Here is a 57,671-nt window from a genome sequence, read left to right on the forward strand (position 1 = left end):
TGCACCTTTCCAGTGACAAACATGGCAACTGCAGCGGGTACAAAAGTAATCGATAAAATAATTGCGCCAATTAATGCAAAAACTACAGTCAATGCCATTGGATGAAATAGCTTTGCTTCCACACCAGATAATGCAAAAATTGGAAAATACACCACTAAAATAATGAGTTGTCCAAAAATGAGTGGTCGTCTCGCTTGTTGAGCCGCTAAAAATACTTCTTTAAATCGCTCAGCTCTAGACAATAATCGCCCTTTTGCATGTTGTGCTTCGGCTAACCGTCGTATGCAGTTTTCAACAATAACGACTGCACCATCAACAATAATTCCAAAGTCGAGTGCGCCTAAACTCATTAAATTGGCACTAATATTTTTTTCTGCCATGCCTGTTAAGGTAAATAGCATTGAAAGTGGAATCACACAGGCTACAATTAATGCCGCACGGAAATTACCAAGAAATAAAAATAAAATGACAATAACTAAAACAGCACCTTCGATTAGATTCTTTTGTACCGTATGAATCGCCCGATCGACTAATGCTGTTCGATCATATACTGTTTCTATTTGGATCCCTTTTGGCAATGATTGCTGAATAAGCTTGATTTTTTCATCAACCGCTTTTGCAACAGTTCGACTATTTTCACCCATTGCCATCATGGCAATACCTAACACAGTTTCAGCGCCATTATAGGTTGCAGCACCCGTCCTTAAATCGTGCCCAATAGATACCTTTGCAATGTCTCTTACACGAATTGGGTAGCCTTGTTTTGTACTGATACTGATATTCTCAATATCACTTATCGTATTTAAAGTTCCTGGAACTCGAACCGTAAATTGCTGTCCATTTTCTTCAATATATCCAGCACCTCTATTGTCATTATTGTCTTGTAAAATGCGCTGCAATTCAGCCAATGGGATTTGTAATTGCTGTAATCGATTTAAATCAGGTTCAACAATATACGTTTTATTAAAACCGCCAATACTATTAACTTCGGCAATACCTTTAACTTGTTGTAGTTGTGGTCGAATAATCCAATCTTGTATTTCACGTAAATCCATTGGCTCATAGGAGCTTCCATCTGCTTTTTTAGCATTAGGATCAGCCTTGACGACCCATTGATAAATTTCACCCAACCCTGTCGAAACAGGTGACATAGATGGAGAAATATTAACAGGCAATTCAGCACGAGCTTCTTGCAAACGTTGGTTAATTTGCTGTCTAGCCCAATAAATATCTGTACCATCTTTAAAAACTATCGTGACTTGAGATAATCCATAACGAGATACTGAGCGTGTTTGCTCTAGGTTCGGAATACCTGCCATTGCCGTTTCAATGGGATAAGTTATTCGTTGCTCTACCTCTAATGCAGTGAAACCATTGGCCTGACTATTAACCTGAACTTGCACATTGGTAATGTCTGGCACTGCATCGATCGGTAATTTTTGATAACTATAAATCCCTACTGCAATCCATGCGATAACAAATAACATGACCCAAATTGCATTACGAATAGAGAATTGAATAATCCGATCAAATAATCCGGTCGCTGGAGGTAGATCATCTCCTGAAGATACAGCGGTCTTCTTTTGATCATCAATGCTCATGATCGGCCTCCCCTTTCTCTAACTCAGATTTTAAAAGGAAGCTTCCTTGGCTAACATAAGTTTGACCTAAATTCAGACCACTCAATATTTCAATCCACTTCCCATCAGATGAAACCGAACCCAGCTGAACGGGTTGCGTACTAAATTCAATCTTGTCTCCATGTTGACTTGGAACAAAAACAATATCCTTCTCATCCACACGCTGAACAGCATTTTTTTCAATACGACGAACTTGTGTTTGCTTATTCTGCTCTAACTGTAAACTCACCATTAAATTTGGGCGCAATTCTGGATTTCGATCTAAAACCTTTGCTCGCACTTGCAAACGTCCCGTTTGGATGTCTGCTGTTGAGTTCAAATTCATAATCTGTGCTTGATACATTTGTCCTGTTTGTAAGGATTTAAACTGAACTTTCTGATTGGGTTGTAAAAAAGCAATATCAATATTCGGCACAATAAACTCAAGCCATAATTGATCTATCTGATCAATGACAAACAATTGAGTTGCCAACTGTACATACTCACCAATAACAATATCTTTCTCACTAATTACTCCCGAAATAGGCGCTTTTAAAGTATATTGACCATTAATGTCTGTACTTCCCCCGAGTGCAGATAAACGCGAACGCGCCGCTTGTACTTGCACCTGAGCCTGTTGATAAGCATTAGATGCTCGTTGATAATCTTGTTTAGCCGATATTCCTTGCGTCCATAAATCACGTTCTCGCTCGAAATCTTGACGCGCTAAATTTAAATTGGTTTGTGCAATTTTTAATTGTGCTTGTTGATCGACCAGATCAGGTACCAATAAAGTTGCTAATGCTTGACCTTTTTTGACCTGTTGCCCTAACTCAACATAAACATGTTTCACCTGTCCACTATACCCAGCTGAAACATGTGCTTGCTGATCTGTATTGGCCATCAACTTTGCGGGGTAGCTAATAAGCTGCTCAATTAAGCCAATTTCAACTTTGCTGACTTTAATTCCTTGTTCAGTGATTTGTTTAGGCGTCAGTTGAACGGATTCTTCCTCTCCATGTACTTCAGAACTTTCACCTGAAGCAGGTGTTTTCTCATTTTCTTCATGCTTATGCTCATCCGAATGACCTGATTGCATCAACCAAAATGTAATTGCGACCAAAGCGGTAATGATTAATGCACCGATAATTAAGACGGGTTGTGAAATTTTTCCAAATTGATTTTTCATATTGTTCTCTTAATTATCCACACCAATAATTGCCAAAGCATTTGTATCTTGAACCAAATCTTGATTTAGCTGATTTAATGCATCTGCTGCCATGAGTTTACTTGGCTCTATACCTAGACTTAAACTTTCAACTTCAATCGATTTTTGCCATGCCATTTTTAACATTTGCACCACTTGCAATCGTGCTCCATGCAATTGCAAAGTCGCTTGTTGAATATCCATGACATTCAGTTTTCCAGCCTTAAATCCTTGTAACGTGCGCTGTTGAATATTCAATGCAAGCGGGACTTGCTGTGTTGTAATTAAATTAAATTGCTTTTTTAAGCCTTTGAGCTCAGTCAGTTTGGTCTGGACTTCTAACTGATTTTGCTTTCTATAAAATTGCTGCTGCTTATCCAATACATTGACTTTAGCTTTGGCAATTTCCATACGATGTTGCTGACGATTAAAAATAGATACTGGAATACTAACCCCTAAAGTTAATTGTTGATCCTGATCATTATTAGGCTTTTTAGTCTGTTTTATACTGACATTAACCGTCGGGTTTGGACGTCGCTGAGCATCTAATAATGTCAAATTAGCTTGTGCTTCAAGAATTTGAACTTGCAATAATTTCTCTTGAAGATTTGCTTGCAAATTTTGATTTACAATCTCGAATGTTTGTTCTGGCCAAAGTGACTGCACATCTTGATTTAAAATCACATTACTTGCAGTTTGCCCAGAAAGGTTCGCTAATTGTTGCTCTTCAATCTCTAAGCGTAAATTTACATCTTCAAGTAATTTTACATTTTCAAGATGAGTCAACCTCACACGATCAACATCAACTTGCGCAATACTTCCTGCTTGAAATCTTTTTTCAGCAGCCTGTAAGCTGTCTTGACTCACTGCCAATTGCTCTTTTAATAAAGTACTTTCAACTTTAGAGAGAATAATTTGTGACCATAAATGTTTCACAATAATTTGTAACTGCACATCATAATTTTTCTGCTTCAGCTGCACCTGCTCCTTCGCAATATTTGCAACATTTTTCGTCACTTTTCTCTGCCCAAAAATATCTAATGGCTGAGAAATACCAACAACCCACTCTTCATCTTGATCACTTTTAAACCCAGCTCGATCTATATTCAAACTCGGATTTTGCCAAAGCTGGCTATTTTTGATATTTGCATCTGCAATGTTCTGCTGAGCAACCCAAAGACCTTGCGTTGCTTGATATTGACGAATTTTCTCGATGAGCGTTTCTAACGATAAAGACTCAGCTTTACGATGCGTAACTTCTTTCGTATAGCCATGCATAGATAGAACAATACTCACACAAAAGGCAATACTTACTTTAGAGATCTGCTTTGTTTGAGATATGGCTTTTTTTTGCCAAGCCTGAGGACTTAACATCATTTTTAACATAGGAACATTCCACTTAATTTAAAATAAAGTGGTAGGTTTTATTTTGGCTACCCCACCTATAGCGAGGTAAAAGAAGGAGGTGGTTTTGGTAAGTTTAAATCAGGAGATTGATAAAGATTTTTTAAATCAACAAAAGATGTTTGTACATCCTGTGCAACTCTTTCAGGTTCAAGCTGTTCTGAGCTCGATTGAAATATATAGGCTACTGTGGGTAAATGATCATCATGTTCAGCTTCCGAAATTTGACTTAAATATTTCGTCAATTTCGAAGAAGAATCTACTGATTTGACTTCATTGTTATAATCTAAATGATGACCAAAATGACTGATAGATAGCTCATCTGTCGCTTCATGAATACAATATGCTGCTGCCAAATTCCAAGTACTTTGGAAAACAAATAAACTTAACAAGACTGTAATCAATAATCTTGAACGTTTCATAACAGCAGAAAATAAAAATGTTGCTTCAATATAACAGTACTTCATAGTGTAATAAAATTACATTCCTACGCTTTATCACAATTTCATTCTTATATCTTATTATTATAATTTCACGATATACATCACATTAATAAGCTATTAATTTATTTTCTATGGATATGTCTGAAATAAAAAACCAACCCGAAGGTTGGTTTTTTTGACTTTAATTTTTTAAGCGCCAATTTTACGATATTTTTGGCGTTTGGCTGCTAAATCATCACCATCACGTTTACGGCGATATTCTTCAAATTCTGCGTAGTTACCCGTAAAGAATTCTGGTGTTTCGGTTTCAAATGACAAGATGTGTGTTGCAATACGGTCAAGGAACCAACGGTCATGCGATACCACCATAACCGTACCTGGGAATACAAGAATTGCATCCTCAAGCGCACGTAAAGTTTCAATATCCAAATCGTTCGATGGCTCATCCAGTAAGATGACGTTTGCACCCATTTGTAGAATTTTCGCAAGTTGTAAACGGTTACGCTCACCACCAGACAACTCACCTACACGTTTTTGCTGATCTTGGCCTTTAAAGTTAAAGCGACCAATATAAGCACGCGATGGGATTTCATACTCACCAATTCTTAAGATATCCAAACCGCCTGAAACTTCTTCCCAGACTGTTTTATTGTTATCTAATGTATCGCGAATCTGTCCAACATAAGCCACTTTAACAGACTCACCCAGCACCATTGTACCTGTATCAGGCTGTTGCTCACCTGTCATCATACGAAATAGTGTTGTTTTACCCGCACCGTTTGGCCCAACGATACCAACAATTGCCGTAGGTGGAACAGTAAAAGTTAAATCTTTATACAATAAGCGACCATCAAATGATTTACTAATGCCTTCAACTTCTACCACCTTATTCCCTAAACGTGGGCCAGGTGGAATATAGATTTCGGAAGTTTCATTACGCTGTTGGAATTCACGTGAGTTAAGCTCTTCAAAACGCTCCATACGCGCTTTATTTTTCTTTTGCTGACCTTTCGCATTTGAACGAACCCATTCAAGTTCTTTTTTCAATGCTTTAGCAAAAGATTCTTCTTGCTTATTTTCTTGCTCTAAACGCGCATTCTTTTGCTCAAGCCAAGAAGAATAGTTTCCTTGATAAGGAATACCCATGCCACGGTCAAGCTCTAGAATCCACTCTGCAACGTTATCTAAGAAATAACGGTCATGCGTAATCGCAACAATTGTACCAGCGAAGTCTTTTAAGAAACGTTCTAACCAAGATACAGATTCAGCATCTAAATGGTTCGTCGGTTCATCTAAAAGCAGCATGTCTGGTTTAGATAATAACAAACGGCAAAGTGCAACACGACGACGCTCACCACCAGAAAGTAATGTTACATCTGCATCCCAAGCTGGAAGATTTAATGCAGCAGCAGCTTGATCCATTTGGTTGGTAATATTATGTGCATCCCAAGCATGGATAATTGCTTCTAACTTTTCTTGCTCTTTTGCAAGCGCATCAAAGTCAGCATCTTCTGCGGCATATTCTGCAAATACTTCATCTAAACGTGCTAAAGCATCCAGTGGTTCACGTAAACCATCCTCAACGTTACCACGAACATCTTTTGCAGGATCAAGTGGTGGTTCTTGCTCTAAATAACCAATTTTAATACCCGGTTGAGCACGTGCTTCACCTGAGAAATCTTTATCCACACCCGCCATAATACGAAGCAAAGTAGATTTACCTGCACCGTTTAAACCAAGCACACCAATTTTTGCACCTGGGAAAAATGACAAAGAGATGTCTTTTAAGATTTCGCGCTTTGGCGGAACCATCTTAGACACACGGTTCATCGTGTAAATATATTGGGCCACGTAGGACTCCTCAATAGAAAACTAAATTTTGGGTACCGATATACCCAAACTCAAGAGGGTAAAAAAATAATCAAACATTATACGCTGAATACAATAAAAAAATAAGAGATAGCCGATAACTTCAATGCATTGTTACAAGTTTTATGCAGTATAAAAAACAAATATTTCTTAGCTTGGAAATCAATTGTTTTACTCTTTCATGAAATAATTTCAGTTCCATGAAATCCATATGAATAATTTAACTATATTTTCCTCAAATTATGCACGTATTTTCATATAAACAAATGATAAGCTATTGAAATTGCAATCTACTCAGGAAGACAAGAGCACCATGACTTATAAAGATGAAACTCTAGCTATCCATGCTGGCTATCAACCAGAAGCAACCACAAAAGCAGTTGCTGTGCCCATCTATCAAACAACGTCATATGCTTTTGACAATACACAACATGGTGCAGATTTATTCGATTTAAAAGTTCAAGGTAATATTTATACGCGAATTATGAACCCAACAACAGCTGTACTCGAACAGCGCGTTGCAGCCTTAGAAGGCGGTATTGGAGCGCTTGCTGTTGCATCTGGAATGTCTGCAATTACCTACGCCATTCAGACCATTACAGAAGCTGGCGATAATATTGCATCAGTTTCAACACTCTATGGAGGCACCTATAACTTATTTGCACATACCTTACCGAAACAAGGTATTGAAGTCAGATTTTTTGATTATAAAAAACCTGAATCATTACGTAATTTAATTGATGATAAAACTAAATTAGTTTTTGTTGAATCCATTGGTAATCCACTGGGTAATATTATTGATTTAGAAGAAATTTCAAAAATTGCCCATGAATATGGTATTCCTGTTGTTGTTGATAATACGGTTGCTACGCCTGCCTTACAAAAATCCTTCGAATTCGGTGCCGATATTATTGTTCACTCACTGACGAAGTATATTGGTGGACATGGTAATTCCATTGGTGGAATTATTGTGGATAGTGGGAAATTCCCTTGGGGTAAATATCCAGAGCGTTTTAAAGTGCTTAATACGCCAGACCCAAGTTATCATGGTGTGAACTACGTTGAAGCATTAGGTGCAGCTGCATATATTGCACGTGCACGTGTTGTCCCATTACGTAACACAGGTGCAGCAATTAGTCCGTTAAGCGTGTTTTTAATTTTACAAGGTTTAGAAACGTTAAACTTGCGAATCGAACGCCATACTGAAAATGCTCAAAAAGTTGCTGAATACTTGAAAGCACATCCAAAAGTGAAATGGGTTAATTATGCAGGTTTAGCAGATCATCCTGAACACGCCCTAGCTCAAAAATATGTAAAAGGAAAACCCTCAGGAATTCTATCTTTTGGCGTACAAGATGGTCTTGAAGGCGGAACTCGCTTCATTGATGCTCTTCAGTTGTTCACTCGTTTAGTCAACATTGGTGACGCAAAAAGTTTAGCTTGCCACCCAGCCACAACAACACATCGCCAATTAAATGCCGAAGAACTCCACGCTGCAGGTGTCAGTAAAGATATGGTACGCCTCTCTGTAGGCATCGAACATATCGACGACTTAATTTCTGATTTAGAGCAAGCACTTTCTCAAGTTTAATACAAACTGAGCAGTCAACACCCAAAACCCTTTCATTTACAGCAATGAAAGGGTTTTTCACACTTCTCATCTTTGAATTCAGTAGCTTTCATGATAATAATATTAGAGTCCATCTGAATATGAAAAAAGAAAACCTTTATTTTTCACATTAATTTCAGAACTTTATTTTGAAAAAATTACTGAATACAGCGTTTAAAGTATTTGTATTTTTTACAAATGAAGATGTAAAGACTTAGGACTGTAGTTAATTTTTATTAGGGATCATAAAACGTGAAAGCGAAACTCGAAAAAGAATTTCAAAAAAAAGTAAATGGAAAAACAATTTTAATCACAGGTGCATCTAGTGGTATTGGCTTAACAACCGCACATAAACTCGCAGACGCAGGTGCACGAGTTTTACTCGTTGCTCGAACTCAAGAAACATTAGAAGAAGTTAAACAAGAAATTGAAGCAAAAGGTGGACAAGCATTTATTTTCCCATGCGATTTAAATGATATGGGTTCTATCGATGAGGTATCAAAACAAATTCTAGAATCTGTCGATCACATTGATATTTTAATTAACAATGCAGGACGCTCCATTCGTCGTGCAGTACATGAATCATCTGAACGTTTTCATGATTTTGAACGAACGATGCAACTCAATTATTTCGGCGCAATTCGTCTCATTATGAATATTTTACCCCAAATGATGATTCGTCGAGATGGGCATATTATTAATATTAGTTCAATTGGTGTATTAGCCAATGCAACTCGGTTTTCTGCATATGTTGCTTCCAAAGCAGCATTAGATGCGTTTAGTCGCTGTCTTTCTGCAGAAGTACACTCTCACAAAATTGCAATCACTTCTGTCTATATGCCCTTAGTCCGTACACCAATGATTGCACCAACAAAAATTTATAAATATGTTCCAACATTATCCCCAGAACAAGCAGCAGATCTAGTTGCTTATGCAATCATAAGACGCCCGAAAAAAGTCGCAACACACTTAGGTCGTCTCGCGTCTATTACCTATTCAATTGCGCCAGATATTAATAATAAATTAATGTCTATTGGATATAATTTATTCCCAAGCTCAACGGCTTCGGTTGGTCAACCACAAAAATTAAACTGGGTACAAAAAGCATATGCTCGCTTATTCCCAGGTGAACACTGGTAATTGACTTTAAGTGATCAACGACATTTTAGTACACATCAATGAAACTCGCTAAAATGTCATGATCATCTCGATACTTTTGGTTTTATGATTAACTTCACTTTTGGTTTTATCGATTAAATGATCATTAATTATTGATAATATTCGCAGACATTTTCAATTTTATGATATAACACAGTGGTTGTTTTATCTTCGTATTATCTTTTTATGCAAATTTTAGCTCTTGTACTACGTTTTTGTTGTTTTGCTTTTGCATTATTTCTTTTATATCAAGTCTCTACTGCTGTTCAGCAACCTGACTTTGTATTAATGGATATTGTTGCCGATGTTGGCACCATTTTAATCTGTATTGATCTTGGTTTTTTCTTAAACTATCAAAAATTGAAAAAACTCTCCAATGCAAATGAAGCTCAGGCGAAAGCAGCATTAGAACCGACCAAACTGGAAAAAATTACCCGTAAATTAGGTCACTTAGGAATCATGCTGATTATTTGTAGCTGGATTGTCCCACTCCTTTAAATCCATTTTAGATTTTAAAAGTTGCTCTAACCAATCAATAAAATCATTTAAATAGTCGGGTCGATATTGTCGATCCGTCATTAAAATATGCACAGGAAGTAGACAAGGTTCGATATGATTTAAAATAGGAATCATGTGATGAAACTTAATTAAATCGTTTGCATCAAACTCTGGAATTTGAATCATTCCTAAACCAGCAATTCCTGCTTTAACATAAGATGTCGTGTCTTCAACCAATATTTTATAGTTGATCGAAATTTTTTTATTGTTAAAATAAATATAACCTAAATGACTCATTTTCTTTTCTGGTTGATATTCAACAATAAAATGCTCACTTAATTGAGCTTCGTTATAGGGCATGCCATGATCTTGAATATATTGATTAGACACCAAAGTGATCAATTTCGTTTGAGCTATACGCCTTGCCAATAATAAATCTGATTGAATTGAGCCGACCCTCACCACACAATCTAAGCCCTGCTCGATTAAGTGAGAATAATGATCTTGACTATTTAGAAAGACTTTAACATCAGGATATTTTTGAAAATATTGTTGTAGGTTTGGTAGTAAAATTGCTGTTGCAATTCTTTTTGCAACTCCTATCCTAATTTTTCCATATTTCATTCCAACTTGGCTTTTAAAGCGATTTAATTCATTGAGTTGAGTAATTAACTGCATCACCTCTAAATAAAACAAATGCCCTTCATTGGTTAAAGTTACTTTTCGTGTTGTCCGATAAAACAATAAAACTTCATATTCTTTTTCCAGGCGTTTAATGGCATGTGAAACATTTGAACGGGGCAAGCCTAAATGTAAAGCGACTTCTGAAAAAGATTGTTTTTCAGCTACGAGACAAAATAATTTTAATTGATGAATCTTGTCCATTTATTATTCAACTTTTTGGAACAATCTATACCATTTTAACGACTATTTCAGTTTATTAAACTGTTTTATGATGCATTTTCCACTACATAATGATAAATAAGGATAAAAAATGCCTCAACATAATTTAAATGGAAAAACTGTTGTGATTGCTGGCGGTGCTAAAAATCTAGGTGGTCTCATCTCTCGAAAATTTGCAGAGCAAGGTGCTAACTTACTAATCCACTTCCATAGTAATGAAAGCCAAAAAGAAGCTGAGGACACTCTACATGCCGTAAAAGCCATGGGTGCAAAAGCAATACTCGTACAATCTAATTTATCAGATGTTGCTAAAATTGAAGAACTTTTCATTCTGGCTAAAAAAGAATTTGGCGGTGTTGATATCGCGATTAATACTGTGGGGCGTGTATTAAAAAAGCCTTATTTAGAAACGACAGAACAAGAATATGATGAGATGAGCAATATCAACGCTAAGGTTGCCTATTTCTTTATTCAAGCTGCTGGAAAATATTTAAATTCTCATGGGAAAATTTGTACCATAGTGAGTAGTCTTCTCGCTGCATATACAGGTTTATATTCAACCTATGCAGGTCTTAAAGCACCTGTTGAGCATTTTACACGTGCTGCATCTAAAGAGTTTGGTGAGCGTAATATATCGGTGACTGCCGTTGCCCCTGGCCCTATGGATACCTCATTTTTCTATGGTCAAGAATTACCCGATGCTGTGGCTTACCATAAATCTGCTGCAGCACTTGGTGGTCTAACACAAATTGAAGACATTGAACCTTTAGTTCGCTTTTTAGTGACCGATGGTTGGTGGATTACGGGACAAACGATTTTTGCCAATGGTGGGTATACCACACGCTAAAACAACCTCAAATAAAAACCTCCCATTAGGGAGGCTTTTTTACTCAGTGACAAAGATTATTTAGAACCTTTAACCCCTGCTTGTAATAACAATGCTCCAAAACCACCAATTTTATTTTCTTGAGGTTTTTGAGATTGCGGTTTCTTCGCTTGAGGGCGTTCACCATTTGGACGTGCGTGTTGAGGACGTTTCGCTTGCGGCTTACGTTCACCTCGTTGCTCATTCGTTTGCTCACGGCGTGGTGGACGTTGAGTCTTTACTGGCGCAGCAGAACCTTCAGGACGCATAGATAGATTGACACGATTACGTTCAATATCTACATTTAATACACGTACTTGAACAATCTGACCAGGCTTCACCACTTTATGTGGATCAGATACAAATTCATTCGCAAGTTCAGAAATATGGACTAAACCATCTTGATGTACACCTACATCCACAAAGGCACCAAAATTAGTCACATTGGTAATCACGCCTTCAAGCTGTAAGCCTTCAGTTAACTGAGCAACTTCCGTAATGTCTTCACGGAATTTAGCTGTACGAAACTCAGGACGTGGATCACGACCTGGTTTATCTAGCTCTGACAACACATCTTGAATGGTTGGTAAACCGAATGTCTCATCTGCAAACTCTTCAGCATTGACCTGACGAATAATTTCTGTGTTTCCAATAATATCTTTAACAGTTGTTGCTTTTGCTTCAACAATTTTAGCGACTAATGGATAAGACTCTGGATGAACAGCTGATGCATCTAATGGCTCTGAACCATCTTGAATACGTAAAAAGCCTGCAGCTTGTTCAAAAGTACGCTCACCTAAACGTGGCACTTTTTTCAGTGCTTGACGGTTGTCAAAACGACCATTTTCTTTGCGATATTCAACAATTTGCTGAGCAATTGCTTTGTTCAAGCCTGCAATATAACCCAAAATTGCAGCAGATGCTGTATTCACATCTACCCCAACAGAGTTCACACAATCCTCAACTACAGCATCTAAAGTTTTTGCTAAGTTTGCTTGGTTTACATCATGTTGATATTGACCCACACCTATCGATTTAGGATCAATTTTCACTAACTCCGCTAATGGATCCTGTAAACGACGTGCAATTGAAACAGCACCACGAATTGCAACATCTAATTCAGGTAGCTCATTGGATGCCAATTCAGATGCTGAATAAACCGATGCTCCTGCTTCAGAAACTGAAACACGTGTTAAATTTAAATCAGCATTTGCGGTCATCATTTCAGCAATCAATGCTTCTGTTTCACGACTTGCAGTGCCATTTCCAATTGCAATTAAATCAACATTAAATTCACGGCACAGACGTGTTAACTCTGTAATTGAACCTTCTTTGTCATCTTTTGGCGCAAATGGATAAATGGTGCTATGCGCAACAACATCACCAGACTCATTCACAACTGCAAGTTTCACACCTGTACGAATACCAGGATCTACCCCTAATGTACAACGTGAGCCTGCAGGTGCAGAAAGTAAAAGATGTCGCAAGTTTTCGGCAAATACTTGCATCGCTTCCGTTTCTGCATTTAAACGTTTTTCAGTTAACAATGAATGTTCAATTGCTGGACGAACTTTACCCAGCCAAAATAATTTTGCAGTTTTCTTCAAAAATTCTTGGCGACTTTCTGGTTCAATCGTTGCCAAATTGTATTCTGTTTCAATACGCGCTAACGGACTATCATCTTCACCATCTACTTTCAAACCAAGTACGTTTTCTTGACGACCACGTAACATTGCCAATAAACGATGTGAAGCAACTTTATTTAAGTTTTCTGAAAAATCGAAATAATCGCGGAATTTTTTCCCAACTTCTTTTTTCTCATCACTCGCAACCAAACTCTTTAACACGGCTGTTTTAGCGAATGTTGCCTTCAGCTCAGTAGTTAAAGAAATGTTTTGTGCCCATTCATCAATTAAAATATGTTGAATCGCATCAAGCTGACTTTCTGCATCAGGATAGTCCACATGACTAAATCCTACCAGCGCCTCAGTCGGGTCAATTGCATGGTTTAAAATTGTTTCTGCAATTGGACCTAAACCTGCTTCTTTTGCTTTGAATGATTTACTGGTCCGTTTTGGACGATATGGTGCGTAAATTTCTTCTAATGCATTTTTTGTTTCAGCAGCATTCACACGTACGAATAAATCATCAGATAATTTATTTTGTTCTTTCAATGACTCTATGACTTTCTCACGACGCTCAAATAAATCGCGTAAATAAGATAAACGCGTATCCAGTTGACGTAATTGAGAGTCATCCAAGCCTTGGGTTACTTCTTTACGGTAACGTGCAATAAATGGAACGCTAGCACCATCATCAATGAGCTTGATTGCTGCTTCTACCTGGTTTGGACGTGCGGCAAGTTCACTTGCCAACTGCTGAACTAAGTCAGTCATCGTGTTCGATTCCACAAGAATAAATTCTAAAAGCTATGATTATAAAGACCAAGTGTATAAAATCCACAATTGTTTTATGAAAATTATTGATCGACAATCCTGCCAATCCACTATTTTATGAAAAATAGTATCAAATTATAGCCATTCTGATACCAAAATCATCTATTTCTACTAGTTTATTTTTATTATCCCTGTATATATTTAGTATCTATCCCTTGATTCTTTCTGCAATATTTGTTGCTTTAGAACATAGTCAAATAGAGTAATCAATCGTATACTTTGAGTTGATCGCAATTGTATTTCCGATTAACGACAATAAAGATAAAGGAGCACATCATGAGTTTAGTTGTACCTGCTGAAAATACAGATGCTGTACAAGCCGAAACTGACCGCATCGAACGTATCCTCGTTGTTGATGATGATGTCCGCTTACGTACACTTTTACAACGCTTTTTAGAAGACAAAGGCTTTGTTGTTAAAACCGCTCACGATGCCACTCAAATGGATCGTTTACTTCAACGTGAGTTATTTTCACTCATCGTCTTAGACTTTATGCTCCCAGTTGAAGATGGTTTAAGTATTTGCCGCCGTTTACGCCAATCTAATATTGATATTCCTGTGATCATGTTGACTGCACGTGGCAGTGATTCTGATCGTATTGCAGGCTTAGAAGCGGGTGCAGATGATTATTTACCAAAACCATTTAATCCAAATGAATTGTTAGCACGTATTCGAGCAGTACTTCGTCGCCAAGTCCGCGAAGTTCCTGGTGCACCAAGTCAACACATGGAAGTCGTGAGTTTTGGTCCTTGGTCGCTTGATCTATCAACACGAACGCTTACGCGAGAAGGTCAAGTGGTCACATTAACCACCGGTGAGTTTGCTGTACTTAAGGCACTGGTTCAGCATCCGAGAGAGCCGCTTACGCGTGATAAACTGATGAACCTTGCACGTGGCCGTGAATGGGGTGCAATGGAACGTTCAATTGATGTTCAAGTTTCTCGCCTACGTCGTCTCATTGAAGAAAACCCAGCACGAGCTCGTTACATTCAAACTGTTTGGGGCATAGGCTACGTTTTTGTTCCAGATGGCGCTGAATAATATCTTGGTTATGCGTATGTTCACATGCGCATAAACTTATCTCATCTGTGATTTTGCGAAAAGCTGAATAAAATACAATCAAAGCTAAGCAAATTCTCGAATGATATTAACACAACTGTTTTCATGAAAAATTATGAAAATCTCAAGCCCAAACATCTTCATAAAAATATAAAAACTGATGCCATTTTCTTTAGGATAAATTAGTGAAACTCGACCCCATTGATCCCCAAGAATTTACTGATTATGTAAAATATTCAGAAAGTAAACGCACACGCTGGGAACGCTTTTTAGATAAAATTAAGCCTCGTTCAACAGCCATGCGCACCACGGTTCTTGTACTCTTTGTGGTATTTTTTAGCTTATTTATGTCGTTATGGTTTTTTTGGCGAACACTCTATTTGCCAGAGATTCAACAGCATGCCCGTTATCTAGCTGCAGAAATTGAAATTATTAACAACTCAAATTTAAAAGTGATTGAAAATAATAAAGAAATCAATATAGATCGTTGGCTAAAAAAACATATGGGCATTGAATATGTCACAAATCCACATGAGTTTCCTCAAGTTAAAGATAAAGTCATTGCAGAGTTCTTTACCAACCAAATTGAAAAAAAACTGGCTAAAGAGCTTAATATCGACAATGTGATTGTTTACTTCCAGTTTAAGCCTAGCCCTCGTATTTGGGTACAAACACCAGAAATGAAAGGGAATTGGATTCGTGAACCACTAAAAACTTATGATAACTACAGTCCTGAACTCATTTTAGCTTGGTTATTGGGTGTCCCCTTTATCTCTGCTATTATTATTTTAACGCTTGTTCGTCAATTAAACCGCCCTTTACTACGCTTACAAAATGCGGCAAATAGCTATAGTAAAACAGGCACCGCACCCTACCTAGAAACCAATCATGGTCCACTAGAAATTCGCCAAGTTAACCAAGCATTTAATCTCATGATTTATACATTAGATAAAATTGAACGAGATCGAAAAATCATGCTTGCAGGAATTTCTCATGATTTACGCACACCGCTCACACGTATTCGGCTTAGTGCAGAAATGATGCCAGATGATGACTTTCTAAAAGAAGGTCTGATTTATGATGTCGATGATATGGATGCGATTTTAAATCAATTTATCTCTTATATGCGAGATGGTTCTGATGAAGAGCTGCAAAGTACAAATATCAACACCCTACTACAAGAACTTGAGATTCAATTTAAGCCCCTAAATATTCGTTTTACACCGCAAGATCTCCCTATGATTCAAGCCCGCAGCCTTTCTTTAAAGCGCCTCATTGGAAATTTAATCAATAATTCCAAACGATATGGTGCTGAACCGATTGACTTAAAAGCATGGGAAGAAAACCAACATATTATTATTTCAGTTGCGGATCATGGCGCAGGAATTCCCGATCACCAAATTGAAGAATTGATGCAGCCTTTTGTACGCGGTAATGAAGCGAGAACCATTCAAGGCAGTGGCTTAGGATTAGCGATTGTGAAACGCATTGTAGATATCCATCAAGGACAACTCAGCATACACAATAAGCCTGATGGTGGTTTAGAAGCAACAATCTCTTTACCCATTCATCCGACTGAAAAAAATGAAACGATAACCCTGAGTCGCTTTGAAAAATTTAAACAAACTATTACAGAACGCTTTTAATATCTGATAAAAGATGGTCATATAATTTGACCATCTTGCCAGTTAATTTTATTTATAATTAAAAAACAATAGGTTAAGAATTATCATTTTTAATTATAGCAGCATTTTTTCAAAAAATTAGACCTTAGCCTAACAAGGATGCAAAATGCCTTTTTTGATCGGTACAATCCATATCAGTTCCAAGAATTTCACGAGAGTAAACAATGTCTTTAGATCGTATTCGTTTAGCATCCTTGCATGACAAAGTAATTAGCGCAGAAGAAGCATCTGCCTTTATCGAAGATGGTATGACTGTAGGTATGAGTGGCTTTACACGTGCTGGCGAAGCAAAAGCTGTTCCATTGGCATTAATTAAACGTGCTCACAAAAATCCACTTAAAATTACACTCATCACAGGCGCGTCTTTAGGCAATGATTTAGACAAGCAATTGACTGAAGCAGGTGTATTAGCACGTCGTTTACCATTCCAAGTTGATAATACTTTACGTAAAGCAATCAACAACGGTGAAGTGATGTTCATCGATCAGCATTTATCTGAAACTGTTGAACAAATGCGTAATCACCAGTTGCAAAAACCTCATGTTGCAATTATTGAAGCAGTCGCAATTACTGAAGATGGCGGCATTATTCCAACAACGTCCGTAGGTAACTCAGCTAGCTTTGCAATTTTTGCAGACAAAGTCATTGTAGAAATTAATACCAATTTAAGCCCAGCATTCGAAGGCTTACACGATATTTATATTCCAACCTACCGCCCAACACGCCAACCTATTCCATTAACACAAGTTGATCAGCGTATTGGTACACCAGCAATTCAAATTGATCCAGCTAAAATTGCAGGCATTGTAATTAATAGTGAATTACATGACTCACCATCTACTGTGACTGAGCCAGATGATGAAACTCAAGCAATCGCAAATCATTTAATCAAATTCTTTGAAAAAGAAGTTGCTGAAGATCGCTTACCTAAAAACTTAGGTCCATTACAAGCAGGTATTGGCTCTATTGCAAATGCAGTATTAACGGGTCTAAAAGATTCAAGCTTCGAAGATTTAGTCATGTATTCTGAAGTATTACAAGATTGTACATTTGAGCTTATTGATGCAGGGAAAATGACGTTTGCATCGGGTTCATCTATTACACTTTCTGAAAAATTCGGAGAGAAAGTATTTAATAACCTTGAGCAATACAAAGATAAACTTGTACTGCGCCCACAAGAAATTTCAAACCATCCTGAACTTGTTCGTCGTTTAGGTATTATTGGTATTAATACAGCACTTGAGTTTGATATTTACGGTAACGTCAACTCAACTCACGTATGTGGTACCAAAATGATGAACGGTATTGGTGGTTCAGGTGACTTCGCACGTAATGCGCACTTGGCGATTTTCGTCACGAAGTCTATTGCAAAAGGTGGTGATATTTCTTCAATCGTTCCATTTGCATCTCACATTGATCACTCCGAACATGATGTTGATATTCTTGTCACTGAACAAGGTCTTGCAGATTTACGTGGTTTAGCGCCTCGTGAACGTGCTCGTGCAATTATTGATAACTGTGCTCATCCACTCTATCGCGATGCCTTAAATGACTATTTTGATCGCGCTGCTGCAAAAGGTGGACATACACCACATCTACTTCGTGAAGCACTGGCTTGGCATGCAAATTTTGAAGAGACTGGCCATATGCTAGAAACAAAAAAAGAAGCGAAAATTGCTTAAATAAACGTTAAGTTATAGAAAATAAAAACGCCCAAAATGGGCGTTTTTTTTACTGACATGAAAAGAAATTGTTTACTCATTGCACAAAAAAAATTAAGCTAATTCTATTATGTTCATGCTGGTTCAAAAATCACCATGTTTATTATTCGCCAATTCCTTGAAACTGATTTAGATGATGTCATTGCATTGTGGGAAGTTTGTGAGTTATCTCGCCCATGGAACAACCCAGAAACTGATATTTTCCGAAAAGTAGCACAAAACGATCAGTTATTTTTAGTTGCCATTAAAGACAGTGAATTAATTGCCTCTGTCATGGGTGGTTATGATGGTCACCGTGGCTGGGTTAATTATTTAGCAGTACATCCACATGCTCAGCGTAATGGTGTTGCAACAGCGCTTATACAACAACTAGAAAAGCGCTTAATTGCCCTAGGCTGTCCGAAACTACAACTGCTCATTCGCAAGGAAAATATTGACGTACAAAATTTTTATGAACAACTCGGTTATGAAGAAGTTGAGGTCATTTGTTTCGGAAAACGTTTAATTCAAGATTAACCTTTTGTTAATGCTCCAATTCTTAAAAATATAGGAAATTGAACAGTAAAAATTTGTGCTGGTTGATTTAAGATTTCGCTTAATTCAATTAAGGGATCTTTTCCTGTTTGTTGTCTGTAATGTTTAATCGCTGACCATGTATTAAAATAATCTAACAGTTGAGAGGCACTCCATTGATATTCCATTTGTAATTTTGGTGTTTTAATTTCATAAAATGGAAAAGGAATCGTAGCATAGCCTTCATCAATATAACGTCGCTCAGCATCCCAATAACCTTTTAAAGTTTGGTAATACAACGACTGAACCGCAGCATGCACAATTGCATGATCAATAATAATAAGTCCGTAGCCAATGACTGCAAAAATCCCATTCGGCTTTAATGTTCGCCGAACCTCTTGATAAAAATCTTCAAAATTAAACCAATGAATGGCTTGTGCAACGGTAATTAAATCAAAAGATTGGTCTGGAAAATTTGTTTTTTCAGCAACTTGAACTTGATAGTTAATGTTCTCAGCATAGGGTGCCTGTTCTAATTGTTGCGCACTTAAATCAGTTGCAACCACTTTATCAAAATATGGGCTGAGTCGTTGAGTAAACTGCCCAGAGCCAGCACCACAATCCCATACCGTTTGCCTTGAATGAACATGAGATAAAATTTCTTGTACGATGCTTTCAGGATATGTTGGTCGTGCAAGCTGATACAAGGAACTACAACTAGAAAATAAATCTTTCATCTTTCATTGTTCTTCTGATTTTCATATAACCTGAATTATATAAATAAATTATTAGATTGAAAAATATTGATATCTTATTCTTTTGTCTAATTCATACATAAAAAACCCCAAACAATGTTTGAGGTTTTTAAATATGGTGGCGAGACCCAGGATCGAACTGGGGACACACGGATTTTCAATCCGTTGCTCTACCGACTGAGCTATCACGCCAATGCCGTGTATTAAGCCGTATCTCAGCTTAATAGTCAACTAAATTCAAAATATTTTTATTTGATCGCGTAAATTTTACCCAAAAAAAATCTCTGATGAGATCAGAGATATATAAAACGCAAATACGTTTGAAAATGGTGGCGAGACCCAGGATCGAACTGGGGACACACGGATTTTCAATCCGTTGCTCTACCGACTGAGCTATCACGCCAATGACGCGTATTAAACAGTTAAGTCGATAATTCGTCAAGTCTCCTTTTAGAAAAAATGCAACAACTGTTTACTTTTAAACCATTTTATTCACCAATCGTTGAAGAAATATTCAAATTTTACCTAATTTGGAAAGGCAACGATGAATCGCACCACAACCGGGTTCAAAACCTTGTACACCTTTTGCTTGCTCTATTCGGCAAACTTCTGAAACCAATCGATCCGCAACTCCTCGTCCTCGATTTGCAGGATGTACAACAATATTTTCTAAAACTTTACTTTCACCTTGTCCCGTGCACCAAATTGCCGCAATAATTTTCGTATTAAATTCTGCTGTGTAAAGTAATGTATACTGTAGTAGATTCTGCTCTAATTGTTCAATTGCATCTTTGCCATCGCTAAACTCAGGGCTAGTATCATAAAGTCGCTCAAGTTGATTACGGATAGCTTCATTTTCAATAGAAGTTTTAGGATGAACGGTAATAGGCATTGATTAACCCTCCTGAGCAATCTAATATGCAGTGACTTCGTCACGGCGACGAAAAACATTTTATATCTATCATTTTTGACGTTTTTAAGGAACGTGTCTATGACGCAACGTATCAGTGAAGTGGTAAGAAATACCAACGAAACCAAAATTCGAGTTCGTGTGAACCTTGACGGTACGGGTCAAGGCACCCTCAATACAGGTATTCCATTTCTAGACCATATGATAGATCAAATCAAGCGACATGGCTTATTTGATATTGATATTCATTGCGATGGTGATCTTGAAATTGATGATCATCATACCGTAGAAGATTGTGGTATTACCCTTGGACAAGCCTTTGCACAAGCATTAGGTGATAAAAAAGGTTTACGTCGTTATGGTCATTTTTATGCACCACTCGATGAAGCTTTAAGCCGTGTTGTTGTAGATTTATCTGGTCGCCCAGGATTATGGATGGATATTCCATTTACACGTGCACGTATTGGAACTTTTGATGTTGATTTGTTCTCTGAGTTTTTCCAAGGTTTCGTGAATCATGCTTTAATCACCTTACATATTGATAATTTGAAAGGTAAAAATAGCCATCACCAAATTGAATGTGTGTTCAAAGCTTTTGCACGCGCTTTACGTATGGCTTGTGAGATTGACCCGCGTGCAGAAAATACCGTTGCATCAACAAAAGGAACCTTGTAATGACCCGCATTGCCCTTCTTGATTATGGCATGGGAAATTTACACTCTGCAGCAAAAGCACTCGAACATGTCGGTGCTACTGTAGATGTTACCAATGATCCCAAATTGATTGCGCAGGCGGACAAAATTGTATTTCCTGGGGTAGGCGCAATGCGCGATTGCATACAAGGTATGCATGAAGCAGGAATTGACGATGTGGTACGTCATGCCGCATTTAACAAGCCTGTGCTAGCTATTTGTGTTGGTATGCAAGCACTAATGCAGCATTCTGAAGAAAATGGCGGTGCAGATGCACTGGGGATCTTTGAAGGAACCGTAAAGCGTTTTCCACACATTGAAGGACTCAAAGTTCCACATATGGGTTGGAATCAAGTACATCAAACTGACCCGAGTCACCCAATGTGGAATAACATTGAACAAGATGCTCGTTTTTATTTTGTGCATAGTTTCTATGTTGAACCAAAAGATACACATCTTACAGCAGCGACCTGTGACTATGGTTTAGAGTTCTGTACAGCTATCCATAAAGAAAATTTATTTGCCACGCAGTTTCATCCTGAAAAAAGTCATACAGTGGGTTTACAGCTACTGAAAAATTTTGTGGACTGGAAGATTTAAAAGTACCATTAAAGGTTATAAGCTCATTTAAATGGACTTATAACCACTTGAACGAACTATCATATCTAGTTTCAAAACATTTATTATTCTTCACTTCAAAATACAATAAATAATGTATATTTTGGGTTTAATGATGACGCTGTTTGTTCATTAAATATCAACATAACAGCAAATTATTGATCATATTTTTAAAAATCATTACACGCTATAATCGTTAGTATATTTAATATTTTTTACTTGGAAAATAACAATATGAGTATAAATCCAGAACCATTTGTTGATCATCCATTAAAAGCACAAGGTCGCTTTGGTCGCTTATCCTATTTAGCGTGGAACGCGCTTAGTTCTATCATTTTATATCTATTCTTAATTATTCCTATAGTCAGTTTCGGGTACTACAGTCAACCACAAGATTTACAAGCGCTTTCAACGCCATTGATCTTTATTCTGATTATTTTTACGCTTGCATTCTTTTATCTATATATCACGTTCATGATTCGTCGTTTACATGATGTCAATCAAACGGGATGGTTTACGTTACTTATCTTTATTCCACTTGTAAATCTTATTCTTGCGTTATATTTATTATTTGCACCTGGTACACAAGGAGAAAATAATTATGGACCTCAACGCATCACCAAAGGGTGGGAAAAAGTACTGGCTTGGATTTATATAATTTTAGTTATTGTTTCAATCCTAAGTAGCATTATTTTAGTCATGAATACTCAATAAATGATGAAATTATTATTTTAAATACAAGAGATTATTCTTAAAGAGAATTCTGACTTCTATGAGTTCTCTTTACATCTTGCTTTAATCTCTAATCCTCTTAACCTATAAAAGAATTTCATTATTTAAAGATCATTATGCAAAGTATATTGCCTTCAAAAGAGAGCATTGAACAACTTCCATTATTTCAAAACTTAGATGCTCAACATATCTTCATACTTCAAACCCTTGAGCAATGTTATTCACACCAAAAAGAATTATCTCAGGCAACCTTACTTGGCTTTGATACAGAATCCAAGCCTACCTTTATTAAAGGTGAAACTCAAACAGGTCCTCATCTCATTCAACTTGCGACATTGGAACGTGCTTATTTATTTATGGTCAATGAGGATACCCTTCAGTTTTTACGCCCTATTTTAATGAATCATGAACAGATAAAAGTGGGTTTCGGTTTAAAAAATGATGCACGCCTCTTTCAAAAGTATCATATCGATCTCCACAATATGCTTGATCTTGCTAAATGCTTTACTTCTTTTGGAATAAACACTCCAGTTGGTCTTAAAAATGCACTGGCTTTACTCTTTCAGGTTCATTTTAAAAAATCTAAAAAAATCAGCACATCCAATTGGTCAAATAAAAACTTAAGCCTGCAACAAATCGAATATGCAGCAGCAGATGCTTATGCACCCGTACTCATCTTTGAAGAGCTCAATCGTCTTGGACGATTACCAATTTCGATTTCACAGACCAATTCAAAATTAAGATCACGTAAATAAAAGAAATCCTTCTCATTGTGCTTAGAAATTTACCAATACTTTGCTAATATGACCCGCAATAAAACTGATTCAGATTTAGCTAGGAGCGAAAGCATGCTAATCATCCCCGCAATTGACCTGAAAGATGGCAAATGTGTTCGTTTAAAACAAGGTCGTATGGAAGACGATACTGTATTTTCTGATGATCCTGTAGCAACAGCACAGCATTGGGTAAGTGAAGGTGCACGCCGCCTGCATTTAGTAGATTTAAATGGTGCTTTCGCAGGTACGCCTATTCATAAACCCGTGGTTGAAGCCATTGCAAAAGCTCAACCGACGTTACCAATTCAAATTGGTGGTGGTATTCGTTCATTTGAAACAATTGAACACTATTTAGATGCAGGCGTAAGTTTTGTAATTATTGGCACAAAAGCAGTACAAGAACCTGAATTTGTTGAAGAAGCATGTAAAAAATTTGCTGGACATATTATTGTAGGCATCGATGCAATCAATGGTATGGTTGCAACAGACGGCTGGGCAAATGTCACCAATGTAAAAGCAACAGATTTAGCAAAACGATTTGCGGATGCAGGGGTTTCTAGCATTGTTTATACCGATATTGCACGTGATGGTATGATGCAAGGCGTGAATGTTGAACAAACTGTAAATTTAGCGACTTATTCTGGTTTGCCTGTGATTGCGTCTGGTGGTGTAACCAATTTGGACGATGTCCGCCATTTAAAGGGTCAACCTGGTATTCTTGGTGCGATTACAGGTCGTGCAATTTATGAAGGGACTTTAAACCTACATGAAGCACAATCATTCCTTGATGGAAAAACAGCATAATTCTTAAGTAAAGACTTCTTTTATATCTCATGTGAGTTAGATGAGCTGAATATAAAAGAAGTCGTTTGACCTTTATTTTTTATAAGATATCAATAAATACTCTATGTTTGACAATAAATAATATAATTTTCTCATTAATATAAATCATTCATATCTTGCAGAATACTAAGAATAGCGAGACTATAATTCTGTTATTTTTAGACTATTTTTTAATTTATGAACTCCAGTTTTTTACAACGAAAAGCCCCACAAATCGCATTGGTGATTATGACCATGATTTGGGGAGGAACCTTCGTTGTTGTTCAACATGCTTTAAATTACAGCTCTCCCATGTTTCTGGTCGGAAGTCGTTTCGCCATTGCAGCACTAATTGTTGGATTACTATCATTTAAATATATGAGAGGAATTACACGACAAGAAATTTTTGCAGGTGCCTTAATTGGTGCTGCTATTTCTGCAGGTTATGGCACGCAAACCGTTGGTATGCAGACTATTAGCAGCAGCGAATCTGCCTTTTTAACTGCGTTATATGTTCCCCTAGTTCCCATTTTGCTTTGGCTTATTTTTCGTAAAGTCCCTCATATTATGACTTTAATTGGTATTGTCTTTGCTTTCATTGGGTTAATTTTCTTGACTGGAAACGGGTTGAATCAAATTCAGCTCAATTCAGGACAAATTATTACCATTATTGGCTCTGTTGCAATTGCACTTGAAATTATTTTGATTGGCTATTTTGCTGGAAAAGTAAATATACGACGCGTCACGGTTATTCAGCTCATCTTTGCATCCATCATCTCATTTGCAGCAATGCCACTTGCAGGTGAATATGAGCTTCCAACATTTTCTTGGGGATTAATCTATGTTGCCATTGCTTTAGGACTCACAAGTGCACTACTGCAATCATTAATGAACTGGGCTCAACGCTATGTCCCACCATCACAAGCTGCAATTATTTATGCTGGTGAGCCTGTCTGGGCTGCATTATTTGGCAGAATTGTAGGGGAACGCTTACCTGCACTTGCTCTACTCGGTGGCTTACTTGTGGTCATTGGCGTGATTATCAGTGAAATAAGATTTAAACCTTTCAAAAAATCAATTAAAAAAAGTGATGAAGTACTTTAAGTATTTCATCACACTCTTTAACGTTTACTATATTTATTATCAATATCTACGTCATTAGAAAGAAAACTTCATATTCACATAATAGTTTCTTCCAAGTGGATCTGTATAACGACTAATGTAGTTTGTATTAGACATATCCAAGGTATAACTGTTAAATAAGTTATTCACACCAAAAGTAATTTCAGTTCTACTATCTTTTAACTTCGGTGTTTTAAATTTATAACGCGCAAAGATATCATGGAAAAATTCACCATCAATTTTTAGTTCATCTGAAGCATAACCAGTTTGACTTAAAATCGCATTTTTATCGGTAATATTATAGCTTCCATAATATTGTACAGACCAGCCAAAGGTCCATTGATCTGTTGGCTCTAAAACATAAGATGCATTTGCACGATGACGAATTGGATCACCGCTTGCTGAACCATTTAAACGACTATCCCAACCACCAATTAAAGATCGTTGTTCTTTATATTCATCCGTATAGGTATACCCCAAACTAAACTGTGAAAGTCCTATCAATGAATCAAAATGATAACGTATATTGGTATCAACACCTTCCGTTTTCAAACCTAAAGCATTAAATGGCGTCGTATCAATTGAAACCACCTTACCATTACTGTCTCGTTTTATACGATTCGCAAATTTTTGTTCATTTTCTAACAAATATTGTGCTGTTGGTGTTGCTATATTATTATCTTTCTTAATTCTAAAATAATCGACAGATAAACGTAGTCCAGAAACATTTTCAGGCGTATAGACAATTCCTGCATTCCAACTTTCTGATGACTCAGGTGTTAGGTTTGGATTCCCCCCAGAAATTGACTCATATTCTGCTAACAATTCACCCGTTTTTGGGTCCGTTAATGTTCCATTAGTCACTTTACCAATAGAAGGCTCTGCTAAACGATTTTGATCAGGAGTAATAAACCCCTTACTAAATGAGGCACGGAACATTAACTCATTGGTCGGTGCATAGCTAAAACCAATCGTCGGGGTGAAATCATCATAGGTCACTTTCTGTTGAACGTCATAACCCGTTAAAATTGAATTATATTTTGTAATATTATCTACTTTATATAACGGTGTACGTGCTTTCACATCAAAACGTTCATAACGACCAGCCAATTGCATATCTAAATGTTTGACCCAAGGAATGTTCATTTCAGATGAAACAAATGGAATATTTAACTCCGCATATACACTACTCGCATTCATATGACGTACAGTCGGTTTACGCCAAGGATTATCAACATGTTGATGATCCGCGAAACCTTCTGCTTCAATTTTGCGATATTCAAGACCTGTCGCTAAATTAATATCACCTGCATACCATCGATATGCCGATCCTGCCGCACGTAAAGCAAAATCATTTAAAGTAGATTGTGTTTGTGTAATTGGGTAATTCCAATACTTTTTAAAGATATTGGTTCCATTAGTAGTGGTATCTTGAATTAAATCAATTGAGCCATTATTAAAATCAATTGCCCAATCTTTCGCTCCAGGGTTATTGCTGCCCAAACGAGGATAATTAATTACAATATTCGAGCGGCTCCATGCATAGTCCGCAGAAACAACCCAATTCGGGGTGAGATCATAAGTAAAACCTGTCGCGATACGCTTCGTTTTATTATTTGCATGACGATATGCAAGCTCTCCCATATCTGACCAATTGACTGGGAAAGTAACCTTCACATCTTGACCAAATGGATTCGCAGGATTGTTTGCTTTATAAGTCACTGTGCCATAGCCATGTGGTGTCGTGAAATGCTTGGCTTTTTCTTCAGCATAGCTTCCTTCTAAATATACATTTAATTGTTCAGTAAAATCACGATTAATCGACAATCCAAAATATTCAGACCGACTGTCTGCAATGAGTGGTGTATCTGCAGACCATGCACTCATGCCATTTGATAAACCCAAAGCATAGCCTTGTTTTAACTGACTCAGATCACCCTTCCAGCCTTTAGGGATATGCGCCATACTCGAACCAGATCCTGGAACCAATTCACTTCCATTCACAGATTTAATATTCACCAAGTGCCCAGAGGGTGGGTTTGCTGCGCCATATATTAAATTTGGATTATTCTTTAACTGTAAATTTCTAGCCATCGTACGCCAGTTTCGATCGCCTTGTGTTAAAGCATCTTGATTTTGCTTTGATGCGGTTAACATCACTTGTGTACGTCCACCTTCCAAAGCAAAACCAGTCACCACATTTAAAGACTTTACCGGTTGTTTATCATCAACACTATTTTGATAACGTACGTTTACCTCTGAACCAACATAATCTTTTTTCAATATGACATTAATTACCCCACCAATAGCACTCGAACCATAAATTGCAGATGCTGAGGTTGGTAAGACTTCAATACGTTCAATTGCACTCAGTGGAATATTATCTAAGTTAGGTTGATCCGATAACTCTGAATCCCCCCGATCCCCGATCCCAGCTGAACGACGCCCATTAATTAAAACTAAAGTATGGCTTGCACCTAAACCACGTAAATTAATTCGGCTTGCGGTTCCTGTAAAACCGCTGCCAGAGCGATTTGGTGTAGATGTATTTGAAGTTAAGACCTTATTCAAAACCTCTGAAACATTAGTTGCCCCTAAGTTTTGAATGGTTTCACTTGAAATAATGGTATAGGGCTGAATATCATTTTCCGTTCGTGGAATATCCATATTTCCACCCCCTTTATATGCCTCTTGAATTGTTTTATTTTCTTCTGCTGACAATGTAATCACAGGTAAACTTGATGCTTCTTGATTGGCAAATACGGTTGGAGCAGTAAAAATTGCCAATACTGCAACATACTGTTCATATCTTAGGTTTTTCATATTGAATTGAGTTTAATGAAAATTTTCGATAATTATACATATTAAAAATGATAAATTAATGGCAAATGATAATCATTACTAAATGATAATTAGCTCTAAAACTCTTCCTCCAAATGAAATTAAAGCGAATTAAGTCATAAAAATGTAAACTTTAGTTTGAAATTATTTTTTATTTTTAAAAAATAAACAAAAGTCAATACCATTAAAAATCAAAAGTGTTTTAAATGTTATGCAAAAATACACAAATAAATGTATATAAAAGTATGACCTAAATTAGAGTAATATTTTTAATTTTTCAAAAAAATTTTATTAATTATAAGGTTAAATCAATTTTTGTAGATAAAAAACTCTCTAAACACTGAAGTATGTATTTAAAAATATATCCTAGGTTTCCCCATCTTTAAACACATACTCAACAAAGTATCCTATATCTATCCTTATTTAAATTACGCTTGATACATCGGTTGATTATTGCGCCAGCGCACGAGACCTAAAATGACACGGTAAATAATCCAGATCCACGCAATTCCAATGACGACAATACAAAATGATGTTGTTGCTAATGCCACTCCTGCAAATAAATCTGGGTTATTCTCCGTAAATAAAAGAAAAATAAAGGGAACAAAAGCAATGATATTCCAAAATAAATACCACCAAAAAGTATGAATTTGCCAAGTAAAATGACTTTCATAAATGCTCCCTTTTACATCAGAGCGTTTTATATAGTTAATAATTAACGCGATAATTGCTAATATTCCACCAGAAAAAATTGCAAAAATATAAAGTAAATATAAGACTAAGGTCAGTGACTTATTCGGATCTTGTTCACTTAAATTGTTCATTATTTTTTATCCTCTACACCCATAAAATGAAATCGTTAGAGTTACAACTGATTAAATGGAGAAACTAACCAAATGATTAATAAGATATTAAAAGCAATTGTACAAAAGTAAATACGCTGAAATGGTTGTTTTTTTGTTTTATGTCTTAACTTTTGTTGTGCAAGCCACGCGGCAGGCCACCCTCCTATAAATGATAAAATATGTAAAAATTGTTCCGAAATTCGCTTACCCCCCAATTGAGCGGCTTCTTTATCTTGTGCATAACACCAATAAGTCAATCCATTAATGATACACAAAATCAAAAGAAAAATTCCTTGAAGAAATCCTAAAATAGTTAATCCCGCGATGACAAGAATATAAGCAATACAAAGTATCTGCATTATCTTTACTGTATTCGTAAGCGTTGTATTTTGTTTCTGGATACTTTTTTTCGCTTGCTGTATATGTTGAATTTGATGTGCTTTTAAATAGGCAACCTCTATTGCTTTATAACGGGCTTTCTCGTCAATCACAACCGTATATTCTAAAGCGCATCCAACAATAGGTCTTGGGCCAGGTTTTGTGAAGCTCTTAATATGAAGAAATACGCGATCCTTAGTCAAATCACTGGGCTGAATGAAACCATAACCTTGATCATCAAACCATTCAATTAATCTGCCTTGATCACGCATTTTCACTCCTCATTTATACTGAAATAAATTTTAATCGTTCAATTAACATATTACGCATTTCAAGTGGATTCTTTTGTGAAATATCTCCACCTGTTCGCCCTTCCTCTATATTTTTTTGTGCAACTTGTAAGCGCATCATCCAGAAACGCCCTGCAGCCATTGCTAAATATAATTCAAGGCAAGCTTTCTCATCAGATGTTAATGGTCTTATCGTTTCATATGCATTTAAAAATGCTATTGCCTTCTCTTCATCAATTATCAACTCTGGATATGCTGTACAAAAATCATTTAGAGTAATAGCGATATCAAATAATAATTCATCTTTATTAAGCTCATAAAAGTCTAATATCCCTTTTAATTGATTTCCTTCAAACAAAGTATTGTCTCGAAATAAATCTGAATGAATAAACCCACGAGGGCGATCTGGATATACCATGGTTAAAGCGTCATATAAACCCAATAATTCTGCAAGCAGTGTTTTGTCTGCAATATTTAACGTTGGTTTAATTTCTTGTGAAACTTGTAACCAATATTCATGATCGCGATATTCTTTACGTTCTAAAGGAAATTTTTGCAATGCAACATGTATGTTTGCTTGAGTTATCGCAATTGCTTTCACTTGTTCAATATTTGCGGTCATAGGATGTTTACCCATTAAACGCGGTGCAATTTGTGCAGGCTTATTCTTAATAAAATGAATTGCATTTCCTGAGTGTTTTAAAGGCACTGCGACCGCAACCCCATTACTTCCTAAATGTTCAAGTACAGGGACAAGCTCTCCTGCACTGTATTCATCCATTTCTTCAAACACTGTTAATACAAACTGCTGAGCGTCTTGAGTTACTAAAAAATAGTTTGTATTTTGAATACCTCCTTGAATGGGAATCAGATCAATCACCTCTAATCCATAAGGTGATGCAAAATCTTGAACTTCCTTTAACGTCAAAGTGGTATAAACCGACATATAAAACCTGCAAAAAACCTATATATTTTTGATAGAATACCTTGTCCATCTACCAAGGTGTAGCACCATCCGTAGGTTAGTTTCATAATATGCTGTAATTATTGGAAAAAATCATGCTTGCTAAACGCATTATTCCTTGCCTAGACGTAGATAACGGTCGTGTCGTAAAAGGTGTTCAATTCCTCGATATTCGTGATGCAGGCGATCCTGTTGAAGTCGCTCGTCGTTATAACGAACAAGGTGCAGATGAAATCACCTTCTTAGATATTACAGCAACCTCAAATGGTCGTGACACGACTTATCGTACTGTAGAACGAATGGCTGAATCTGTATTTGTTCCTCTTACTGTTGGTGGAGGCGTACGTAAAGTTGAAGATATTCGTCTCTTACTCAATGCAGGTGCCGATAAAGTCAGTATTAACTCTGCCGCTGTTTTTAATCCTGAGTTTGTACAAGAAGCATCGCAACGTTTTGGCGCGCAATGTATTGTTGTGGCAATTGATGCGAAAAAAACTGCAGAGAATAAATGGGAAATCTTCACCCACGGCGGGCGTAAACCAACTGGCATAGATGCCATTGATTGGGCTGTTCAAATGGCTGATTATGGCGCTGGTGAGTTACTCATTACCTCAATGGATGCAGATGGCACAAAAGCAGGCTATGACCTTAAATTAATGCGTCAAATTAATGATCGTGTCACTATTCCAACCATTGCCTCAGGCGGAGTTGGTAATTTACAACATTTGGCTGATGGCATTATTCAAGGTGGTGCAGATGCTGTACTTGCTGCCTCTATTTTCCATTTTGGTCAGCACACTATTCCTGAAGCTAAAAAATATTTAGCAGAACAAGGCATTGAAATGCGTCTTTAAAAATGAACCATAAAGGGTTTGTCAAAAATTACAAGCCCTTTGCAATCCCCATCACTTGGTCAAATCAAAGTTATTTTTGCCATCATCACTTAAAAGTTAAAAATAGCACGCCACACATCCAAAACCACATCTCTTTGATTTTAAAATTATTTTACTTATAAAATAGAACTAAAAATACTGATTCATTGAATGAAAAATAGCCTCTTTATTTCGAATGCTTATATCTAAAAGTTAAACTCCATCAATATTTCAATTCAGTCTATTTGCAAGATTAAAAAAAACAGCTAAAGTTTAAATGTTTATAAAAAACATTTTTTAATAAAAATAAATCAAAATAAATATCTGGAGTAATAAAATGAATAAATATTTAGCAGAGCTCATCGGAACATTCTGGCTTGTGTTTGGTGGATGTGGAAGTGCTGTATTCGCCGCTGCATATCCTGAATTAGGTATTGGTTTTGCTGGTGTATCGCTTGCATTCGGTCTTACGGTATTAACTGCAGCTTATGCATTAGGACATATTTCAGGTGCTCATTTCAATCCAGCAATTAGTATCGGTTTATGGGCTGGTGGTCGCTTTCCCACAAAAGACTTGATTCCCTATATTATTTCTCAAGTTGTAGGTGCCATTCTGGCAGCTTTCATTCTTTATCTCATTCTACAAGGTAAAGGTGACTTTACAGGTGTCGCTGGTTTTGCCTCTAATGGTTTTGGAGATCTATCACCAGGACATTATTCATTTACATCTGCACTGATCATTGAAATTGTATTAACTGCTGGTTTCCTCATTGTCATTATGGGATCAACTGATAAATTAGCACCATTAGGTTTTGCACCTATTGCAATTGGCCTCGCATTAACCCTCATTCACCTGATTAGCATTCCTATCACCAATACATCAGTAAATCCAGCTCGAAGCACTGGTGTTGCTTTATTTGCAGAAACAGCTGCATTAAGTCAACTGTGGTTATTTTGGCTTGCACCGATTTTAGGTGGAGTTTTAGGTGGAATAATTTATAAAATATTATTAAATTCAAAAGATTAAAATTAAAACTCAATCTCTTCCTCTCAAAAACAATACAGCAATTAACGTCTTAATAAGATTTAGTTGCTGCATTTTCTAATTCTTTTAACGATAAAACTTTCTTCTTCTCCATAGAATAAGCTGTACTTTTTATCCTCTACTGGTTTTACTCGTAAAAAAATATATCTATAATAGATTTCAGCCTTGGGTTTTAATATCCTAACAACTTCTATTTGAAAAGATTTTATTATGAATAATTTAAAAAAAGTTTCACTGGCTATTCTTATCATCATTATTGCTGTGCTTGCTTATTTCATTTTTGCTGAAGCAGATGTTGAAGAGGAAACCTATAAACTTGATAAACCTGCAGCCAGTGAAGTTGCCCAAGAATCATAAGTTATCTGTGCCACATTGCATGAAATATAATTTTTTTTCATGCAATGTGAAATATTCAATACTCATGTGATATAGGTTCTTAATAATGTTTATCTGTTTAATTTAAACGTTTTCTATATTCTATTCTTTGATTTTTCAACAACATCTGCCTCACACTGGCTGTGTGCATCCCAGTATAAATATTCGATTGGATGTTCAGCGTTCACATTGGTTTCTGCCCAAGGCAGTTTATATGTATTTCTCTTTTCATCTTCTGATAATTGAGGAAATAAATTCATCCCTAATCGTTCTTCCAAGTAGCACACACTCACAATTTTCACATGCGAGGATAAATCGTTTGGGACATAATAAGCGCCTATCACGCCTGTTTTAGGAATATAAATCACTTTAAATACAGCTGATGGTACAAATGTATTATCGTTCATCGTTTTCAAGACTTGTTCTAAAAAAATAGGGCCTGTCACAACATACACACTCGCTTTATATTGCTGAGTAATCATTCGAATGGCTTGTTCTACATTTAATAACAATTCATATTTTTCTTTTGAAACTAAAGGCAATCTATTTTTCATTAAGAAATCACTTTCCTGTTCCATGACTTCCGATGTTTGATCTGTTGTGAGCATTTTCCATAAATAATAACCCTCCAATTTATGATGTTTCAAATCAGCTTGTTGACTTAAATTGATTCGCATGGAAACACTCTCTGCTGAATGAATCAAACGTAAATTATGTGGACTTAATACTTCTGCCGCCCAAAGTGCAGTTTTTGAAAGATCTGAATATACTAAACTAAAGCCATCAAAACATAAGGGATAACTCTCCACCTTTAAACTCGCTTTATTTAAATATGGAGGCGTCTCTTGATAAAATGATTTCAAACATCTTTCATTCGCAATCGTTGGAAAAATAGGAAATTTCATTTTTAAACTGAAGTTATATCCTAAAATCAAACATCCTACAGCCACCACGCCTAAGAATAGTTGGATTAAATATATACCTAATTTCTTATTCGTGACCGTCGATTTTCTTTTTTTCAGCGCCATATCAATTAAAACTATGGGATCATTTGATCATTCGTGTTCATTTAATGAAAAAATTTTGCAAGAAAAGTTTGAATAATATTCTTTAGAAATTCAGTAATATTATTCAAAATAATCGATAGAAACTTATCTTGTAATGTGTCTGTATCTTTATTCTGATCTATACGGGTTGGATCATGCGTTAAAACTTCATTTGTCTCTAGAACTTGAGGTTGACCAGCTTCTAAAAAATTAAATTTTATCTTGGTCGAATTTACAAATTGAGAATATGGAACAGGTGGAGGAACTTGTGTTGGTGCATTGTTCACAATATATGCCCAACTTTTATTTTCTGCAGTGTTATATACGAGTTTAAAAATACGCGTTGGTTTCCAAACTTGATTTTTACCTAACTTAACAATTGATTGTTCATTTTGATCAAATAAAACCCCAGTTAAAATATAAGTATCACCTTTAGAGCGCAAAATATATTTTCTCACATCTGTTTCAATTTTATTCCATGCCTGCCGATTATTATTAGAATCTTGTGGAATCATATTTGAAAGTGCGAAAGTCTGAGCCATTCCTTTTTCAGTTAACGCATTTCCTGCAGGTGCTAAATGACCTTTATCCACCCCTGGATTCGCATTTTTAAAATCTGAAATTTTTGCCTGACCATTTGACGGTGTTCTTGGATCTGTATAAAAAATATCAGTTCTTGCTAAGCCTTTGCTTCTTTTATTGAGTGATATGGCATTTAATTTTTCAACGACAAGGATTGGCGTTTTTGTACGGTCTGAATATAAAACTGCAAAATTATCTGAACATAATTTTCTAAATTTCCAAATTCCAGCATGGTCTGTAAATAAACCTGTAACTTCATCTGAGTTATTGTTTGGAAATAAATTTTGACACCCTTCAAATGAGTCCTTTTTTTGCTTGCTATTATATAATGCAATTGGTTGTTTTTTTGCGATTCCGCCATATTCAGAGTTACTTACACTTTCTTTAGCAGAAGCAGAAAAACTCAATAAAAAACTAGCAGCAATTAAATAAGATTGAAATTTCACAACAAATAATTCACAAACCGAAAAAGATGACCATATGAATGGATTAATATTTTATTCAATTTATATCAAAATCACTGAATCCATAATCATTACTCAAAATAGTCATATTTATATGTAACACTAAAGCGATTCAATTTAATTTTAATGATGAATAAATTAAGCATTCTTCAGGGTATCAAGGCAATATGAACTTGTATATGTAGTCAGACATCAATTGTTTAACAAATATACGCACTTTTCAATTTACCTACATTTCTCTCTATCGGAAATAAATCTTTTATCCAAATAATTTATCCATAAAAAACCAGAAAAGAATTCTGGTTTTTTATAACTCAAATAAACGATTTAAATTTCAATCTGACTTCCTAATTCAACCACTCTATTGGTTGGAATTTGATAAAAATCACTGACAGGACTGGTGTTTCGTTGCATTGAAATAAACAACTTTTCACGCCACGGCGCCATTCCCTCACCCAAGGTATGAATAATTCGATCTCTTGAAATAAAGAAGCTTATTTGCATTAAATCGAAATCAAATTCGAGGTCATGATAAGCCTGTTGTAAAGCAGTCGGAATATTAGGTTGATCTTTAAATCCATAATACATAAAGACTCGGTAAAAACGATCATCTAATTTTTCAATATGAAGACGTTCTTCATCGCTCACAAAAGGAATATCTTTAGTAATTACTGTAACCATGATATTGCGTTCATGTAATACCTTATTATGCTTAATATTGTGTAACATGGCATGTGGAACAATATTTGGTGTCCCAGTTAAAAATATAGCATCACCTGGAATAAACTTCATTTCATCGCCCATATTGACACTTTTAATGAATAAATCCATCGGCAAAGCATCTTTACTAAGGCGTTTGAGTACCAATGCTCGTCCATCTTTCCATGTCATCAATACAGTAAATAACATTGCACCGATTAAAATTGGTACCCATCCGCCTGCAATAATTTTGAGGGATGTTGAAGCTACAAAAACTAAATCTAAAAATAAAAATGGAATAGCGAATAGCGCGACTTTCCAAATTGGCCAACGCCAATAGCCATAAGCAAGTACTGAAATTAAAATCGTACCACACAGCATCGTCATGGTGACAGCTACACCATAAGCACTGGCTAAGTTTGCACTATTTTCAAACAGTAAAATAAGAATAAGAACGGAGATAAATAACATCCAGTTAATAAAGGGTAAATAAATTTGCCCTTGTTCAACTTCTGAGGTATGGCGCACAGTTAAACGTGGTAAGTAACGTAATTGTATCGCTTGGTTAACCATAGAAAAGACGCCCGTTATTACCGCTTGAGATGCAATAACAGCAGCAGCAGTTGCCAATCCAATCATAGGAAATAATGCCCATTCAGGCACGAGCATATAAAATGGATTTTCAATTGCATTTGGATTGCGCAGCAATAATGCACCTTGTCCTGCATAGTTTAGTAATAAACAAGGTAAAACAACAATAAACCAAGCTAAACGAATCGGTAAACGACCAAAATGCCCCATATCTGCATATAAAGCTTCCCCCCCTGTCATTGTTAAAATAACAGCGCCCATCGTTAAAAACGCAACAAATGGTTGGTGTATGACAAAATTCAATGCCCAATGTGGACTTACCATTGCCAATACAAATGGGGTTTGAATAATACTCCACAGCCCAACCAAACCAATGGATAAAAACCAAGCTAAAGTGAGTGGACCAAAGAGTTTACCCATGGTTCCAGTACCATGGCGTTGAACCAAGAAAAGCCCTGCTAAAATGCCAATTGAAAGTGGTGCTAACCATTGATTAAACATCGGTGTTGCGATACTTAAACCTTCAATAGCAGACAACACAGAGATTGCAGGAGTAATAATTCCATCACCAAAAAAAAGTGATGCACCAATAAAACCTAAAGCAATTAAATAAATTTTTTTATTTTCTGCAATACGTGTCGTTCGTAAGTTGAGTGCGAGTAAAGACATAATTCCGCCTTCACCATTATTATCAGCACGCATAATAATGGTCACATACTTAAAACTAATGGTTAGCATCATGCACCAAAAAATAAGAGACAAGATCCCTAGCACTGTCGTTTCTGTAATGGCTAAATGTGCAGTTAAAAAACATTGGCGCAGCGCATAAAGAGGACTTGTACCAATATCTCCAAATACAACGCCAAGAGCAGCTAATGTAATCGCAGGTAAGGCAGCTTTTTTTGCAGTGTTTTGCATATTTTGTCTTCGTTTTAGACAGTATTTTTGCGAATGATAACATTACCTGCAAAGTTTTTGTGCAAATCAATTGTTTCGACTTGGCAGACTAATCTTTTTTCGTTATTATCCACACCCTAATGGTGAAGTGTCCGAGTGGCTGAAGGAGCACGCCTGGAAAGTGTGTATACGTTTATAGCGTATCGAGGGTTCGAATCCCTCTTTCACCGCCAAATTGCAAAGAACTGCACTCCAAAGTAGTATAGAAAGCCTTAATTCTAAAGGAGTTAAGCCTTTTTTGTACTCACCACAATCTGATTATATTTTATACGACTTGACAAAAGATGATTTGATAAGAAAAATATCATTTTAATTATACTTTGAATAATGACTAATTTTATTTTTAATAATTTCTTACATAAACCTTTTGTCTCTCAAATTATTCTATTTTTAAGTAGAATTTCTATCGGATTATTCTTTTTCACAACAGGATTTAATAAAGTTTTTGTTGAGAAAAATAGTGCCATCATGCTAGAAACAATAGCGGCCGCAGGAATTCCATACCCAGAATTTACAGCAGTGATTATTTCTTTATTTGAGTTAGTTTTTGGATTCTTCATGATCATTGGTCTACTAACACAAATATCTGGAATAATATTATTTTTTATATGCTTCGTTGCACTCTGTACTGTCGGAATTTATATTATACCTACTGGAGAATCCATCATTACTTGGTTAAGTTGGTTTTTTTACATACATGATTTTATTTATATGATGATATTGGGCTATTTAATTACAAATAAATCAAAAATTTTATCGATAGATATGTTCTTAGAAAAATATATTCATCGCCATCAATAATTTTTTAGTCTTCTTTATCCCTCTTATAAATGCATACCCTTTATGCATTGATCATCTCTATTCCTTTGATCAATGCATAAAAGAAAAATGACCAAATTTTCTGCAAACGCCCCTAATAAATGACTTCTTAGGGTAGCTTCAGTAATTCAAATATAATGCTTTTATTTATTGCCAGCCCCAACATGCACGGCTTAACTGATCTTGTGGAATGCCACATTTTTGATATTTAATTGCATACCAAATTTTTCCACCCGAGCGAGGTGTACCATCCTTCTTCACATCTGTTCGAACTAAATCGTTAAAGTCATCACTATCTCTTGTCTCACTAATGGCTAAAGCACCCATACTTTGGGCTGTTTTATCATTATAAATAATATCTGTAGGCTGTGTTGAACCCATTAAAATAGAGTATCTTGCAACAGCTGCCTGATATCCAGTCGCACTCCCTGAAAGTAATAATGTTTTTTTAATTGAAGTTTCTGCAAGAATATCCTCAATCGCATATTGCTTCACATCTAAATGAAACTCAGATAAAGCAGGGACTAAACCTTTTTCTATTTGTTTATGAAACCAATCTTCCCATAAAAATTCTGCAAAATCTGCAGCACCTTCAACTTTGCTATAGCCAATATTTCGAGTGAAATAAACCAATGAACGATAATCATTGTTTTCCATTCCACTTGGATTGCTGCTCGATTTTAAGCCAAGGTTTTTAGACAGTTGTTGATAGGTAATTGTATTATTCGCACCATTTTTTAACCATGCTTGTCCATTTGCAACCATTTTTGCCCAAAATTCATCTGCTGTTTTTAAATCACTATAATTTGCAACAACACGCACAAATACTTTTAAATTTTTACCGCCATCAGGTAATTCTAATAAAGACGTAATGGTATGATGACCATCTGTTAAATATAAATTACCGTCATAACCTATCACCACTGTTTTTAAACTTGCGACTTCAGAGCCTAATGGTTTTTCACATTCAAACGTTGTTGCATCATTTAATTTTGCACTTTCTAAAGCAAAGATATTTGCAAAGTCTTTACCTGAAACCCCTCCCATATCTTCACAATAATCACTGAATTTTTTACCAATGGTATTTTTAAGATATTTAAATTGATTTGCATCATCTTTTTGCCAAGTGTTCCGTTGAGCATCACCTTGCCAACGACCTAATTTATAATAAATTTGATCATAGCCAATCGCCCCTTGACTTGGATTTAACTCTGCAATTTTGACCTCTAGAACATCACCAGCCTTTGCATTTAAAAACTGTTGATTACGGTGATCGACTGGTTTTTCAGGCTGAACAACGACTTGCTCATGATCATTAGAATCATCACAACCGACCAAACCAAGACAACATGCAAATAATGTAGTAAATCCTAACCGTTTAAGTGTCTGATGCTTCATCATATTTTAAATTCCAAAAACTAAATTTTTTAGATTTTGTGTCATTTTTATCTCAATTTGATGACAGTTAAAAAAATGATTGAACTCTTTTTCATCATTTTTAGTTTTAATTCTATGTTTGTCACAGTTTTATTTGAATTTAAATTCAATTCATTTTAAAACAACTAAGTTATTGATCTGATCGCTATATCATTTCACTAGGATATAAAAAAGAGATAATTTTCCCCTCTATTTTAAAAAGATTAAAACGCTAATTTTTCTTAATATTTTTTACAATTTTTATATGCTGAAAATAAGACAATTTATCAAGTTTATGCTAAATAATAATTACCCTATTTTTATGATAACAATGAGGTCTTTTAACCAAACATTCTTTATACCAGCAATGATTGATAAACCTTAGCATTCACTTACATTTACAAATTGTTTAAAACGACGAGATATCAACATAAAAACTGCTATTCGGGAGCGAATATGAATAACAGCCAAAATTATGTCAAACAAATTAAAAATGCTAAACGCGGTGGATATACCCCGACTATTGCGAAAGATGTAAATAAACATAGGATACAAAATGCTTTAAAATTAATAGAACAATGGCGACAGTTAGCAAATGAGTTGAAACCTCAAATGCAACTGGAAATGGCGTTTACCCTAGAAGAATGTGCACAAGACTTAGATCGAATTTTAAGGAACAAATAAATACATTTAATTTCAACGATTCATTTTATTTTAGCTCGCTATTTAGCGAGCTAAATGCGATTTAAATATTATAATTAACCTCATATTAAATGAACTCTTCCAATATTTTCACACAAAATTATTAATCGGTTATTTTTTGGCTTGCATTCAAAAAAACTTTCTGTAAAATGCATCCAACAAAGCCGGCATAGCTCAGTTGGTAGAGCAACTGACTTGTAATCAGTAGGTCCACAGTTCGAATCCGTGTGCCGGCACCATATACTTAGGTTCACTTTTTAGTGAGCCTTTGTTGTTTTTAGCATTTCATATTTTATTTATAGTGCGCAGTCACTTGTACATAATCAATAAAACCATCTTTAAAAAGTTTTTTACACAACTTAGCAGTCATTTGAATTTTTAAATAATCTATATTATTTTTATTCTTCGATAATCTATGTTCTACGTATTCTGAAAAACCGAAGAAAACAGATTTGGATAAATTTTTAATCACAATATTTTTAAATTCAGCATGCTTCAAAGAGATTTCTAATTCTTTACTTGTTTTTAAATTTTTTAAATTCACATCTGCCAATTTAAGTAACCATGCATATTGCTGTTTATCAATTGAACTTAAAGTATGCCAACGTTCTGATAATACCAGCGTATGAAAGCCTATTCGCGCATTTGAATTTAAAACAGGAACCAGTGCATCTATAAATGAATTCAAAGCATGGTGATATGCTGAATCTATGCAAACAACGACATCAAATTTATTCTGAAATGGAATCTTTTTTAAATTTAAATAAGATTCGTGAAATATTTGAATATTTTTTAAATTCTGCTTTTTTAATTTTAAAACACAATCATTTTGTAATTCAACGGCTTGTATATTTTTCTTTATCTGATATTTATTTTGCCAGAACAATAAACTCGCACCATAACCAACGCCTAAATCTAAAAGATGATCGTTTGAATTTAAATGCAAACTTTGTCCTAAATAGTCTGCTAAATTTTGGCAAGCTTGCGGATAACTTTCCTCACCTTGCCATAAACCTAAATTACTCCAAGCACATTCGGAACTATCTCCCAATAAAGCAGCATGAATTGCATATTTATGTTTTGGAAACTTGTTCTGTATGTATTGAAGTAACTTTATCATCCATTAATAACCCAGTTGTGGTGCAACCTCCACATTCGGTTTTAAACCAATAAAAGGCATTGGTGCTTGGAAAATTTCAGCAATATGCATGGCTGATGTTACCGCGGACTCTAATATTGGTAATCCATCACATGACCAAGATCCACAAAAGAAAACTTTTCTATTGGCTTGCTGATGACGTAACTGTAATTCTTTATTCAATGCAACAGTTTGTGAATCAACAACAGCACGCGTTAGTTTAACTGAGGCTACTACTTTTTTTGGATCAATCTCAGTAACTGGACGCCAGGTTTGAAAAATAGGTCTTTTACCTACTAAAGAAGGTTCTACTGCATTGAGCCATACCGTAAATTGTTGTTTGGTAAATTTACGATCCATCATATAGCTTAAAACCGACCAATCTTTACGCTTTGGAGGCATCACGGTCGAATCGGTGTGAATGACTAAATCACCATCTTCAAACTTAAATTTTTTCAGTAGTTGAATATCATCTGCAAATTGATTCTGATTTAGAAACTCTTCAACTTTGGTTGTTGGCGTTGCAACTACAATCCGATCAAATATAAACTCTTGATGATTGTTATTTTTAATGACAACACCTTGCTCATTTTCCCGAACATCAACAATTGCAGCATCACTAATAATTTCAATGCCATCAATAAGTTTGTCTACAAAAGCAGGCGTACCACCTTGTAAACGCAACAATGCATCACCATCGGTTAGTTGACGTAAAAAAGTGAGTAATGGCTTTGCCGGCCACTCTCCTATTGTCTTAGGATTACATGTACAAATCGTATAAAGCACAGGCATCACAGCACCATGCCAAAATACTTCTTCAATTTCATTATGATTTATGAAATCTGCAAGTGTCATATCTTGATTTTTAGATCTAAAGAATTTTGCAATTGCAACTTTAAGTTGCAACATACCTTTGACTAAACGCCAACCATATTGTTGCATTCCTTTTCGATTGCTAATAATTGGAAAATTACCAATTCGACTACGTGTTGTCGTGAGCCATGTTTCAGTTTTATCTTCAAATAACCAGCTACATGCCATATATGTACGTACTGGATAGGTTTTAATACCTAAATGTGTTGCCAAGCTTAACGTGTTCTTCCACAAATAAGGATTCATTACGCGTAAAGGTGCATCAATTAAGCCACCTTCAAACTCCATACTATGACTGTCCATACCTCTGCCAGGTAACGCTTCAAATATTGTAATATTATGTCCAGCGTCTTTTAGAATTCTTGCTGTAGCGAGTCCAGCCATACCGCTACCAATCACTGCAATATCCAAGATTAAAATCCATCTTTTTAAAATACTCTCAAGATTATGAACTAAGCAGTACTAAATCTAACTATTAAAAACTACCAGATTGTTTATCTTTTTCTAACTTACAGAACATTACATTATGATTACCTTTCATAACACACGGAATTTATTCATATTTTACAATTCATAGAGTTTATTTTAAAAAATTTACATATCTTGCTGTAAAAGATGAAAAAAAGGTTTTACAAATCATAAAAAAGTGTTTATGATTTAAACCATAAAAATGATAACAACATCACAATAAAAAGAAATAATAATAACAAAGTAACGATAACAAAAAAGAAACAAGCAGCGTAAATAAAAAGCCTTTGAGAAATCAAAGGCTTTTTTTTAGCAAAATTTTATCTTCTCATCAAGTGATAGAATGATATTTAACCTTAGATACAATGAACTAAACCATACCAGTTAAATTTTACCCACTAAATCAATAGAAGGGGCAATTGTTACATCACCTTCTTTCCATTTCGCAGGACAAACCTCTCCAGGATGTGTATATACATACTGTGCAGCTTTAACTTTACGTAATAACTCAGCTGCATCACGACCAATACCTCCTGCATTAATTTCAATAATTTGAATTTTTCCATCAGGATCAATGACAAAAGTACCACGATCTGCCAATCCTTCTGCATCAATTAAAACTTCAAAATTTCTAGCAAGTGTCCATGTCGGATCACCAATTAATGGATATTGAATTTTTCCAATCACATCTGAGGTATCATGCCAAGCTTTATGTGTAAAATGTGTGTCTGTAGAAACACCATAAATTTCAACGTTTAATGCTTGAAATTCCGCATAATGATCTGCTAAATCACCAAGTTCTGTTGGACATACAAAAGTAAAATCTGCGGGATAGAAGAATATAACCGACCATTTTCCTTTAAAGTTTTTTTCTGAAATATCAATAAATTGACCATCATAATAAGCAGTTGCTTGAAATGGTTTTACGTCAGTATTAATTAAGCTCATTTGAATTCCTTAATGTCGTAAATGAAAATACTTATGGTGTAGAAGCATCATAAAATCAATTTAATGATTGGTAAAATAATTGTTTTTAATAATTATGATCGTTTTATAGAATATAAGTATACTTTTCGACACACATTGCGCATCAATCTTGTTTTTCGATTGACCATTCCATCATTTTTCTGTAGATTTTCTTTTTGAGCGGATGATATAACAATGAGTTTCTCAGTAATTTTTGAAAATTTTAAAAACCTTTCTGCGGGTACAGATGCATTTAAACAACTAAAAAATGAATGTGAAAATGCGTTACAAGCACCGAGTTCATCAATAGATCAAACAGCACTATTCCTCATTTATGGTTTCGCAAAAAACTATGTTTTATTATACGAAGATGAAGCTGTAGAGTCTGATTTTGCACAAGTTGCAAAACAACAGCTTTTAAATTATATGCAAACGTTAAATGATGCTTTACTCAACGAAAATACTGAATTATTACTGCTATCTCAAAATCAAATCATTCAACATTATATGCAAAGCTTACGTATATTTTAAAAATACCCCATATAAAAAGGCGATATATATCGCCTTTTTATATGTCTGAACTTCTTTTCAAACTAAAGGTATTCAACTTTTATTTCCATTGAATACCCACTGAAGCACCTCCACCCCAAGTGCCTCGACTATTGGTTGTTGTTGCGAGCTTCCAAATATAGTGTACTGGCTTATTATTAAAGAATTTCTTCTCTAGTGTAACTCCTGATGCACCAATTGAAAAACCAGCCTCACCTTCCCATACACCTGTTCCAACGGCAAGCATTGAGCTACCATACTCTGTTGGCTGTGGTAATGAAGCAATGGCTATTGCTGCTGCGACTGCTGCATTTGTTTTATTTGACAATTTATCTAAACGATCATTCGTTGCTTTTAATGAATCATCAAAATTAGAACCCAGTGTATTTAACTTTTTATTGAGTTCAATATCTGCTGCATTTAAAGCATCAACGGCATCACCAATATTGTGTACAGTTCGTTCGTTATCGAGCCCTGTGCAATAGCATAACCACTACTTGCATTCGCATTCAAACCAATGGCTATAGCATTGTCACTACTGGTGTTGGCTGATTTACCTACAGCAATACTATTCTGTCCACTTGCAATGGCTGAAGCTCCTTGTGCAATGGCATAACTATTACTCGCATTCGCACTTGTACCAACCGCTATCGTATTATCACTACTTGCATTCGCTGATTTACCCACAGCAATACTATTCACTCCACTTGCATTCGCTGATGTACCTTGAGCAATGGAAGAACTACCACTTGCATCCGCAGCATTTCCAAGAGCAAGACTTTTTGAACCTTTGGCACTTGCACTTGCACCAACTGCAGTCGCATTATCACTACTTGCATTTGTCGATTTACCCACTGCGATACTATTGAGCCCACTTGCAACAACTGACGTACCTAGCGCAACAGTATAATTACCAGATGCAACAGGACCTGTCGCTGAAAAAATGTTAGTTCCAGTTGACTCAGATGCACCTATCGCAATTGCACTTAGACCATTTGCATTAGAGGAATGCCCAATTGCGATTGCTTTTTCAGCAAGTCCTGAGCTTACCGTACCCATGACAATTGCATGATTGCCAGTAGCAACACCATCACGACCAATCACGATAGAAGAATTACCAGAAGTATAAGATCTATGCCCAACGACAACCGAATTTGGTGCATCTGATTGATTATTATTCCCAATTAAAACAGCAGTAGTTGTAGACCCTATATTATTTCCACCTAGAATGACATTCCCAGTAGAAGCACCACTAGAGCCATTTCCAATTACTACGCCAGTATTTGCAGTCAACTGAATAGAAGAGGGCGTATTGGGATTTTGAAAGCTATTAAAATTTGTATTTCCATCTGCGCTAGTAGCCCCAGGGGAAACAAGAGACCCCGTTCCTGTCGTACTAATTACCTGCATCGCCATCGCAGAATGTACAAACAATACCCCCAATATACTCAGCATACTGGTAATTAATATTTTTTTTGGTTTTAACTGAGGCACTTTGGAGCAAGATGAAATATTGTAATTCAAATTATTTTTTTTATTCGAAGTTGTTTTTTGTGATTTAGTATGTCCTTTAGCCAATTCAGAAACCGCAATCCAAATGCCTAAAGATGCACTCCAAATAACTTTATAAATAATATTCATTATGATCCCCTTGATATTATTATTTAGGTGAAATTTATTTTTCTACTCAAAGATTTTTTTATAAAATAGGAATTGAGTCTTATTATCTAAAACTCAACATAAGCTACTGAAATTTATTTATATTTATTAATTTCTATTTTCATTAAAGCAAAGAAGCTATGCCTAGAATAAGATAAATATTAACGGCAAAATAATAAAATGTCCATATTACACATATATTTTTAATTGATTTTAATTTTTAATCGTGATATTAGTCACATTAAACTAAATATATAAAATTTAATTTACATTTTAATAGTATCTATCTTAAACCCACCTAATACTGACCAACAAAATCTGAAATATAGTACCCCAATAAAAAAGCCTCTCTTATTCACAAAATAAAAGAAGCTTTTATATTTTAAGAAACTGATTTAAATAAATTTTATCTTAAATAACTTAACAAAACATGGTCTAAGGTATGTGTCAAAATGGTAAATCATCATCTAGATCAGCAGGGGTAGCAGTAGGAGCTACCGATGTTTTAGGTGCAAAACCACCTGGGTTATTATTGGCATAACTATTCCCTTGGCTATTATTACTTTGATTACCATAGCCATTGCCTTGATTATTGTTATAGCCCCCTTGATTACCATAGCTATTTCCTTGGTTATTATTAAAACGAGGCTGCTCAAGACCACTCTGTCCTTGTTCACCTTGTTGACGGTTACTATCAAGCATTTGCATTTGTTCGCCACGAATTTCAGTTGTATAACGTTCTTGACCATTTTGATCTGTCCATTGGCGGGTACGCAATGAACCTTCAATATAAACCTTAGAACCTTTTCGTAAATATTGTTGTGCAATTTCCCCTAAACGGTTATGCAGTACAATACGATGCCATTCTGTTTGTTCTTTACGTTCACCCGATGTTTTATCTGTCCAAGATTCACTTGTTGCAATAGAAAACTGAGTTAATGATCCACCATTTGGAAATGTTTTTGTTTCAGGGTCACGACCTAAAGTACCAACCAAAATAACTTTATTTACACCACGCATTAGACGTATTCTTCCTATTAATTTCTATATTTTACTTTATAAGAGTTATGCTTAAATGGCTACCTCTTTCCCCAACAAGTGCGCTAAATCTTGTCGTGCAACATCATCAATCAGCTTTTTATCGATCTTTATATAAGCAACTTGTTGTTCTTGCATCACCACGACTTCTTCAATACCACGAATTGCTAAAAGTTGAGAAGTCCATTCATCCGTTTTTTTGCCCGTTGGTAAGTTTAAAACCAAAGATGAAAGATAACGAGGTTGTGTTAATCCAAAACTAATCAATAACCAAATAACGGCGATTACCGTTAAAATACCCCACCCCATTGCTGTATTTTGTATCAATAGTAATTGCCCACCGATAACACCACCAAAAAAGGCTCCTAGAAACTGGCTACTTGCATTCACGCCCATGGCGGTTGCCTTAGAATGAATCGGAGCAGATTTAGATAACCATGATGGCAATAAAGCCTCCATGACATTAAAAGCAACAAAAAATAATCCTAACCCACCGAGCAGTACATATTTCGATTGAAAGCCAAAAATCATGATCACTAAACCAAGAATAATTCCACCAATAGCGGTCAGAAAAATTCCTCGCATTTTTTGATATTTTTCTGCCAAGATAATACTTGGAAATGCAAAAAATAGACTAATCACCAATAATGGTAAATAAACTAGTCCATGCTTAACCAATGGAATATTTGCATATTCTATAAGTTGAAAAGGAATATAAATGAACATAGCTGTAAGCAATAAATGCAACGAGAAGACTGAAACATGTAAGCGATTTAAATCACCCATTTTCAAAACTTGTTTGAGTTGAACTAAATATCCTTGTCCATAATTTTTATGATGTCGTGTAACTTTAGGAACCAACAACAACATTAAAATAGCAATTAGACCCATCAGGGTGGTGACCCAAAATAAACCTGAAATACCGACCAAGCTGGTTAACCAAGGACCGATACTAAATGCAATCGTGAATGATAAACCAATACTCATTCCCATCACAGCCATTGCTTTCGTTCGTTGTTCCTCTCGTGTTACATCTGCCAATAAGGCCATCACAACAGCAGAAACAGCACCTCCTCCAGCAATTGCACGCCCAATAATCACGCCATAAATTGTTTCAGACATCGCAGCAATTGCTCCACCAACGGCAAACAAAATGAGTCCAAGTACGACTAAAGGTTTTCGACTGTAACGGTCTGCAAGCAAGCTAAACGGAATTTGTAAAATTGCTTGAGTTAGCCCATAAATACCAACAGCTAATCCAATCAATGCAGGCGTTGCATATTCATATGATTGCCCTGCAACAGAAAACACAGGAATAATCATGAACAAACCCAACATGCGTAAGGCAAAAATACTACTTAAAGCAAAAGTTGAGCGGCGTTCCAAGGCATTCATCATAGACGATTAAATTACATTAGTGATGTCATTGCTAAGATTATAAGATATTCAATCATTTTCCTAATATCTATTTTATTTAAATTAAATATCATGTTCTAAAATTAAAAAAGTGTAACTAGAGTTACACTTTTAAAAGACATATTTAATTTTATATTTCTTGTTTTTTTGAATATTGAATTGAGGCTACAATCGCCCAAACAATAAAAGCAACACCGATTAAACCTGTTACGACTTCTGGAACATGTATTCCAGTGCCGCTAGCAAGCATAATAAATGCTAAAGCACCAATCGCATAATGTGCGCCATGCTCTAGAAAAACATAAGCATCTAATGTCCCTTTTTCAACTAAATAAATGGTCATAGAGCGGACGAACATTGCACCTATTGCTAAGCCCAACATAATAATGACTACATCTGAGGTAATCGCAAATGCTCCTATGACACCATCAAAACTAAAAGATGCATCCAATACTTCTAAATAAATAAAACCACCAATTCCAGCTTTTATTACCCCAGTCGATGTACCATTTGTATCATGACCAACAGCATTACCATTTTCATCAACCTCGGGTTCTCCTCCCAGTAAGTGGCTTAATACCTGAACACCGATATAAATCACAATGCCCCAAATACCAGCCATTGTCACCGCTAAACGCTTAGCTTCTCCAACATTCATTGCCATAATCAATAATGCAACCAATGCAAGAAATACTGACATAGCAGGAACATTCGCTAAATTTGCTAAACGGCGTTCTAACCAACGGAACCAATGTGTATCTTTACCGCTATCTAAAAAGAAATTAAGACAAACTAACAATAAGAAAGCACCACCAAACGCTGCAATTTCCGCATGATGTGCAATCAGGCGTTCAGAGTACAAAATAGGGTCATTAAGTGCCATTTGTACAACTTCAAGCATGTTCATATTGGCAGTGAAAGCAACAATCACGATGGGAAAAACTAATCGCATTCCAAAAACAGCAATCACAATACCTACTGTTAAGAAAATCATTCGCCAGTAATGATCCCAACCACGTAATACAGAAGCATTGACCACTGCATTATCAAAGGAAAGTGATACTTCCATGACAGCTAAAATTGCAGTAATTGAAAGTGCTGAAAGCATGGCCTGAACCCCTGCATTTGGTCCATGAGTAAAGCCCCAATATGCAGAAATTGCCAGACATACGATCGTGAAGATGATTGAGAAACCAAAATATTTCAACATAACAACGACCTACAAAATTCAAAATAAATTTGATTAAATTCTCAAAATAAAATAACGCGTATGCTCAGCTTAAAACTGAACAATCTAAAATTTTAAAATATAATTATGACGCTTTTTTTCCAACTTAATCAAAAAATCTTCACAGATAAATTTCAACGCATTAAATAATCATAATTTTCAGCACCCTTCTTCAATTTAAATTGTTATAGTTTTGTCCTGCCTATCATGACATTCTCTAAAAGGACTCAAAATGAGCTTTTCTCAAGATGTTTGGACAAGAAATGCCAAATTATATCAAAGAACACTCCAACACCCATTTAACCAAGAGTTGGCTCAAGGGACGTTAAATACAGCAGCTTTTTGTCATTATGTTATTCAAGATGCACATTATTTACTTGCCTATGGTCGTGCATTGGCAGTTTGTGCTGCAAAGGCTTTTGAAGCCGAAGATGTCATTCAATTTTCTGAAGGTGCAAAAATAGCCATTGTGGTTGAACGTAGTCTACATGATGGCTTCATGCAAAATTTTGGCATATCAAAAGATCAGTTTGAGAATACACCTCTCACCTTAGCTTGCCATCATTACACGTCATTTTTAACAGCAACGGCTTGGTCAGAAAGTTACCCCGTTATTTTGGCTGGATTATTACCTTGCTTTTGGATTTATGCAGAAGTCGGTAAAGATATTGTCAATAATTCTGTAGCGAATAATCCTTATCAAGCATGGGTTGATACTTATTCTGGTGAAGAATTCCATACAGCTGTCAAAAATGTAATTGCAACGATTGATAAAGTTGCTGAGCGATGTGATGCTGATACGATTGAGAAAATGCACCAAGCATACACACGTGGTGCTGAATTAGAGTGGTTATTCTGGGATAGTGCATACCATCAAAGACAATGGTTAGGTCTAGACGCATAATTTACTTATGGTGGGTTCTAGACTATTTCTAGAACCCACCAATGACTATTGTAATATTCATGAAAATTAAATATCTAGCCCCTCTTTATTTCACATTATTTTCCTACATGACTGACAAATAAAGATATTTCAACAATCCAATCAAACTCAAAATAGTCATCTTATTAATCTAATCTCTCAAATTTCATTGTTGCTTTATTCAAAGCATTCATTCGTTCATTTATATGCTTAACATTTAACTGTATTTATAAGATGACAATCATCTCCATAAATTATTTAAATTTAACTTGCAATTTCATCTTATTTTCTTAAAATAAATAATAATGATAATCATTACCATTATGTTGATAAGGAAGCGTTCAAAATGAATCCTGAAACTAAAGGTACGGAAGCAATTCGTGCCATGATTACACTACGACAGTGTTGGTTTGAAAATGAAGAAATTTATTTAAATCAGGGCTGTTTACATTGTGGTTCTGCTGCAACCTACTTAATATACTTCACCAACCGTAAAATTCAGCAGCTCATGCTTGATTTTATTGGTCAGTATAATTGTAATTTTCAGCTCAGTTTTGATTTCTTAGATATTCCAAACTTTGAAAAAGCATATGAAATACTACTTTCCCGTTTAGAGCGTCTTGTGATTAACTATTCATTTACTCAAACACAAAGTCATCGCTCTCATTCTTTTGAAACCATTGACTCTATTTTTGAACGTCCATATACCGGACTATGTCGTATTGCATAAGATAATACTTACATTTAATAATTTCTGACTTTAGCATGGTTTTCAACCATGCTTTTTATTTAATACACCTTTCAAATAATAAAAGGCATCAATGCTCCGACATAAGTTGACGTTTAATTTATTTAATTCACACTTGAACAATTTTCATGCGCTATCATATAGGTTTTCTAGGTATTCCTTTTAGAGAATTTTTATGAGTCAAAGTCATATCCGTATTCGAGGCGCACGTACTCACAATCTAAAAAATGTGTCTCTCGATATTCCACGCGACAAGTTTGTGGTAATCACGGGACTTTCTGGTTCAGGTAAGTCCTCTCTTGCATTTGATACCTTATATGCAGAAGGCCAACGTCGTTATGTAGAATCATTATCTGCCTACGCACGCCAATTTCTTTCCCAAATGGAAAAGCCTGAAGTTGACTCTATTGAAGGCTTGAGTCCTGCGATTGCTATTGAGCAAAAATCTACCAGTCATAACCCGCGTTCAACTGTAGGGACAATTACAGAAATCTATGATTATTTACGTTTATTATACGCACGTGTAGGCACACCTTTTTGTCCAGAACATGACCTACCTATGGTGGCACAAACCATTACCGAAATGGTTGATGCCGTAAAAGCCTTGGATGAAGGTACGGCATTAATGTTACTTGCGCCAGTCGTACGTGAACGTAAAGGTGAATATACCGCTCTATTTGAACAACTACAAAGCCAAGGTTTTGTACGAGCGCGGGTCGATGGTGAGATTATGGAAATCGAACCTATTCCCGAACTGGATAAAAAGAAAAAACATACCATTGAAGTGGTGGTTGACCGTTTCAAAGTCCGTGATGATTTAGGTAATCGAATTGCGGAATCGTTTGAAACTGCATTACGCTTAGGCAGTGATATTGCTATTTTATCTTGGATGAATGATGAGCATCCAGACCGTGTATTTTCTGCAAAACACTCATGTCCACAGTGTGATCGTGCTGTTGCTGAATTAGAACCGCGTTTATTTTCATTTAACAATCCTTTTGGTGCTTGCCCCGTATGTGATGGTTTAGGTACACGCAGTCACTTTAGTGCTGACAAACTCATCCCAAATCGTGAAGTATCAATTAGTCAAGGTGCCATTCGTGGCTGGGACAGACAACGTCCTTATTATTATACAATGATTCAAAAAGTGGCCGATCACTTTGGCTTTTCTTTAGATACTCCTTGGAATGAACTTGATCCCAACACACAAAAGAAATTTTTATACGGTACAGGTAAAGAAAAAATAGATTTAAGCTACATTGATGAACGCGGTCGTCGTCATAATAGAGTTCAAGCTTTTGAGGGAATTTTACCACATTTAGAGCGTCGCTATCGTGAAACTGAAAGTAATTATGTGCGTGATGATTTAGCCCAATATTTATCAAATGCTGCTTGTGATGCCTGTGATGGCTCTCGTCTGAATGAAATTTCACGCCATGTTAAAGTTCAAGATAAAACTATTTCTGAAATTACCAAAATGTCCATTGGTGATGCTGAAAGCTATTATCAGACCTTAAATCTCACTGGGGCGAAAGGAGAAATTGCCGATAAAATATTTAAAGAAATTCGTGAACGACTTCTTTTCTTGGTCTCTGTAGGTTTAAATTATTTAAGTCTTTCTCGCTCTGCGGAAACACTTTCAGGCGGGGAAGCACAGCGCATTCGTTTAGCATCTCAAATTGGTGCTGGATTAATGGGGGTCATGTATGTACTTGATGAACCATCAATTGGCTTGCATCAACGTGATAATGATCGGTTACTTGAAACACTTGTTCGTTTACGTGACTTAGGTAATACGGTTTTAGTCGTTGAACATGATGAAGATGCCATTCGTGCCGCCGATCATATTATTGATATTGGTCCTGGTGCAGGCATTCATGGAGGACATATTATTGCTGAAGGTACTTATGATGAATTAGCTGCGAATGAAAACTCATTAACAGGTCAATATCTATCTGGCAAACTTAAAATTGAAGTTCCAAAACAACGAACTCAGCCTCCAAAGCCTGAAGAACAAATTAAATTAATGGGCGCTGCGGGTCATAACTTAAAAAATGTCGATTTAATTCTTCCCCTCGGCATCATGACGTGTGTCACAGGTGTTTCAGGTTCTGGTAAATCTACATTAATCAATCGTACGTTATTGCCTTTAGCAGCGACGCAGCTTAATGGAGCAACCACTTTAACGGCTGAAAAATTTGATTCAATCGATGGCTTGCAATTCTTAGACAAAGTCGTTGATATTGATCAAAGTCCGATTGGACGTACACCACGCTCAAATCCAGCAACTTATACGGGTTTATTCACTCCCATTCGTGAATTGTTTGCCCAAACTCAAGAAGCCAAAGGTCGTGGTTATACTGCGGGTCGCTTTTCATTTAATGTTAAAGGTGGTCGCTGTGAAGCATGTGAAGGCGATGGTATGATTAAAGTCGCAATGCACTTTTTACCAGATATGTACGTACCCTGCGATGCTTGTCATGGTAAACGCTATAACCGTGAAACATTAGAAATTAACTACAAAGGAAAAAATATTTCAGATGTTTTAGAAATGACAGTGGAAGATGCGATGCATTTCTTTGATGCTATTCCAGTTATTCATCGTCGTTTAGAAACTTTAAATCAAGTTGGGTTAGGCTATATTCGTTTGGGACAATCTGCGACAACACTTTCAGGTGGTGAAGCACAACGTGTAAAACTCGCACGTGAATTAGCAAAACGCGATACAGGTAAAACCTTATATGTACTTGATGAGCCAACGACTGGCTTGCATTTCCATGATATTGCCAAACTTTTAGATATTCTTCATGAACTACGTAATAAAGGAAATACCATTGTCGTGATTGAGCATAATCTCGATGTCGTTAAAACAGCTGATTGGGTTGTCGACTTAGGTCCAGAAGGTGGTGCAGGTGGTGGTCAAATTATTGCTGAAGGAACACCAGAAGCTGTCGCAAAATCTAAAGTCTCGCATACAGCAAAATTTTTAAAACCTTTATTGAAATAATTTCATATTTCAATTGATTGCAAAAAACAGCGATGAATTCGCTGTTTTTTAATTCATTGCTTTTTCATCTTTTAAATGGCATCACAAATTCATTAATCTGCAACCGCATTTTTTCCAGAAGTTTTAACTTTTAATAACGATTTATCAGCTCGATCAAATAACTCTTTCCACGTTGTGGCACCAACTGCAACACCTGCGCTTACAGAAATGTTGATATCTGTTTCTTTTTCAGCTACAAAAAATACACTGTTGGCAATATCATTGCGGATTTTTTCTGCAACTAAAAGCGTATCTTTGACTTCAATAGAATCTAAAATAATAATAAACTCATCCCCTCCATAACGCACAATTACGTCAGAAGTTCTTAGGTTAGATTTCAGTTTATTTGCAATAAATTGAATGACTTGATCACCCACAATATGACCATAGTTGTCATTAATTTTTTTAAAATCATCAATATCTAAGATAATTAAACCTGTACGACTGAGCTTTTCAGTATGTTCTTCTAAAATTTGTACGTATTTCTCTAATGCTAAACGGTTAGATACACCAGTTAAAGCATCTGTATTGGCAATATTATGAAGTTGAAATTCTAATATATCGCGTTGTTGCAACTTAGTTTGCAGCTTCTGAATCGCTTCGAATAATGATATTGAGGTATCATAATACTCTTGATCTGTCCCATCACTATTTTTATTCGCCAACATTAATATTTTTTGACGTGCTTCAATCAAAGGCTTAAAAATTCGGTTACGTGCATATGCTAAAGTAAATAATGCCGTAATCAGTGAAATCAAAGATACAACTATCGAAAAAATAAACTGCCTAAATGTATTTTGATTTTCATGTTGTATATGTGGAATAAAATTATTAATAACATATGATTGTAAATCAACAACAGTAGAGAATTTTCCAACCATCTCATCAGTCAATTCAGTCGCAGTTAATGAATAGGGTAAATGATCTGTACTATCATCAATTAAATTTTCAACAAGTGGTATCCCCTGATCCATAAATTGAGTTTGCACATGCTGATGTAATTCTAAATATTTTTCTGTTTTTAACTGCTCAGGTTGCAATGTACTGATTAATTTCCATAAATAATAAGCTTGGTGTTGTGTTTGTAAAGACTTTTCACGATTTTCATCAGGCAATGTTTCTTGAAACGTTAAAGGTGCAATAATATTTGATGCAACGCGACCCGCTTGATCCCTTAAATCGGTAAGCAGTAAAACAATTGTATAATAGTTTGAAATATCTGAGGTTTTTCCTGCTGAGTGTTTCACGAAATACTCTAATGATGATCGAGCAACATCCCATGCGGTATACATTTTTTGAATAGAATAATCAAACTTGTTTACAGAACGCTGCGCAGGTGAAAATTTTGTATATTCATCAACCGCAATTCGTCCTTCAGAAAGTGCAATCTTAAAATCATGCTCTAACAATGACATAAGTTTTGAATAATGCTTATGTCCTAATAAAGCAATCGTCTCATTAAGTTTCTGATCTAATTTTTCCCGATGTTTTTTAAGTGCTATCGTATTTTTTTCTAATGATTCAGGGGTACTAGACATCACATTATTTGAAGGTCCCCGCTCTTCTGAAACTAAATTTGAAAGATCTGTTAAATTTTTTAGAACAGAGATCTCAGCTAAGGCTTGCTCCGATTTTTGATATGCGTGAAAACTATTCAATGTTAATGGAATAGAAATTAAAAAAATTGAACCAATGATGACGACCATTGAACCAAATAATCTTTGCTTAATATGTTCTGAATGTAAGTTATACTTCATTAATAACTTGCCCAAATAACAAAAGGCCTAATATTTATTATTTTAAGTTTACAATAATTTCATACCTTTGTTTCTAATTTAATCACATTCTTTTATGGTACTTTCTGTAATTTTCATCAAAATAAGAAAAGATTAATATATTTATTTACACGTGCCACAATAAAGTGCATAATGCACCTTATTGGGGCGAATAAATAAAATTCTCAGCAGATTTTAGCATTTTTCCACAAATTTTGGCAGAAAAATCCTGATTTTTAACAAAATCAGGATTTTTTTATTATAATCGAATAATAGTTCTAGTATAAGTGCATTATATTGGTGCAAAAATTAACACCAAAATTTTCATAATATGCGATAAAATCAAAAAAAAAATTCTTAGAGTTCTGCTATGTGTTTTCGCAAAAAACATGAAATATAATATTCAAACAAAACTCTTCTTACCTAGATTTTCAGTAAAACTTACTAAAACTAAAGCATATTATTAGTAGTCTACGTCTTAGTGCTGAAATCCTAAAATTATAAAATATGATCGATGTAGGCAAATCATTCATAAATAGATCAACAGACAACATCACTTAGAATAATTAATTTAAAATCAATTCTCTATATCATAAAAATCAAAAATAAAGTGCTTTATCTTAATTGGCAAAACAAAACTTTAAAAAAGGATTTTAATAATAATTTTTTCTATAAAAATCAAATTTTAAAAGCATAAATTATCAATAATTGTATAAATTTTAAACTTTTTTAAAAAAGGATTGAATAGTTACATTAATGTAAGAATTAATTTGAATCAATATCTTAATTATTATAGTAATTTTCAATTAAATTATGAAAACGATGAAAATACAACCTATTGATTTATAATTATTTTAATATTTCATTTTTACAAAAATAAGTGGAATTTATTATTTATATCAAAAACCAGTATAAATTGTAATTTATTGATCTTATCGACCAATTGACTTAAAGGATTGTTACAATACAATGTCACAACTTTATATTTTTTTGTTTTAATGACTGGTAATTTCATGAAAAAACTCGGTTTAGCCACAGCTCTATTATTTGCCATGACTGGTGCTCAAGCATACCAATTTGAAGTGCAAGGTCAAGTGGAACATATTGAAGATAAAAATGCGCATAATAAATACACTGGTGCTATCCAAGGTACTTATTATTACAGTGATGTAGATTCTAAAAAAGGCCCTTTAGCTGAGGCAGCTTTTTTAAATCAAGCATCTAGCGTATCTTTAGCATATGATTTTGGTAAATATTCAAGTGCTGTAAATGATGTAAAATATACGTCTCAAGCTTTTGGTGTTAAAGGTGAAACTTATATTCCAACACCTATCCTTCCTGTATATGCAAGCGCATCTTATAACCACACAAACCGTAGTTATAAAAATGATGAAGCGCATAACAATGGTGACATTTATGCACTTGAAATTGGTACATTAATTGCGCCTAACTTCTTAATTGCTGGTGGTTATACGCGTGTAGCAGACAAAGCACAAGCAGCTTATGATACTTTTGATGTTCTA

General features: G+C 35.5%; 50 protein-coding genes and 4 tRNA genes (2 of these 54 running past the window's edge). 26 read left to right on the forward strand and 28 right to left on the reverse strand.

Features of this window, described 5'->3' with window-relative positions:
- The 5 genes from B9T31_RS00885 to ettA all read right to left on the reverse strand — a co-directional run.
- Positions 1 to 1,601, reverse strand: the 5' portion of a protein-coding gene (locus B9T31_RS00885; protein WP_086180081.1) for an efflux RND transporter permease subunit. Its footprint begins 1,573 nt before the window's first position; the window shows 1,601 of its 3,174 coding nt (coding positions 1-1,601); the start codon lies at positions 1,599 to 1,601; its stop codon lies beyond the left edge, outside the window.
- Entirely contained in the window at positions 1,591 to 2,808 is a 1,218-nt protein-coding gene (locus B9T31_RS00890) for an efflux RND transporter periplasmic adaptor subunit (RefSeq protein ID WP_086180082.1), read from the reverse strand. Before B9T31_RS00890 ends, B9T31_RS00885 begins: the two co-directional genes overlap by 11 nt.
- A gap of 9 nt (positions 2,809 to 2,817) precedes the next feature.
- On the reverse strand, positions 2,818 to 4,212 hold the full coding sequence (locus tag B9T31_RS00895) for a TolC family protein (protein WP_086180083.1): 1,395 nt from the start codon (positions 4,210 to 4,212) through the stop codon (positions 2,818 to 2,820).
- Positions 4,213 to 4,268: 56 nt separating this feature from the next.
- Positions 4,269 to 4,697 carry a cation efflux protein, CzcI-like gene (locus B9T31_RS00900; RefSeq protein WP_086180084.1) on the reverse strand — a complete coding sequence of 143 codons (429 nt, stop codon included), beginning with the start codon at positions 4,695 to 4,697 and terminating at the stop codon, positions 4,269 to 4,271.
- Between the two features lie 165 nt (positions 4,698 to 4,862).
- Positions 4,863 to 6,524: an energy-dependent translational throttle protein EttA gene (gene ettA / locus B9T31_RS00905; protein ID WP_086180085.1), complete on the reverse strand. Its 1,662-nt coding sequence runs from the start codon at positions 6,522 to 6,524 to the stop codon at positions 4,863 to 4,865.
- A gap of 331 nt (positions 6,525 to 6,855) precedes the next feature.
- Here ettA and B9T31_RS00910 point away from each other — a divergent pair, with 331 nt between their 5' ends.
- The 3 genes from B9T31_RS00910 (at position 6,856) to B9T31_RS00920 (ending at position 9,807) form a co-directional block, all read left to right on the forward strand.
- A complete protein-coding gene (locus B9T31_RS00910) occupies positions 6,856 to 8,133 on the forward strand; it encodes an O-acetylhomoserine aminocarboxypropyltransferase/cysteine synthase family protein (protein ID WP_086180086.1) in 1,278 nt (425 codons plus the stop codon).
- Positions 8,134 to 8,403: 270 nt separating this feature from the next.
- A complete protein-coding gene (locus B9T31_RS00915) occupies positions 8,404 to 9,291 on the forward strand; it encodes an SDR family NAD(P)-dependent oxidoreductase (protein WP_086180087.1) in 888 nt (295 codons plus the stop codon).
- 204 nt (positions 9,292 to 9,495) lie between these two features.
- Entirely contained in the window at positions 9,496 to 9,807 is a 312-nt protein-coding gene (locus tag B9T31_RS00920; RefSeq protein WP_086180375.1) for a hypothetical protein, read from the forward strand.
- On the opposite strand, the gene B9T31_RS00925 is transcribed toward B9T31_RS00920, so the two are convergent.
- On the reverse strand, positions 9,760 to 10,692 hold the full coding sequence (locus B9T31_RS00925) for a LysR family transcriptional regulator (RefSeq protein ID WP_086180088.1): 933 nt from the start codon (positions 10,690 to 10,692) through the stop codon (positions 9,760 to 9,762). The two genes, B9T31_RS00920 and B9T31_RS00925, sit on opposite strands and share 48 nt — an antisense overlap.
- A gap of 109 nt (positions 10,693 to 10,801) precedes the next feature.
- On the opposite strand from B9T31_RS00925, the gene B9T31_RS00930 reads away from it, so the two are divergent.
- Positions 10,802 to 11,557, forward strand: a complete 756-nt coding sequence (locus B9T31_RS00930; RefSeq protein WP_086180089.1) for an SDR family oxidoreductase — start codon at positions 10,802 to 10,804, stop codon at positions 11,555 to 11,557.
- Between the two features lie 56 nt (positions 11,558 to 11,613).
- Here B9T31_RS00930 and B9T31_RS00935 read toward each other — a convergent pair whose 3' ends face one another.
- Positions 11,614 to 13,971 carry a Tex family protein gene (locus B9T31_RS00935; protein ID WP_086180090.1) on the reverse strand — a complete coding sequence of 786 codons (2,358 nt, stop codon included), beginning with the start codon at positions 13,969 to 13,971 and terminating at the stop codon, positions 11,614 to 11,616.
- A 336-nt stretch (positions 13,972 to 14,307) separates the two neighbouring features.
- Here B9T31_RS00935 and ompR point away from each other — a divergent pair, with 336 nt between their 5' ends.
- The 4 genes from ompR (at position 14,308) to B9T31_RS00955 (ending at position 19,012) form a co-directional block, all read left to right on the forward strand.
- Positions 14,308 to 15,072 (forward strand): two-component system response regulator OmpR, encoded by a 765-nt coding sequence (ompR, locus tag B9T31_RS00940; RefSeq protein WP_086180091.1) that lies wholly within the window; start codon positions 14,308 to 14,310, stop codon positions 15,070 to 15,072.
- Positions 15,073 to 15,275: 203 nt separating this feature from the next.
- A complete protein-coding gene (locus B9T31_RS00945) occupies positions 15,276 to 16,736 on the forward strand; it encodes an ATP-binding protein (RefSeq protein WP_086180092.1) in 1,461 nt (486 codons plus the stop codon).
- 203 nt (positions 16,737 to 16,939) lie between these two features.
- The gene (locus tag B9T31_RS00950) at positions 16,940 to 18,457 is read left to right on the forward strand and encodes an acetyl-CoA hydrolase/transferase family protein (RefSeq protein WP_086180093.1); all 1,518 of its coding nucleotides are present in this window, start codon (positions 16,940 to 16,942) and stop codon (positions 18,455 to 18,457) included.
- A gap of 135 nt (positions 18,458 to 18,592) precedes the next feature.
- Positions 18,593 to 19,012, forward strand: a complete 420-nt coding sequence (locus B9T31_RS00955; protein WP_086180094.1) for a GNAT family acetyltransferase — start codon at positions 18,593 to 18,595, stop codon at positions 19,010 to 19,012.
- Here the strand turns inward: B9T31_RS00955 and B9T31_RS00960 are convergent.
- The 4 genes from B9T31_RS00960 to B9T31_RS00975 all read right to left on the reverse strand — a co-directional run bounded on the left by B9T31_RS00960 (position 19,009) and on the right by B9T31_RS00975 (position 20,656).
- A complete protein-coding gene (locus B9T31_RS00960) occupies positions 19,009 to 19,746 on the reverse strand; it encodes a class I SAM-dependent methyltransferase (RefSeq protein ID WP_086180095.1) in 738 nt (245 codons plus the stop codon). The genes B9T31_RS00955 and B9T31_RS00960 overlap by 4 nt on opposite strands.
- Positions 19,747 to 19,880: 134 nt before the next feature.
- A tRNA-Phe gene (locus B9T31_RS00965) sits at positions 19,881 to 19,956 on the reverse strand.
- A gap of 135 nt (positions 19,957 to 20,091) precedes the next feature.
- A tRNA-Phe gene (locus B9T31_RS00970) sits at positions 20,092 to 20,167 on the reverse strand.
- 111 nt (positions 20,168 to 20,278) lie between these two features.
- The gene (locus B9T31_RS00975) at positions 20,279 to 20,656 is read right to left on the reverse strand and encodes a GNAT family N-acetyltransferase (RefSeq protein WP_086180096.1); all 378 of its coding nucleotides are present in this window, start codon (positions 20,654 to 20,656) and stop codon (positions 20,279 to 20,281) included.
- 99 nt (positions 20,657 to 20,755) lie between these two features.
- On the opposite strand from B9T31_RS00975, the gene hisB reads away from it, so the two are divergent.
- The 6 genes from hisB to B9T31_RS01005 all read left to right on the forward strand — a co-directional run bounded on the left by hisB (position 20,756) and on the right by B9T31_RS01005 (position 25,418).
- Positions 20,756 to 21,349: an imidazoleglycerol-phosphate dehydratase HisB gene (hisB, locus tag B9T31_RS00980; RefSeq protein WP_086180097.1), complete on the forward strand. Its 594-nt coding sequence runs from the start codon at positions 20,756 to 20,758 to the stop codon at positions 21,347 to 21,349.
- Positions 21,349 to 21,966: an imidazole glycerol phosphate synthase subunit HisH gene (hisH, locus tag B9T31_RS00985; RefSeq protein ID WP_086180098.1), complete on the forward strand. Its 618-nt coding sequence runs from the start codon at positions 21,349 to 21,351 to the stop codon at positions 21,964 to 21,966. The genes hisB and hisH overlap by 1 nt, the downstream gene beginning before the upstream one ends.
- Positions 21,967 to 22,218: 252 nt before the next feature.
- A complete protein-coding gene (locus B9T31_RS00990; RefSeq protein WP_086180099.1) occupies positions 22,219 to 22,698 on the forward strand; it encodes a DUF805 domain-containing protein in 480 nt (159 codons plus the stop codon).
- Positions 22,699 to 22,832: 134 nt separating this feature from the next.
- Positions 22,833 to 23,471: a 3'-5' exonuclease gene (locus B9T31_RS00995; RefSeq protein ID WP_086180100.1), complete on the forward strand. Its 639-nt coding sequence runs from the start codon at positions 22,833 to 22,835 to the stop codon at positions 23,469 to 23,471.
- A gap of 93 nt (positions 23,472 to 23,564) precedes the next feature.
- Positions 23,565 to 24,296, forward strand: coding sequence for a 1-(5-phosphoribosyl)-5-[(5-phosphoribosylamino)methylideneamino]imidazole-4-carboxamide isomerase (gene hisA, locus B9T31_RS01000; protein WP_086180101.1), 732 nt, complete (start codon positions 23,565 to 23,567; stop codon positions 24,294 to 24,296).
- Positions 24,297 to 24,512: 216 nt separating this feature from the next.
- A complete protein-coding gene (locus B9T31_RS01005) occupies positions 24,513 to 25,418 on the forward strand; it encodes a DMT family transporter (protein WP_086180102.1) in 906 nt (301 codons plus the stop codon).
- A gap of 54 nt (positions 25,419 to 25,472) precedes the next feature.
- On the opposite strand, the gene B9T31_RS01010 is transcribed toward B9T31_RS01005, so the two are convergent.
- The 4 genes from B9T31_RS01010 to B9T31_RS01025 form a co-directional block, all read right to left on the reverse strand.
- Positions 25,473 to 28,259, reverse strand: coding sequence for a TonB-dependent receptor (locus B9T31_RS01010; protein ID WP_086180103.1), 2,787 nt, complete (start codon positions 28,257 to 28,259; stop codon positions 25,473 to 25,475).
- Positions 28,260 to 28,705: 446 nt separating this feature from the next.
- Positions 28,706 to 29,101, reverse strand: a complete 396-nt coding sequence (locus B9T31_RS01015) for a DUF4870 family protein (RefSeq protein ID WP_086180104.1) — start codon at positions 29,099 to 29,101, stop codon at positions 28,706 to 28,708.
- A gap of 41 nt (positions 29,102 to 29,142) precedes the next feature.
- Positions 29,143 to 29,772 (reverse strand): DUF1294 domain-containing protein, encoded by a 630-nt coding sequence (locus B9T31_RS01020; protein WP_086180105.1) that lies wholly within the window; start codon positions 29,770 to 29,772, stop codon positions 29,143 to 29,145.
- Between the two features lie 13 nt (positions 29,773 to 29,785).
- The gene (locus B9T31_RS01025) at positions 29,786 to 30,736 is read right to left on the reverse strand and encodes a homoserine kinase (protein WP_086180106.1); all 951 of its coding nucleotides are present in this window, start codon (positions 30,734 to 30,736) and stop codon (positions 29,786 to 29,788) included.
- A gap of 113 nt (positions 30,737 to 30,849) precedes the next feature.
- On the opposite strand from B9T31_RS01025, the gene hisF reads away from it, so the two are divergent.
- The 3 genes from hisF (at position 30,850) to B9T31_RS17745 (ending at position 33,028) form a co-directional block, all read left to right on the forward strand.
- Positions 30,850 to 31,608, forward strand: coding sequence for an imidazole glycerol phosphate synthase subunit HisF (gene hisF, locus B9T31_RS01030; RefSeq protein ID WP_086180107.1), 759 nt, complete (start codon positions 30,850 to 30,852; stop codon positions 31,606 to 31,608).
- 355 nt (positions 31,609 to 31,963) lie between these two features.
- Positions 31,964 to 32,653: an aquaporin Z gene (gene aqpZ / locus B9T31_RS01035; RefSeq protein ID WP_086180108.1), complete on the forward strand. Its 690-nt coding sequence runs from the start codon at positions 31,964 to 31,966 to the stop codon at positions 32,651 to 32,653.
- Positions 32,654 to 32,881: 228 nt separating this feature from the next.
- Complete coding sequence (locus B9T31_RS17745; RefSeq protein ID WP_171264656.1) at positions 32,882 to 33,028, forward strand: hypothetical protein; 147 nt, start codon at positions 32,882 to 32,884, stop codon at positions 33,026 to 33,028.
- Positions 33,029 to 33,141: 113 nt separating this feature from the next.
- Here the strand turns inward: B9T31_RS17745 and B9T31_RS01040 are convergent, their stop codons facing one another.
- The 3 genes from B9T31_RS01040 to B9T31_RS01050 form a co-directional block, all read right to left on the reverse strand.
- Positions 33,142 to 34,074 (reverse strand): DNA/RNA non-specific endonuclease, encoded by a 933-nt coding sequence (locus B9T31_RS01040; protein WP_086180109.1) that lies wholly within the window; start codon positions 34,072 to 34,074, stop codon positions 33,142 to 33,144.
- A gap of 41 nt (positions 34,075 to 34,115) precedes the next feature.
- On the reverse strand, positions 34,116 to 35,120 hold the full coding sequence (locus B9T31_RS01045; protein ID WP_171264657.1) for a DNA/RNA non-specific endonuclease: 1,005 nt from the start codon (positions 35,118 to 35,120) through the stop codon (positions 34,116 to 34,118).
- Positions 35,121 to 35,465: 345 nt separating this feature from the next.
- Positions 35,466 to 37,346: a potassium transporter Kup gene (locus B9T31_RS01050; RefSeq protein WP_086180111.1), complete on the reverse strand. Its 1,881-nt coding sequence runs from the start codon at positions 37,344 to 37,346 to the stop codon at positions 35,466 to 35,468.
- 121 nt (positions 37,347 to 37,467) lie between these two features.
- On the opposite strand from B9T31_RS01050, the gene B9T31_RS01055 reads away from it, so the two are divergent.
- Both B9T31_RS01055 and B9T31_RS01060 read left to right on the forward strand, forming a co-directional pair.
- A tRNA-Ser gene (locus B9T31_RS01055) sits at positions 37,468 to 37,558 on the forward strand.
- A 154-nt stretch (positions 37,559 to 37,712) separates the two neighbouring features.
- Positions 37,713 to 38,186, forward strand: a complete 474-nt coding sequence (locus B9T31_RS01060) for a DoxX family protein (protein WP_086180112.1) — start codon at positions 37,713 to 37,715, stop codon at positions 38,184 to 38,186.
- A gap of 165 nt (positions 38,187 to 38,351) precedes the next feature.
- Here the strand turns inward: B9T31_RS01060 and B9T31_RS01065 are convergent, their stop codons facing one another.
- Positions 38,352 to 39,602, reverse strand: a complete 1,251-nt coding sequence (locus tag B9T31_RS01065) for a ParB/Srx family N-terminal domain-containing protein (RefSeq protein WP_171264667.1) — start codon at positions 39,600 to 39,602, stop codon at positions 38,352 to 38,354.
- Between the two features lie 474 nt (positions 39,603 to 40,076).
- Here B9T31_RS01065 and B9T31_RS01070 point away from each other — a divergent pair, with 474 nt between their 5' ends.
- Positions 40,077 to 40,304 carry a hypothetical protein gene (locus B9T31_RS01070; RefSeq protein ID WP_086180114.1) on the forward strand — a complete coding sequence of 76 codons (228 nt, stop codon included), beginning with the start codon at positions 40,077 to 40,079 and terminating at the stop codon, positions 40,302 to 40,304.
- 181 nt (positions 40,305 to 40,485) lie between these two features.
- Positions 40,486 to 40,561: transfer RNA gene (locus tag B9T31_RS01075), tRNA-Thr, on the forward strand.
- A gap of 53 nt (positions 40,562 to 40,614) precedes the next feature.
- Here B9T31_RS01075 and B9T31_RS01080 read toward each other — a convergent pair.
- The 3 genes from B9T31_RS01080 to ahpC all read right to left on the reverse strand — a co-directional run bounded on the left by B9T31_RS01080 (position 40,615) and on the right by ahpC (position 43,749).
- Positions 40,615 to 41,439 (reverse strand): SAM-dependent methyltransferase, encoded by an 825-nt coding sequence (locus tag B9T31_RS01080; protein WP_086180376.1) that lies wholly within the window; start codon positions 41,437 to 41,439, stop codon positions 40,615 to 40,617.
- A 6-nt stretch (positions 41,440 to 41,445) separates the two neighbouring features.
- A complete protein-coding gene (locus B9T31_RS01085) occupies positions 41,446 to 42,744 on the reverse strand; it encodes an FAD-dependent oxidoreductase (RefSeq protein ID WP_139840888.1) in 1,299 nt (432 codons plus the stop codon).
- A gap of 441 nt (positions 42,745 to 43,185) precedes the next feature.
- Positions 43,186 to 43,749 (reverse strand): alkyl hydroperoxide reductase subunit C, encoded by a 564-nt coding sequence (ahpC, locus tag B9T31_RS01090; protein WP_086180115.1) that lies wholly within the window; start codon positions 43,747 to 43,749, stop codon positions 43,186 to 43,188.
- A 213-nt stretch (positions 43,750 to 43,962) separates the two neighbouring features.
- Between ahpC and B9T31_RS01095 the strand changes: the two genes are divergently transcribed.
- The gene (locus tag B9T31_RS01095) at positions 43,963 to 44,298 is read left to right on the forward strand and encodes a hypothetical protein (RefSeq protein WP_086180116.1); all 336 of its coding nucleotides are present in this window, start codon (positions 43,963 to 43,965) and stop codon (positions 44,296 to 44,298) included.
- Positions 44,299 to 44,377: 79 nt separating this feature from the next.
- On the opposite strand, the gene B9T31_RS01100 is transcribed toward B9T31_RS01095, so the two are convergent.
- The 5 genes from B9T31_RS01100 to B9T31_RS01120 all read right to left on the reverse strand — a co-directional run bounded on the left by B9T31_RS01100 (position 44,378) and on the right by B9T31_RS01120 (position 49,639).
- Positions 44,378 to 44,644, reverse strand: coding sequence for a YadA C-terminal domain-containing protein (locus B9T31_RS01100; protein ID WP_171264658.1), 267 nt, complete (start codon positions 44,642 to 44,644; stop codon positions 44,378 to 44,380).
- Positions 44,645 to 44,736: 92 nt separating this feature from the next.
- Positions 44,737 to 45,957 (reverse strand): ESPR-type extended signal peptide-containing protein, encoded by a 1,221-nt coding sequence (locus B9T31_RS01105; RefSeq protein WP_086180118.1) that lies wholly within the window; start codon positions 45,955 to 45,957, stop codon positions 44,737 to 44,739.
- Between the two features lie 465 nt (positions 45,958 to 46,422).
- Positions 46,423 to 46,995, reverse strand: a complete 573-nt coding sequence (ssb, locus tag B9T31_RS01110) for a single-stranded DNA-binding protein (protein ID WP_086180119.1) — start codon at positions 46,993 to 46,995, stop codon at positions 46,423 to 46,425.
- A gap of 51 nt (positions 46,996 to 47,046) precedes the next feature.
- On the reverse strand, positions 47,047 to 48,411 hold the full coding sequence (locus B9T31_RS01115; protein ID WP_086180120.1) for an MFS transporter: 1,365 nt from the start codon (positions 48,409 to 48,411) through the stop codon (positions 47,047 to 47,049).
- Between the two features lie 148 nt (positions 48,412 to 48,559).
- Positions 48,560 to 49,639: a DUF475 domain-containing protein gene (locus tag B9T31_RS01120; protein ID WP_086180121.1), complete on the reverse strand. Its 1,080-nt coding sequence runs from the start codon at positions 49,637 to 49,639 to the stop codon at positions 48,560 to 48,562.
- A gap of 250 nt (positions 49,640 to 49,889) precedes the next feature.
- On the opposite strand from B9T31_RS01120, the gene tenA reads away from it, so the two are divergent.
- The 3 genes from tenA (at position 49,890) to uvrA (ending at position 54,334) form a co-directional block, all read left to right on the forward strand.
- Positions 49,890 to 50,561 carry a thiaminase II gene (tenA, locus tag B9T31_RS01125; RefSeq protein ID WP_086180122.1) on the forward strand — a complete coding sequence of 224 codons (672 nt, stop codon included), beginning with the start codon at positions 49,890 to 49,892 and terminating at the stop codon, positions 50,559 to 50,561.
- Between the two features lie 364 nt (positions 50,562 to 50,925).
- Positions 50,926 to 51,309: a hypothetical protein gene (locus tag B9T31_RS01130; protein WP_086180123.1), complete on the forward strand. Its 384-nt coding sequence runs from the start codon at positions 50,926 to 50,928 to the stop codon at positions 51,307 to 51,309.
- A gap of 193 nt (positions 51,310 to 51,502) precedes the next feature.
- Complete coding sequence (uvrA, locus tag B9T31_RS01135) at positions 51,503 to 54,334, forward strand: excinuclease ABC subunit UvrA (protein WP_086180124.1); 2,832 nt, start codon at positions 51,503 to 51,505, stop codon at positions 54,332 to 54,334.
- Positions 54,335 to 54,426: 92 nt separating this feature from the next.
- On the opposite strand, the gene B9T31_RS01140 is transcribed toward uvrA, so the two are convergent.
- Positions 54,427 to 56,130, reverse strand: a complete 1,704-nt coding sequence (locus B9T31_RS01140; RefSeq protein WP_086180125.1) for a GGDEF domain-containing protein — start codon at positions 56,128 to 56,130, stop codon at positions 54,427 to 54,429.
- Between the two features lie 1,031 nt (positions 56,131 to 57,161).
- On the opposite strand from B9T31_RS01140, the gene omp33-36 reads away from it, so the two are divergent.
- Positions 57,162 to 57,671, forward strand: partial view of a porin Omp33-36 gene (omp33-36, locus tag B9T31_RS01145; RefSeq protein ID WP_086180126.1) — the 5' portion only. 375 nt of this gene lie beyond the right edge of the window; the window shows 510 of its 885 coding nt (coding positions 1-510); it begins with the start codon at positions 57,162 to 57,164; its stop codon lies beyond the right edge, outside the window.

Source organism: Acinetobacter sp. ANC 4558 (assembly GCF_002135375.1).
GTDB lineage: Bacteria > Pseudomonadota > Gammaproteobacteria > Pseudomonadales > Moraxellaceae > Acinetobacter.

Coding starts and splice junctions, on each gene's coding strand:
- B9T31_RS00995 (WP_086180100.1), top strand. CDS start 22,833: ATGCAAAGTATATTGCCTTCAAAAGAGAGCATTGAACAACTTCCATTA.
- B9T31_RS01005 (WP_086180102.1), top strand. CDS start 24,513: ATGAACTCCAGTTTTTTACAACGAAAAGCCCCACAAATCGCATTGGTG.
- tenA (WP_086180122.1), top strand. CDS start 49,890: ATGAGCTTTTCTCAAGATGTTTGGACAAGAAATGCCAAATTATATCAA.
- hisA (WP_086180101.1), top strand. CDS start 23,565: ATGCTAATCATCCCCGCAATTGACCTGAAAGATGGCAAATGTGTTCGT.
- B9T31_RS00955 (WP_086180094.1), top strand. CDS start 18,593: ATGTTTATTATTCGCCAATTCCTTGAAACTGATTTAGATGATGTCATT.
- B9T31_RS00990 (WP_086180099.1), top strand. CDS start 22,219: ATGAGTATAAATCCAGAACCATTTGTTGATCATCCATTAAAAGCACAA.
- B9T31_RS01025 (WP_086180106.1), bottom strand. CDS start 30,736: ATGTCGGTTTATACCACTTTGACGTTAAAGGAAGTTCAAGATTTTGCA.
- B9T31_RS00975 (WP_086180096.1), bottom strand. CDS start 20,656: ATGCCTATTACCGTTCATCCTAAAACTTCTATTGAAAATGAAGCTATC.
- B9T31_RS17745 (WP_171264656.1), top strand. CDS start 32,882: ATGAATAATTTAAAAAAAGTTTCACTGGCTATTCTTATCATCATTATT.
- B9T31_RS01140 (WP_086180125.1), bottom strand. CDS start 56,130: ATGAAGTATAACTTACATTCAGAACATATTAAGCAAAGATTATTTGGT.
- hisF (WP_086180107.1), top strand. CDS start 30,850: ATGCTTGCTAAACGCATTATTCCTTGCCTAGACGTAGATAACGGTCGT.
- ompR (WP_086180091.1), top strand. CDS start 14,308: ATGAGTTTAGTTGTACCTGCTGAAAATACAGATGCTGTACAAGCCGAA.
- B9T31_RS01060 (WP_086180112.1), top strand. CDS start 37,713: ATGACTAATTTTATTTTTAATAATTTCTTACATAAACCTTTTGTCTCT.
- hisH (WP_086180098.1), top strand. CDS start 21,349: ATGACCCGCATTGCCCTTCTTGATTATGGCATGGGAAATTTACACTCT.
- B9T31_RS00935 (WP_086180090.1), bottom strand. CDS start 13,971: ATGACTGACTTAGTTCAGCAGTTGGCAAGTGAACTTGCCGCACGTCCA.
- B9T31_RS00890 (WP_086180082.1), bottom strand. CDS start 2,808: ATGAAAAATCAATTTGGAAAAATTTCACAACCCGTCTTAATTATCGGT.
- B9T31_RS00925 (WP_086180088.1), bottom strand. CDS start 10,692: ATGGACAAGATTCATCAATTAAAATTATTTTGTCTCGTAGCTGAAAAA.
- aqpZ (WP_086180108.1), top strand. CDS start 31,964: ATGAATAAATATTTAGCAGAGCTCATCGGAACATTCTGGCTTGTGTTT.
- uvrA (WP_086180124.1), top strand. CDS start 51,503: ATGAGTCAAAGTCATATCCGTATTCGAGGCGCACGTACTCACAATCTA.
- B9T31_RS01130 (WP_086180123.1), top strand. CDS start 50,926: ATGAATCCTGAAACTAAAGGTACGGAAGCAATTCGTGCCATGATTACA.
- B9T31_RS00950 (WP_086180093.1), top strand. CDS start 16,940: ATGTCTTTAGATCGTATTCGTTTAGCATCCTTGCATGACAAAGTAATT.
- B9T31_RS01020 (WP_086180105.1), bottom strand. CDS start 29,772: ATGCGTGATCAAGGCAGATTAATTGAATGGTTTGATGATCAAGGTTAT.
- B9T31_RS01065 (WP_171264667.1), bottom strand. CDS start 39,602: ATGAAGCATCAGACACTTAAACGGTTAGGATTTACTACATTATTTGCA.
- B9T31_RS01115 (WP_086180120.1), bottom strand. CDS start 48,411: ATGATGAATGCCTTGGAACGCCGCTCAACTTTTGCTTTAAGTAGTATT.
- B9T31_RS00930 (WP_086180089.1), top strand. CDS start 10,802: ATGCCTCAACATAATTTAAATGGAAAAACTGTTGTGATTGCTGGCGGT.
- B9T31_RS00910 (WP_086180086.1), top strand. CDS start 6,856: ATGACTTATAAAGATGAAACTCTAGCTATCCATGCTGGCTATCAACCA.
- B9T31_RS01010 (WP_086180103.1), bottom strand. CDS start 28,259: ATGAAAAACCTAAGATATGAACAGTATGTTGCAGTATTGGCAATTTTT.
- hisB (WP_086180097.1), top strand. CDS start 20,756: ATGACGCAACGTATCAGTGAAGTGGTAAGAAATACCAACGAAACCAAA.
- B9T31_RS00920 (WP_086180375.1), top strand. CDS start 9,496: ATGCAAATTTTAGCTCTTGTACTACGTTTTTGTTGTTTTGCTTTTGCA.
- B9T31_RS00900 (WP_086180084.1), bottom strand. CDS start 4,697: ATGAAGTACTGTTATATTGAAGCAACATTTTTATTTTCTGCTGTTATG.
- ssb (WP_086180119.1), bottom strand. CDS start 46,995: ATGCGTGGTGTAAATAAAGTTATTTTGGTTGGTACTTTAGGTCGTGAC.
- B9T31_RS01120 (WP_086180121.1), bottom strand. CDS start 49,639: ATGTTGAAATATTTTGGTTTCTCAATCATCTTCACGATCGTATGTCTG.
- B9T31_RS01015 (WP_086180104.1), bottom strand. CDS start 29,101: ATGAACAATTTAAGTGAACAAGATCCGAATAAGTCACTGACCTTAGTC.
- B9T31_RS01050 (WP_086180111.1), bottom strand. CDS start 37,346: ATGCAAAACACTGCAAAAAAAGCTGCCTTACCTGCGATTACATTAGCT.
- B9T31_RS01040 (WP_086180109.1), bottom strand. CDS start 34,074: ATGGCGCTGAAAAAAAGAAAATCGACGGTCACGAATAAGAAATTAGGT.
- B9T31_RS00895 (WP_086180083.1), bottom strand. CDS start 4,212: ATGTTAAAAATGATGTTAAGTCCTCAGGCTTGGCAAAAAAAAGCCATA.
- B9T31_RS01105 (WP_086180118.1), bottom strand. CDS start 45,957: ATGAATATTATTTATAAAGTTATTTGGAGTGCATCTTTAGGCATTTGG.
- B9T31_RS01095 (WP_086180116.1), top strand. CDS start 43,963: ATGAGTTTCTCAGTAATTTTTGAAAATTTTAAAAACCTTTCTGCGGGT.
- B9T31_RS01070 (WP_086180114.1), top strand. CDS start 40,077: ATGAATAACAGCCAAAATTATGTCAAACAAATTAAAAATGCTAAACGC.
- B9T31_RS00960 (WP_086180095.1), bottom strand. CDS start 19,746: ATGAAAGATTTATTTTCTAGTTGTAGTTCCTTGTATCAGCTTGCACGA.
- ahpC (WP_086180115.1), bottom strand. CDS start 43,749: ATGAGCTTAATTAATACTGACGTAAAACCATTTCAAGCAACTGCTTAT.